The organism is Paracoccus sp. MC1854 (assembly GCF_014164635.1).
In the GTDB taxonomy this organism is placed as follows: Bacteria; Pseudomonadota; Alphaproteobacteria; order Rhodobacterales; family Rhodobacteraceae; genus Paracoccus.
Genome location: NZ_JACJFU010000006.1, coordinates 169448 through 210917, shown reverse-complemented (window position 1 = coordinate 210917; position 41470 = coordinate 169448). Strand labels below are relative to the sequence as shown.

Here is a 41470-nt window from a genome sequence, read left to right as displayed (position 1 = left end):
GCCGCTCAAGGCAGCCGGTCAGGGCTGCGATGGCGGAGGTCTCCGCCCTGCCCGGCTGCCGGCATCGTGGCGCCCGGTGACATTCCTGAATTGCCAGCAAGGGTGACATTTCTGGATGGTTGCAACACATGACGAAGTTCTCCGCCCGCATCAAAGCCTTGTCATCGCTGCACCCGAAGTTTCGCCTTTCGGAAACACCCGCGCAGTCCGCTTGCCGTTTCCGGGCAGGTTAGCCACCCTGAGCCGACTTCAGGGCAAGGACGCGACGTGACCGATTATCTTCTGCTGCTCGTCGCCGGGTTCCTCGGCGGAATGCTGAACGCGGTGGCAGGAGGCGGCACCTTCATCGTCTTTCCGGCGCTGGTCTTCACCGGTGTCCCGGTCGTCATGGCGAACGCGACCAGCACGGTGGCCGCCCTGCCCGGCTATCTCGCGGCCGCACTCGGCTTCCGGCACGAGATTGCCCGCATTCCACGCGACATCGTGCTGCGGCTGACGCTGTGGACGCTGCTGGGCGGCGCGCTCGGGTCAGCGCTGCTGCTGGTGTCCTCGAACGAGGCGTTTTCGGCCATCGTGCCCTTCCTGCTGCTTGCCGCGACGCTGATCTTTCTTGCCGGCCCGCAACTGCGGGCCTTCGCCTCGCGCTTCCGCAACGGCGTCACGGCCTTTGGCGCGGGCACCATGGTCCCGGTCGCGCTTTACGGAGGATATTTCAACGGCGGCCTCGGGATCGTGCTTCTGGCGCTGTTCTCGCTATGGGGGATGACGGACATCCACAGCATGAACGGCCTCAAAACCTGGCTGTCCTTTGCGCTGTCCACCATCAGCCTTGGAATTTTTGCCTGGGGCGGGCAGATCGCCTGGCTGCCCTGCCTGATCCTTGCCGTCGGCGCCATCATCGGGGGTCTCGCCGGCGCACCTGTCGCCCGGCTGATGTCCGTCGGCGTCCTGCGCGGGTTGATCGCGGTGGTGGGCTTCGGCATGACGGCGCTATTCTTCTGGCGCCTTATCAACGGAGCGTGAACATGGCGGAAATCAAGCGGATCGAATGCGGCCCCCGGATGAGCATGGCGGTCGTCCACAACGGCGTCGTCTATCTGGCCGGGCAGGTGGACAATCCCGGCGACAGCGTGACCGAGCAGACACGCGAGGTGCTGGCGCAGGTCGACCGGCTGCTGGCCGAGGCGGGGACCGACAAGACGCGCATTCTGACCGCCCAGATCTGGCTGGCCGACATGGCCGACTTTGCCGAGATGAACGCCGTCTGGGACGCCTGGGTGCCGCAGGGCCACTGCCCCGCCCGCGCGACGGGGGAAGCGAAGCTCGCTACCCCCGACTACAGGGTCGAGGCGATCATCACCGCCGCGCTGTAACCGCCGCCATCACCGACCGCGCCGCCCGCAAGCCGGGCGGCTCTCCTCCGCGGCCCAGCCGCTGCATCGCCAGGTCCATCGCGGCCAGTTGTTCGGCGCGGGCGTCGGGATCGTCCAGCAGGCGCAGCAGCGCGCTGGCCATGGGGCCGGGCTGGCAGTGCTTGCCCAGGAACTCGGGCACTGCGCGGGTCTCGCTGACGAGGTTCACCAGCGTCACCGTATCGGTCTTCAGCAGCATCCCCATCAGCGCCCGGCTGATCGGCGCCATGTCATAGCCGATCACCATCGGCACCCGGTTTGCGGCCAGTTCGAGGCTGACCGTCCCGGAGGCGGCCAGTGCCAGATCGGCGGCGGCGAATGCCGCGCGCTTGTCGGCCTGGTCCTGCACGATCACCGGCGCGGTCGGCCAGCGCCTTGCCATCCCGCCCAGCATGTCGGCGACGCCCGAAACGGTCGGCAGCACGACGCGGATCTCGGGCACCCGGTCGCGCAGCCGGATCAGCGCCTCGTCGAAGCGGGGGCCGAGCCGTTCGACCTCGCCGCGCCGCGATCCCGGCAGGCACAGGACAAGCGGCGCTTCGGCGGCAATGCCATGGGTTGCGCGGAAAGCCGCGGCCTCGTCAGGTGTCGCAACAGGCTCGGCCACGACTGGATGGCCAACAAAATCGCAGGTCATCCCGGCGGCCCGCATCAGCGGCGGCTCGAAGGGAAGAATGGCCAGCACATGGTCGATGACCTGCGCCATCTTCGCCGCCCGCCCCGCCCGCCATGCCCAGACCGAGGGCGCGACGTAATGCACGGTGCGGACCTGCGGCGCCGCGGCCCGAACGATCCGCGCCACCCGCAGCCCAAAATCGGGACTGTCGATCGTCACCAGCACATCGGGGGCCGCCGCGATCACCGCCCGCGCCGTTTCCGCGATCCGACGCTTGAGCGCGCGGTATTTCGGCAGGATCTCCCAGATGCCCATGAGGCTGAGCTCAGCCATGGGAAACAGGCTGCGCAGCCCCTGCGCGGCCATCGCCTCGCCGCCAATCCCCTGAAGCTCAAGGGCGGGGTCCAACTGCCGCAACCCGTCGATCAGCGCCCCGCCCAGACGGTCGCCCGAAGGCTCGCCCGCGATCAGGAAGGCCTTCATCGACCGTTGCCCGTCGCCTTGCAGCAGGCGGCAGGGGCTTCTTTCTGGCCCAAATACCCCGTCACTCCCGCGCCCACAGGAACAGCCCCGCAGCCTCGGCGGCGTCGATTGCCGCCTCGCGCTCCAGCAGCATCACGCCCCGGGCTTCCCAGGCGATCCCCGCCAGACCGGCGCGGGCAGCCTGCGCGACGGTATCGGGGCCGATCGCCGGCAGGTCGATGCGGCGGTCTTGCATCGGCTTCGGGGCCTTGTAAAGCACCCCGCGCCCGCCTGCCGCCACCGGCCGCAGCCCCTGATGTGCGGCGGCGAAATCCAGCATCGCCTCGGTCCCCGGCAGCGTCTCGAAGGCGAGGCAGAGGCCCTGCACCACCACGCAGCCCTGGCCGATGTCCAAAGGCCCTGTCACTCTCAGGATCTCGGCCGCACGCGCGGCATCGGCCCGGTCGGCCTCGGAGGGCTCGCCCACAAGCACGCCCGGACCGGGGACAAGATCAGGGCGGATCGCAGTGACGCCCACGACCTCGAAATCCCACTCTTCGAAAATCGCGATCAACTCGCGCAGCGCGCCATCGTCGCCCGCCTGCATTGCCGCCAGAAAACGCGGCACCAGCGTCGCGGTGCGCGGATCGAAAGCCTCGGGGTCAAGCCGGGGTCGGCGGATGGCACCGGCGAAGACGACGCAGGTGACGCCCTCGTCCGCAAGGCCATAAAGGAAGGGGACCAGCCGTTCCAGCCGGAAGGACGTTGCCGGGATCGGCGGGGCAAAGCCTTCCATTGCGTAGACGAGCGGGGCATCCAGCGCCTCGGCCAGAAGACCGGGCAGCGCCCCTTCGCCTGCGATGATCGCCGTCCTGCCGGTCATGCGGGGGGCTTCAGGAAGCTGCGCTCGCTGGGACCGAGGATGAAGTCCAGCACCTCGCGCTCCATCGGCGTGACCTCGCCTTCGGCCCGGGCGCGCGCGGCGTCGCGGAAGGACCCCGTCGCCAGCGCCGCCAGCAGATCGCGCAGCGCCGCGATGTCGCCCCGATCCGCGCCGCGCCGCTTGAGGCCAACGAGGTTCAGCCCCTCGAATTGCCCGCGCGGCCCCGACACCAGCGCGTGCGGCAGCACGTCCGCCGTCACCATCGTCAAGGCCCCGATCATGGCCCCGCGGCCGATGCGGACGAACTGGTGGATGCCGGACAACCCGCCGACGATCACCTCGTCCTCGATCACGCAATGCCCGGCAACGGCGACACTGTTGACCAGGATCACGCGGTCGCCGATCCGACAGTCATGGGCGACGTGGCAGCTTGCCATGAACAGCCCGTCATCGCCGACCTGCGTCAGCCCGCCGCCGCCGGCCGTGCCGGGATTCATCGTCACATATTCGCGTATGCGGTTGCGGGCGCCGATGACAAGCCGGGTCCGCTCTCCCTGAAACTTCAGGTCCTGGGGGATGCCGCCGATGCAGGCAAAGGGAAAGATGACGGTTTCGGCCCCGATCTCGGTGTCGCCCGCGACGACGACATGAGATTTCAGTTCGACCCCGTCACCCAGCCGCACCTCGGGACCGACATGGCAGAAGGGACCGATGCGGACGCCTTGCCCCAGTTCCGCACCCGTCTCGACGATGGCCGAGGGGTGGATGGCGGTGTCAGCCATCTGCCGGCGCCATCATCGCTGTGAACTCGGCCTCGGCGCAGATCTGGCCATCGACCTTGGCCTGCCCCGTGAACTTCCAGATCTTGCCGCCCGGGCGCTTGACGCGGACATGCAGTTCCAGCACGTCGCCGGGCTGGACCATGCGGCGGAACTTGCAGCCGTCGATGCCCATGAAATAGGTCAGCATGGTCTTGTCGATCATGTTCATGCTGATGCCCACCACGACCGCCGAGGTCTGCGCCATCGCCTCGACGATCAAGACGCCGGGCATCACCGGCTGGTCGGGGAAATGGCCGGGGAAATGCGGCTCGTTCGAGGTGACGCACTTGATCCCGACCGCGCCTTCATGGGGCACGATGTCCCGGACCCTGTCGATCATCAGGAAGGGATAGCGGTGCGGGATGATCCGCTTGATCAGAGCCAGATCGGCAGAGTCGTAGGGGGCGGGGTTGCGCGCGGTCTCGGCCATCTTGTGCTCCGAATATTTCCTTCGTGCCTATCAAATGGCTGGAAGACTTGGCAAGGCAGCCCCGGTTGTGCCAGCGGCGGGTCCATCTCGATGGGCGGCAAGCCGCGCGTGGCGGATGGCGCTGGAGGACAGGTCCGACATCGGCACGTTGACCAGCACCCAGGCGGGCGGCGTCCTGTCCGCCAGACGGCCCGCCTGGTCTTCGGGCAGGCGATGGGGGCCAAGGATGCGGGCCGCGCGCGAGGTGCGGGCAGATGTGCGCGAGCCGGGACGGGCGATCACCCCGATCGGCACCTGAGCCGCGATCCCGCGCCAGCGGTCCCACCGGCTGAACTGGATCAGGTTGTCCGACCCCATCAGCCAGACGAACCGCACGCCCGGATAACGCGCCCGCAGCACCGCGATGGTGTCGGCGGTCCAGCGCGTGCCCAGCCCCGCCTCGATCCCCGTGACAAGGATGCGCGGGTCGCGGGCAAGCCGGCGGGCCGCGTCGATCCGCTGGCCCAAGGGTGCCGGACCCTGCGGCTTCAGCGGATTGCCGGGGCTGACCAGCCACCAGACGCGGTCAAGCCGGAACCGCTGCAGCGCCATGCGGGTGATATGCAGATGCCCCTGATGGGCCGGGTCGAACGAGCCGCCGAGCAGGCCGATCCTCTGCCCGGCAAAGGCAAGGGGGCGGTCGCCTGATCCCTCCGCCACGCCTAGCGCGGGTCCTGCGGGGCAGCGGGCGCGCCTTCGGGCAGGTCCAGCGCCGTTCCGGCGGGCGCCGCGGCAGAGCCGTCGGGCGCGTCCTCGGGTCCGGCTCCTGCGCTTTCTTCCTCGGCAGCCTCCTCGCGCGCGCGGGACTGCGCCAAGGCGGCGGCCACGATCTCGCGCCCGTCGCCCAGTTCGGCATCCAGCGCCGCGATGGTGGCGGCAGTGACGTCGATGCGTTCATCGGCGATCAGCACGGTGCGCTGGTCCAGCACCACCAGCGCGCCGCGTGCCGTCATCAGCCGCCCCAGCACCGGCGCGGCCGCTTGGGCGAACAGGGCGCGGTCGAGATCGGACATCTCCGCCAAGGCATTGCGCGCGGCCTCGCGTTCCGCGCGGACCGCCATCACCCGTTCGTCGAAGCGGGCGGCGCGCTGGCGGAATTCCTCGGGCGACAGGGTGGCACGGGCGGCCGTCAGGGCATCCTCGTCGGCGACCAGATCGGCAAAGGCGCGGTCGTTGTCGGCGGCCACCTGCCGCGACCGGGCCGCGAGTTCGGCCTGGGCGCGCATCCCCCAGCGCGACTGGCGGTACATGGCCTCCTGGTCCACGGTCAGCACCGCCCGGCCCAGCGCGGCGGCGGCGCCCCCGGCCGGCAGAGTGGGCGGCACCACCCGCAGGGGCGCGCCACTTTCGGGACCGGGGCCGGCAGGCGGAGGTCCGCCGGGTGCAGCGGGCCGGGACAGTTCAGGCCCGGCAAGATCGCCCGCGTCATTCGGTGGAACCGGCGCCGGGGATTGCGGAGGACGGGCAGAGCCGAAGGGCGAGGGCCGCGCGGGCGGAGGCTCCTGCCCTGCCACAGGCGCCGGGGCGAGCAGCGCCCCCAGCAGCGCCGCCGCCAGACCCGCCTGCCCCAGCGCGCGGCGCATCAGAACCGGGTCGAGATCGACAGGTCGAAGGGCTGCGTGTTGTCGTAGTCCTCTTTCTTGATCGCCTTGGACAGGTTGAAGCGCAACGGCCCGATGGGCGTCGTCCAGAACAGCGACACCCCGACCGAGGCGCGGATGTTCATGCTGTCATCCACGCTGCCGTCGATGGCTTCGGTCACGTTGCCGTCCCCGTCGCGGTCGTTGGTGTCGCGGCCGTAACCGGCGACATTGTCCAGCCCCCAGACGGAACCGGCATCGGCGAAGATGCCGCCGCTGATCCCGTATTCCTCGGGCAGTCCCAGCGGGAACTGCGCCTCCGCGCGGGCGGCCCAGAAATAATTGCCGCCCAGCGCGTCCTCGTAGGGCGCATTCAGGTCGCGGGGACCGTAGCCGTTCGATTCAAAGCCGCGGATGCGGCCGGTCCCGCGGAAACGGTCGGTGATGCGGCTTTCGCTGTCGTTCAGCATGACCAGCGCGCCCGCCTCGAACTCGGCCCGCAGCGCGACTTCCTCGCGCCAGGCGCGGCTTTCGACGCCCGCCAGCATCGTCGTGGTGACCGCATCCACATCGCCGCCGAGGCCTGCGAAATCCTGGCTGAAGCGCAGCTTCCAGGCTGTCAGCGGGTCCAGGCCCGTGCCGCGCGTGTCGTAATTGTAGCTGTAGCCAAGCGCCGAGCTGACGCGCTCGCCCTGCTCGCCCACCAGGATCGGGGACGAGCCGATCCATTCGCCGGTTTCGGGATCGAAGCCGACGGGATCGACATCATACAGCTTGTCCTTGCTCAGCCGATAGCTGAGTTCGAGACGCCCGTTCTCGCTGACCGGGAACTCGATCCCCGTCGAAATTCCCAAGCTGCGCGTGTTGAAGCGGGCGTTGTCGTAATCCGACGTGCGGTACCAGGCCGACAGGCGGGCGCGCAGGTCGCGGGCCAGGAAGGACGGCTCGATGAAGCTGAAATCGAACCCCTGCGAGCCGCTGGCGGTCGAGAAGGACAGCGCAACGGTCTGACCGCGGCCAAGGAAGTTCTGCTCGGTCAGCGAGGCGTTGAAGCCGATGCCCTGGCTGGCGCCATAGCTGGCGCCAAAGCCGAGGCTGCCGGTCGGCTGCTCCTCGACGTTGACATCGACAATCACCTGCTGCGGGCTGGACCCTTCGCGCGTTTCCACCTGCGCGTCGGCGAAGTAGCCCAGCGCCCGGATGCGCTCGGCCGAGTTGCGGATCTCACGCGGGTTCAGGGGGTCGCCCTCGACGGTGCGGAACTGGCGGCGGATCACCTCGTCCAGCGTCGTCGTGTTGCCCTCGATGTCGATGCGCTCGACAAAGACACGCGGCCCGCGGGTCAGCGCGAAGGTCAGGTCCAGCGTCTGGTTGCGCGGGTTTCGCGTCACCCGAGGTTCGACCGCAAGGAAATTGGCGCCCTGCTGCAAGGCCACGGCCTCCAGCCGCTGGATCGAGTTCTCGACCGCCTGCGGGCTGTAGACCTGTCCCGGCCTAACCCGGTTCTGCGCCACATAGGCGTCGGCGGACACGCCCGGCACCTCGCTGACGACGGTGACATTGCCGAAGGTGTAACGCGGGCCTTCGTAGATGTTGTAGGTGACGAAGAACGCGTCGCGTTCGCGGGCGACCTCGGGCGCCACGGCCTGCACCCGGAAGTCGGCGTAACCGCGCGAGCGGTAGAAGTCGGTCAGCAACTGCTCGTCCAGTTGCGTCCGTTCGGGGGCGAAGACGTCGCGGCGGATGAAGGTCCGCAGGATGCCCGCCTGCTTGGTCGCCAGTACGTTCCGCAGCCGGCGGTCGGAAAAGGCGCGGTTGCCGGCGAATCCGATGCGCTCGATCTCGGTCAGGTCGCCTTCGCGGATCTCGAACACCAGATCCACGCGGTTGCCGGGGCGGCGGATCACGCGGGGATCGACGCGGGCGGCATAGCGCCCCTCGCTGGCATAGGCGGCAGCGATGGTCTGAGCGTCCCGTTCCGCCTGCGCGGGCGAGAACACCCGGCGCGACTGCGACTGCACGATCTCGCCCAGCCGTTCGTCGTTCAGGCGGCGGTTGCCCTCGAAGCTGATGACGTCGATGACCGGATATTCGCTGACGCGGATGACCAGCGTGCTGCCCTGCGGGACGATCTCGACCGTCTCGAACAGGCCCGACTGCTGCAGGCGCTGCTGCGCGTCATTCAGATCGCCCAGCGACAGGTCGGCGCCGCGGCGAATGTCGGCAAGCGACAGGATGGTTTCCGCATCGACGCCCTGCGCGCCTTCCAGCCGCACCTCGGAATAAACGGCGGCGACCGCCGGCATCCCCAGCATGACCGTCAGCGCCAGTCCCGAGACGAGCGCCCGCGTGCCCCTGATAGCCGGGCTTGCGCCCATCCTGCGATCCCACATGACCTGTCCCTTGCGCCTGGCGTATCGCGCCGGTTTTCCCGGCCGCATTTGCGGCAGGATTAAACCCCTGCCGCCTGTCCTGTCAAAGCAAACCCCCGCCTCAGCGGCAAAGTATGTCGTTGGAGAGGCCGAAGAACATCAGTGCCAGCACCAGCGCCACGCCGATGCGGGTCAGCACATCCATGACGCGTGCCGACGGCGGGCGGCCCGCCACGGCCTCCCATGTGTAGAAGGCAAGGTGTCCGCCATCCAGCACCGGGATCGGCAGCAGGTTCAGGAAACCGATGCCCGCCGACAGCACCGCGACCAGCCAGAAGAAGTTGCCCGCGCCCGAGCTGGCCGCGTCCCCCGCGACCTCGGCGATGGAAATCGCGCCGGACAGGTTGCAGCGGCCGATCTGCCCGGTGACCATGGCGACCAGCCCGGTCAGCGAGCCCCAGATCACGTCCCAGGTCTGCTGTGTGCCGATCCACAGCGCCTCGAACGGGTTGGGCGTCCGGGTGGCGGGGCGGATGTAGCCCTCTCCTCCGGTCACGCCGATCAGCCAGCGTTTCTCGAAGCCGCCATCGACGCGGGGCAGGTCCTGTTCGCGGGGGACAAGGACAAAATCGGCCTCTCCGGCGTCCTCGCGCCAGACGCGCATGGTGACGGGGCGGCCCTGCGCGGCCTCGACGGTCGGTCGCAGGTCGGTGAAGCGGGTGATCGGCCGGCCTTCGACCGCCAGGATCACATCGCCGGGCCGCAGGTCCACCGCCGAGGCGGCGCTGCGCGGCCCCACGCCCGAGACGCGCGGTGGCGCGACATCGGGGGCGGTGACGGTGATCTCGTTGCCCCCACGGCGGACGGTCCACTGCTGCTGCGGCGCGGGCGGCAGCGTCTCGGACAGGCGGAACAGCGCGCCCCAGTCGGTGACGGGCTGTCCTCCGACGGCCAGCACCTCGTCGCCGGGCCGCAGGTCGTTGGTGATGCCGGGGGGCGCGGGCGCGATCTCGCCCACCACCACGCGGTCGGTGGCAAGCCCCTGCCACATGACCACGCCCGCAAAGACGGCAGCGGCCAGGATGAAGTTGAAGAACGGCCCCGCCGCAACGGTGGCGAACCGCGCCCAGAGCGGCGCACCCCCCAGCGTCTGCCGCGCCAGCCTTGGGTCGACCGAGCCGTCGCGGGTGGCGCTGGCCACATCCGCATCCCCGAGGAAGCGGACATACCCGCCAAGCGGGATCGCCGCGACCTGCCAGACGGTGCCGCGCCGGTCGCGGCGGGCGAACAGCCGCGGCCCGAAGCCTAGCGAGAAGACCTCGGCCCGGATGCCCGACCAGCGGCCGACGATGTAATGGCCGTATTCGTGGACGCCCACGATGATCGACAGCGCGATGATGAAGGCGGCGACCGTCCAGGCAAAGCCGCCCATCTGTCCGGCGATTTCCCCGATCATGCCGCCGCCTGCCACACGGCGGCGTCACGCCGCGCTTGCGCGTCCCATTCCAGAACGGTCTGCAGGCTGTCGGGACTGTTCCCGAAGCCCGCCCGCCCCGCCGCGAGATCAAGCGCATGCGCGACCGCCCCCGCCATGTCGGTGAAGCGGATGCGGCCGGTGATGAAATCGTCCAGCGCCTGTTCCTTGGCCGCGTTCAGCACCGCCCCAGCGGCCCCGCCCTGCGCGATCACCTGCCGCGCCAATGCCAGCGCCGGCCAGCGCGTCCCGCAGGGGGCACGGAAGGTCAGGCTGCCCAGGGCGGCAAGGTCCAGCCGCGGCAACGGCAGCTTCTCGCGCCGGGGCCAGTGCAGCGCATGGCCGATGGCATGGCGCATGTCCGGCGGCCCCAGATGCGCCAGCGTGCCGCCGTCGATATAGGCGACAAGCGCATGGACGATGGATTCGGGATGGATCAGGACGGCGATGCGGTCTTCCGGCAGGCCGAAGAACTCATGCGCCTCGATGACTTCCAGCGCCTTGTTGAACATCGAGGCGCTGTCGATGGTGATGCGCTGGCCCATGTCCCAGTTCGGATGGCTGGACGCCTCGGCCACCGTGGCCCGGGCCAGCCGCTCAAGCGGCCAGTCGCGGAAGGCGCCGCCCGAGGCGGTCAGGGTGACAAGCTCGACCCGGTCGAGACTGTTATTCTCAAGGCACTGGAAAACGGCGGAATGTTCCGAATCCACCGGCAGGATCGTGGCGCCGCTGCGCTGTGCGGTGCCCATCAGTAGGCGGCCTGCGGCAACAAGGCTTTCCTTGTTCGCCAATGCCAGCGTGCCGCCGCGCTGGACCACCCGCAGGCCGGGGGCAAGCCCCGCCGCGCCCACGATCGCCGACAAGGTCCAGTCGGCAGGCCGGTCGGCGGCCTCGGCGATGGCGGTCGTGCCGGTCGCGGCCTCGACCCCCGACCCCTCCAGAGCCTCGCGCAGATCAGGCAGCAGCGCTTCGTCGGCGATCACGGCGATCTCGGCCCGCAGGGCGCGCGCCATCTCGGCCAGCCGCGCGACGTTGCGCCCGCCGGTCAGGGCGACCGTCCGCCATGTCGCGGGTCCGCCTGACCGCATCAGCAGGTCGAAGGCGCTTTCCCCGACCGAGCCGGTCGCGCCGAAGATGGAAACGCTGCGCATCTCAGCCCACGATCGGCAGCCAGTTGCCCAGGCCCAGCACCGTCGCTGCGGCGAGCGATCCTGCCATCGCATCGAAACGGTCCATCAGCCCTCCGTGTCCGGGGATCAGGCGCGAGCTGTCCTTTACGCCGACCCGCCGCTTGATCCAGCTTTCGGCGATATCGCCCATCTGGCCGGCAAAGGCGAGAAGCGGGCCGATCACGATCACGCCGGGATCGGCCCGGCCGAGGATCACGAGGATGATCCCCAACAGCACCGCACCGGCCCAGCCGGCGACAGTCCCGCTCCATGTCTTCTTCGGGCTGATGGCGGGCCAGAACTTGGGGCCGCCGACGCTGCGGCCGACGAAGTAACCCAGCACGTCCGACAGCACGACCAGGGCCACGATCCAGACCGCCTCGCCCAAGCCGAAGGTGATGCGTATCCACAGCAGCCCCCAAGCCGCCAAGACCATCATCAGGCTGAAGCCGACATAGGCAAGCCGCAGCTCGCGCCGGGCGATGCGGGTGCCGAGGCCAAGGGACAGGATGAAGGCCAGCGCCCCCCACGATCCCCAAAGCAGCGTCAGGGCCATCGCCAGGCCTGACAGCAGGCCGACGCCGATCACCCGGCCACGCTGCGGCGCCGGGACCACGAGGCGGGTCAGTTCCCACATCAGGGCCGCGAACAGAACCGAGATGCCGATGCTGGCCACCAGCACCGGCAGCAACAGCAGCGCGGTGCCGGCAACAAGGATGATCAGCGCCGAGCCGAGCCGCTCGGCCAGATCGGGCCAGCGGCCCTGTGGCGCGACGCGCGGTGGGCGCAGGCCCCTCATGCCGCTCCGAAACGGCGCTGGCGCAGGCTGGTGCGGTCGAGGATCTCGGCCAGATGTGCCGGCGAGAAATCGGGCCACAGCACCGGCGTGAACTCGTATTCCGCATAGGCCGCCTGAAACGGCAGGAAATTCGAGGTCCGCGTCTCGCCCGAGGTGCGGATCACCAGATCCGGGTCGGGCTGGCCGGCGGTGTCGAGGCAGGCGGCAAGGTCGGCCTCGCCGGGCCTTGCGATCTCGCCGGCCGCGATCCTGCCGGCCAGCCGCGCCGCCGCCCGCGCAAGCTCGTCGCGGCCACCGTAGTTGATGGCGACGGTCAGGTTCAGGCGGCAGTTGCCCGCCGTCCGCGCCTCGATCCCCGCCATCAGCGCCTGCAGCTTGGGGTCCAGCCGCTCGCGCCCGCCGATGAAGCGCATCCGCACGCCCTCAGCCGCCATGGCGTCGGCCTCGCGCCGGATATAGCGGGCGAAGATACCCATCAGGCCCAGCACTTCCTCGGTCGAGCGCTTCCAGTTCTCGGTCGAGAAGGCGTAAAGTGTCAGCCAGTTCACGCCGAGGTCTGGCGCCGCCCGGACGATCTGCTTGACCCGCTCGGCCCCGCGACGGTGGCCGACGAGGCGCGGCCAGCCCCGCTCGCTGGCCCAGCGCCCGTTGCCGTCCATGATGATCGCGACATGGCGGGAGCGGGCTGCGCCATTGGCGAAGGCGGGCGTGATGACCGGCGCTGCTTCGGCCATGATGTCAGACCTGCATGATTTCGGCTTGTTTAGACTCGAGCGCCTTGTCCACCTCGGCGATCATCTTGTCGGTCAGTTCCTGCACCGAGGATTCCCAGAACTTCTGGTCGTCCTCTGCCATGCCCTTGGACTTGCCCTTCTTGATCTGGTCCATGCCGTCGCGGCGCACGTTGCGGATCGCGACGCGGGCGCTTTCGGCATATTGCGCGGCGACCTTGGTCAGCTCGCGCCGGCGTTCCTCGTTCAGTTCGGGGATCGGCAGCATGATGATGGTGCCGTTGGTCTGCGGGTTGATGCCGAGGCCGCTTTCGCGGATCGCCTTTTCCACCTTGCCGACCATGCCCTTGTCCCAGATGTTGATCGTGACCATGCGCGGTTCCGGCACGTTCACGGTCCCAAGCTGGTTGATCGGCGTGGGCGAGCCATAGGCGTCCACGGTAATCGGGTCGATCATGCTGGCCGAGGCGCGGCCCGTCCGCAGGGATGAAAATTCGTGCCGCAGGCTGTCCATCGCGCCTTTCATCCGGCGTTCAAGGTCATCCGTATCGATCTCGATCTCGTCGGCCATAATCCTGCTCGCAGATAGTTTTTTCGCTCTATAGCCGCTTGCGGACGGGTTTGTATAGGTGCACTGCCGCCGCAGTTGCAGACAGGTTTACGCTTTCTCGTAGGCGCTGCCGTCCCCGGCCCGGCGGGCGCGGGCGACATACTCGCCCTTTTCCGGCACCGCCACCGCCCGGAACTCGCGCGCGAGCCGGTGCAGCGCCGCGCGCATCTCGGGGCCGCGCATGGGCTGGCCGTGAAAGGTCACGGCAAGTTCGGGTCCCAGCGCGGCGAGCTTCTTCACCGACTCCTCGGCGGCTTCCCAGTCGATGGTGAAATACATCGGTGGGCCGTGCATCTGCGGCTCTTGCAGGGCAACGTCATAGGCGGACTCCTGCCCTGTCGTGCAGAAGGCATCGCCCACGATCAGGGCGCGATCCCCGTCGCGCCAGAGCGAGACATGACCAACCGAGTGGCCGGGCGTGTGGACCCAGCGCCAGCCCGGCATGAACGGCACGCTGCCATCCTCGGGCAGCGGGCGCAGGCGCGCGCCGACATCCACGGGCGACCTGGGGTAAAGACGCGAGAGGCGCGCCATCAGCCCGCCGCCGACGCTTGGATCCGCGGGCGGATAGGCGGCGCTGCCGTTCAGGTAGGGGTGTTCAAGCGGATGCGCGTAGACGGGGGCGTCCCATTCCTCGGCCAGCTGCTCCAGCGCGCCGACATGGTCGAAATGACCATGCGTCATGACAATGGCGGCGGGGCGCGATCCTTCCCCGAAGCGCGCCTGCGCGGCACTGCGGATCAGGCCCGCCGTCCCGGTCAGCCCCGCGTCGATCAGCACCCATTCGCGATCCCCTGCGCCCGAGGGGCCCACGAAGATCACGTTGACAATGCCCAGGCGCCGATAGGCCAGATCGGGCGCGACCTCATGCGTATGGTCGCGCCGTGCGGCATCCAGTTCCGGCTCGACCGCGCTTGCGTCGTCGGAAAGGGGGATCTGTTCGGACATGGCCGCCTCGTTTCTGGCTTCAAGGCAGAACGAACGCGGCGGGCCGGGGTTCCTATTCGTGCACCCGCGTATAGGTGCCGTTCCCCGCCAGGATGCCGCAGAAGCCGCCCGGCTCGTCCAGCGAGAAGACGATGATCGGCAGGTTGTTGTCCCGCGCCAGCGCGATGGCCGAGGCGTCCATGACGTTCAGGTGCTTCTGCAGCACTTCGTCATAGCTCACGTTGTCGTAACGCACCGCGTCGGCATGCTTCTTGGGATCCTTGTCATAGACCCCGTCCACCTTGGTGCCCTTGAAGATCACCTCGCAGTTCATCTCGTTGGCGCGCAGCGTGGCCGCGGTGTCGGTGGTGAAATACGGGTTCCCGGTTCCGGCCGCGAAGATGATGACGCGCTTCTTTTCCAGATGACGGATGGCGCGGCGGCGGATGTAGGGCTCGGCCACCTCGTCCATGCGGATGGCGCTGATGACGCGGGTGTGGATGCCCTCGGCTTCCAGCGCCGCCTGCATGGCCAGCGCGTTCATCACCGTGGCCAGCATCCCCATGTAGTCGGCGGTCGCCCGCTCCATCCCTTGGGCGCTGCCCTGAAGGCCACGGAAGATGTTGCCGCCGCCGATCACCATGCAGATCTCGGTGCCGAGATCATGAACGGATTTCACCTCATTGGCGATGCGGGCGACGGTCGGCGGATGCAGCCCGTAGCCCTCATCCCCCATCAGCGCCTCGCCGGAGATCTTCAGCATGACCCGGTCATAGCCGACGGCCTGCGGTGCGGCGGTCGAGGGTGGCGCGGGGTTGGTCAGGTCGGTTTCGGTCATGCTGTGGCCCCCGCGGATTTCATCGGCCGGCAAAATGACGCAGATAGAGCGCATGATCAACACCGCCTCCGCCGCGTCAGACGATCCCTCGCGGATTGAACGGCTCGTCGCCGCCATCGACCCGAGCCGCCCGGTCCTGATCGCGGGACCGACCGCATCGGGCAAGTCGGCGATGGCGCTGCGGATCGCGCGGGCGATTGGCGGTGTGGTGGTCAATGCCGATGCCCTGCAGGTCTGGTCCTGCTGGCGGGTGCTGACGGCGCGCCCCTCGACCGAGGATGAAGCCGCGGCCCCGCACCTGCTTTACGGCCATATCGCGCCGGGGCGCAGCTATTCCGTCGGAGACTGGCTGGCCGAGGTCGCGGCATTGCTGGACCGGTCCCGCCCGCTGGTGATCGCAGGGGGGACCGGGCTTTACCTGTCGGCGCTGACCTCGGGCCTGGCCGTCATTCCCCCGGTCCCCGCAGAGATCCGGGCAAAGGGCGACGCATGGCTGGCGCGTGGCGGGCTGGAGGAGATGATCGAGGCGCTGGACGCGCGCACCCGCGCGGGTCTGGACCTGCGGAACCCGGCCCGCGTCCAGCGCGCGTGGGAGGTGCTGAGCGCGACCGGACGGGGGCTTGCCGACTGGCAGGCCGAAACGCCGCCGCCGCTGATTCCGGCGGGCGGGGCGCAGCGCTTCGTGCTGCAGACGGACCGCGACCGGCTTGCCCGGCGCATCGCCGCGCGCTTTGACACGATGCTGCAGCGGGGCGCGCTGGACGAGGTGCGGCAGATGCTGCCCCTCTGGCAGACAGGCGCGCAATGGACCCGCGCGATCGGCGCGGCCGAGCTGAAGGGCCACCTGGAAGGGCACGCAACGCTGGCCGAAGCGACGGAGCGCGCGGTCATCTCGACGCGTCAATATGCGAAAAGCCAGCGCATCTGGTTCCGCAACCGGATGCGCAACTGGACCATTGTTCACGTTTAAGGAATTTCGGGGAACGTTAGTGGTTTATCAACGTTTTATGTGCGATATTTACGCATAGCGATCCTTGGGGGCAGGCCGATGTCCGCTGACCCGAACACATTTACCGACAGCCTTTATCCCGCCGGTTGCCTTGTCGATGCGCCGGATGCGTTCACGCCCTCGCCGCCGGCGAATTTGCCGCAGCCCGCAGCACCGATCACGCCCTATGCCGGGCGGCCGCGGCCGCCCGAAACCGGGCTGCGGCTGCTGCCGCTCGACAGCTTTGTCTGGGGGGGCGCTGCCCGGCCGGATGGCGTCCGGCGCGGCCGGACCCGCGGGGACCATTGCCTGATCCGTGTCACGGCAGGCGTGATGCGGATCATCCTGCCCAGCGGTGCGGTGGATCACGGCGCCGGCAGCGTGATCTTCGTGCCCGCCGGCACCGCCTTTGCCGCCGATCCCCAGCCCGGCGTGGCAGGTCAGGCACTGCTGATGCAGCGCGACATGGGCCGGCGACTGGCGCTGCCGAACCGCATCGTGGTCGGCAGCGGGGCCAGCGATGCCTTTTCGGCCGATATCGCCGCACTGGCAATGCGCGGCCGCGACCCCATCGCCAGCGCAACCGCTGCCTGCCGGCTGGAACTGATTGCGGCCACGCTGCACCGCCTGTCTGCCCGGCCGGAACCTGCAGGCCCTGCCCTGCCCGGCCAAGACAGCCGCGCGCTGGTCGAGGCCTATTGCGAACTCGCGGGCCGAGAGATGGGTCGCGGACGGACCATCGCCGATCTGGCCGAGGCGCTGGGCACGACGGCGGGTGGGCTGGACATGGCCTGCCGCCGGCAGCGGGGCTGCTCGGCGCTGGATCTGATCTACAAGCTGCGGGTCGAACGTGCGGTGGCGCTGCTGCCGGATCGCACCCGCAGCCTTGCCCAGATCGCCGAGGATCTCGGCTTCACCGGAACCGCGCATCTGAACCGCGTCATGATGGCACTTGCGGGACGACCGGCAGAAGCGTTCCGGGCACATGCGTGACGCAAGGCTGCGCCCGAAATGGCGGGGGAGATCTGAAGACACGGAAGGGACTGCTGGCAATCAGCGCAGGGAGAGGCAGAGCCGAAGAACACCCCCTTCGTCGAAACTGACGGATTCCCAGGCACGCCAAAGGCGACGCAAAATACCGGAAGGTTCCACGATCCGGTTGCCGCCATGAACCGCCAGCACAGCCTGACCAGATGGTTTGAAACCTGCTGTGAAGGAGCGAATTTCACCCGGCCCCTGCCCGGAATGCGAATGTCACTCCGTCCAGGAATATTCCACCTTTCTTCGTGCCGAAGCACGCACCGCCTTTCCATGGAAATCTGTTGTCACCTGTGGAACTGCTTGGGAAAATAGCCGGATTCGGCCATTCTGCGGCTACCTGCGTGATCGACCGGCGCCCTGCCTTCAGGCGCTTTCATCCGAGGCATTCACGGCAGGCTCTTGGGCGATGGCCTCCCTGCCCCCGCGAAAGCCCATTGCGACAACGAATTTCTCGGATGAATCCGACCGGCTCGCCGGCGGCTTCACATTCGCGACCGTGGCGAAGTTCTGCTTGAGGATCGCCTGCAGCCCCTGCTCGGCCCCGCCTGCCAGCACCTTGGCGACAAAGGTGCCACCCGGTTCCAGCACGTCGAATGCGAAATCGGCCGCAGCCTCGACCAGCGCCACGATCCGCAGATGATCCGTGCCCTTGTGGCCCGAGGACGCGGCGGCCATGTCCGACATCACCACATCCGCGCGACCCCCAAGCCAGGCCTTGACCTGCTCGTCCGCGCCATCGGACAGGAAATCGAGCTGATGGATCTCGGCCCCCGCGATCGGATCGACCGCCTGCAGGTCCACGCCCAGGACACGCCCCTGCGGCTTGCCACGCGCCTCGCCCAAGGCATTCACCCGGCCTGCGGCGACCTGGCACCAGCCGCCCGGCGCGCAGCCGAGGTCCACGACCCGCGCCCCAGGCTTGAGGAAGCCGTATTTGTCATCCAGTTCAAGGATCTTGTAGGCGGCGCGGCCGCGATACCCTTCGCGTTTCGCCCGGGCGACGTAAGGGTCGTTCAACTGCCGTTCCAGCCAGAGGGTCGAGGAGAGCTTGCGCCCCTTGGCCGTCTTGACCCGCACCCGCAAGTCGCGTTGGCCGCGCCCCGACGTGCCCTTGCCCGCCCGGCTGCCCGGCACGGGGCCGCGACCCTTGCCACCCGATCCCGTCGCCATCACGCCACCCCCTTCAGACCGTCCGAGGTGAGCACCCCGTCGCGCACCATCTGCGCGTAAAGAAGCCCCTCGCGCAGCCCCCGGTCGGCGACCGACAGGCGGTTGGTGGGCCAGACCCGCATCAACGTCTGCAGGATCGCCGCGCCCGACATGATCAACGCGTGCCGTTCCCGCCCGATCCGCGGATCGGTGCGACGTCCCTCGGGCCCAAGCGCGAGATAGTTCTGGATTACCCGGTCAATCTGCGCCGTCGTCATCGTCAGCCCGTCCACCTTGGTGCGGTCATAACGCTTTAGCCCGAGATGGCTGGCCGCGACGGTCGTCACCGTGCCGGAGGTGCCGATGATCTGGAACTTGTCGTCGGCCTTCGAACCCGTGGCGTAGGGGGCGAAGCTTTCCAGCATCTGCTCGAACTGCCAGCTCATCAGGGCGAAGCGCGCGGGATCGTCATTCACGTCGTCGAACTGGTCGCGCAGGGTCGCAACGCCCAGCGGCACGCTGATCCAGTCCACCACCCGCGCCGAACCCGGCGAGCGGTCGCCGAAGCCGTCCGCCAGCCGCATGATCGCGCGGGGACGCTCGGCTGGTTCCACGTCGCCCAGGTCGATCCAGACCAGCTCGGTCGAGCCGCCGCCGATATCCACCACCAGCAACTGTTCCGTCCGCAGGCTGACCAGCGGCGCGCAGGAGATCACGGCAAGCTGCGCTTCCTCCTCAGGGGCGATGATTTCCAGCGGCAGGCCGGTCTCGCGCCGGATCATCCGCAGGAAATCGCGGCTGTTGCGGGCACGGCGGCAGGCCTCGGTCGCGACCAGCCGCATCCGGCGGACGCCATGCTGTTCGATCTTGCGCCGGCATACCTGCAGCGCATGAACGGTCCGGGTCATGGACTGACCCGACAAACGGCCGGATGCCTCGAGGCCGTGTCCCAGCTGGACCGGCTTCGAGAAACTGTCGATCACCTGGAACTGACTGCCCGTCGGGCGGGCAATCAGCATCCGGCAACTGTTCGTGCCCAGATCGAGGGCCGCGTAAAGCGACCCCTCGTCGGGCTGGCGGGTGACGGCAAGCGAGGCCGCAATGGCCAAGGACGCGTCCGCACCCGCGGGACGCCTGGGCGTCATCTGTAACGCCCTCCGAAATCGTGTTGGATCAAAGGTAATCGTCACGGTGAAGCTGTTCAACCCCGTCGCTAGTGACCGCATCGATTGCAGCGACAGGGGCTGAACGAAAAAGGGCCCCGAAGGGCCCCGGTTTCCGTCAACGGTCGGGCGGTGTCACTGCAGCGGATGCCCGGCATGGCTGGAGGCGAGGCTCCGGCCCTGCCGGCCGTTCAGGAACATCCGTGCGCCCGGCGCAGCCCCGGCCCGGTCGGCCAGTTCGGGGAACAGCGCAAGGATTTCGCGATGCGCTTCCTCGCCGATCGCCCGCAGCGCCTGTTCGCCGGTGTAAAGCGATTCGGACTGCGCGCCCTCGGCATAGACCACCTCGTGGCGATCGAAGAGCACATGGACATAGGTGATCTCGGTGACGTCCTCGGCCACCTCGACCCCGTCCAGTGCCAGCAGGTGCTTGGCCGCGACCAGCACCTCATCCGTGCCGAACAGCTTCTGCGCGATGGCCGAGCGGACCATCATCCGGTGCTGGGGCGAGACCAGCAGGTCGCGCCTGGGCAGCCGGTCGCCCAGCACGCCCTTGCGGATGCGGATCGGCCGCAGCCGCGGCATGGCCGCGAGATCCACGGCGTCCAGCCTGCGGCTGCCGATCCAGCGGATCGGCTGCAGCCCGTTGTCGGCCGTCTCCACCAGATCGCCGACCGACAGCTTTTCAACCGGGCGCTGGCCCTTGGCCGTCGCCAGCCGCACACCGGCGGTGAAGCAGGGAACGGGGTGGAGATTGTCGGGCGGGCAGTAATTGTAGTCGCCGTCCTTGTCCGGGATCGCCTTTCCCAGCTCGATCGAGGCGATGGGCTTGGCATTGATCGCCTCGACCCCCTTGCCGTTTTCCGGCGGAACAAGGAAAGTGCGGCCCAGATCGTCCTGGATCACGGTGACCAGCGCCTCGGCACAGGTGCCATCCGTATAGGTGATGACCGCCTTGTATTGCGAAACACCGTCGAACCTGAAGCTGTCCACCTGCTTGACGATGTCCGTCCCCCGCTGCGGCACGTCGACCGCGGGGGAGGTGCTGAAGGTATCGTAATGGCCCAGGAGGTTGTTGCCTTCCAGCTTGCCATCCCGGTTCCAGTCACGGGTGACGGTGATATCGACGATGTTGCCCGCAAGCGGATCGTCGCCGGACCCGAAGGTCGTGCCGCTCAGGCAGGCAGCGGATTCAGCGCCGGGAATGAGTTCCCATTGGTCGATATACTGATCTTTGTGAACGTCGCCGAGATAGATGGCTTTGAACGTCGTATCACAGCCGCCCGGCGTGGGGCAGGAGCAGAAGGTCATACTGGTAACTCCGACAACCGGAAAACTGGTAAACACGCGGCCGAACAGGCTTAGCTCGCTTATGCCTCAAGCCTTCGGCAAACAGAACAATAAAGTTATATAAATCCCTGCATGTTCAGGTGGTTGATGCAACCAGTGCACATCCTTGAGGAGAGAATTACGCAAGCTTCATTGGCTTTTTGCCGCCTCGATTGCGTTGGAAAAAAAAACAACCCTTCCAGGTTGCAGCTCGGCGGGTTGTCACCCCCTCAGGATTCGCCTACAGCAGCCGCTGATCGTCTTTCCTTTGCACGCCGGGGGCGGCTCATGATCATCATCATCGCCATTGTCCTCGGCGCGTTTCTGGGCGACCTGCGGGCCCGCCGGGTGCAAGGAAACGTCAAGGACCGCCTGCAATATGCTGCGGCCCACGCGCTGGCCTTCGCCATTCTGGGGCTGTTCGCGACGATCTTCATCGACCGCGCCATGAGGGGCTGAGGCCGATGTTCCGCCCATTCCTCGACACGCTGCGTCGCCACGGGGTTCCGGTTTCCCTGCGGGAATGGCTGGACCTGATGGCGGCGATGCAGGCAGGCGTCGCGGGCTGGTCGGTGGACGACTTCTACACCGTCGGCCGCGCGATCCTGGTCAAGGACGAACGCCACATCGACCGCTATGACCGCGCCTTTGCGGAAAGCTTCTCAGGATTGGAAACGATCCCCGTCGAGGCTCTGGTCAGCGAGGCCGCCCTGCCCCGCGAATGGCTGGAAAAGCTGGCCGAGAAGCTGCTGACGCCCGAGGAGAAGGCCGCCGTCGAGGGCGCGGGCAGCTTCGAGGCGCTGATGGACAAGCTGCGCGAGCGGCTGGCCGAGCAGAAGGGCCGCCATCAGGGCGGCAACAAGTGGATCGGGACGGCGGGCACCTCGCCCTTCGGGGCCTACGGCTTCAACCCGGAAGGCGTGCGGATCGGGCAGGACGAAAGCCGCCACCGCCGCGCCGTCAAGGTCTGGGACAAGCGCGAGTTCCGCGACTTCGACGACACCGTGGAACTGGGCACCCGCAACATCAAGGTGGCGCTGAAGCGGCTGCGGCAATGGGCGCGGCATGGCGCGGCCGAGGAACTGGACCTGCCCGGCACCATCCGGGCCACGGCCGACCACGGCTACATCGACGTCCAGACCCGGCCCGAGCGGCGCAACGCGGTCAAGGTGCTGCTGCTTCTGGACGTGGGCGGCAGCATGGACGACCACATCCGCGTGCTGGACGAACTGTTCTCGGCCGCCCGCGCCGAGTTCAGGAACCTCGAACATTTCTACTTCCACAACTGCCTTTACGAATCCGTCTGGCGCGACAACCGCCGCCGCTGGGACCAGACGATCCCGACCTGGGACCTGCTGCACCGCTATGGCCGCGACTGGAAGGTGATCGTGGTGGGCGATGCCTCGATGTCGCCCTACGAGATCGCCGCCCCCGGCGGCGCCAACGAGCACTGGAACCCCGAGCCGGGCGAACTGTGGCTGCGCCGGCTCTGCGAGACATGGCCGGATCACGTCTGGCTGAACCCGGTGCCCGAACGCCACTGGGGCCATACCCAGTCCATCGGCATGATCGCCCGCATCTTCGAGAACCGGATGATGCCGCTGACGCTGGAAGGGCTGACACGGGCGATGCGTGTTCTCGGCTAGGCCGTTGATCGTCCCCCCTGCAGCGCCCAGATTGGCGGCATGAAGCTGCTGCCGATCCTGCTCATCATCCTTTACGCCGTCGCCATGTGGCTGCTGTCGGCCTGGCGCCTGCGCCAGCAACTGACAGAGAACTCGACCCCGCTGGAGGACCCGCGCCTTGCGGCGGCGCTGGACAGGCTAGGCCGCGCCATGGGGATCGGGCGGGTCAAGGCGCATGTCTACGAAATCAAGCCGGTCAACGGCCTGGCCGCGCCGGATGGACGGGTGTTCCTGACGCGCGGCTTCCTCGATCAGCTTGACGCCGGGCGGGTGACGGAAGCCGAACTCGCCTCGGTGATCGCACATGAGCTGGGCCATGTGACCCACGGCCATGCGCGGCGGAGGATGATGGATTTCGCCGGGCAGAACCTCGTCCGCATGGTGCTGGCCACGACCTTCGGCCGCTTCATCCCCTTTGTCGGCCCGTGGATCGCCGGCCTCGTTGCCTCGGCGCTGGCGGCCCGGCTGTCGCGCGAGGATGAATACGAGGCCGACGCCTTCGCCGCCGCGCTGATGGTCAAGGCGGGCTTCGGCACCGAACCCCAGAAGGCGCTGCTGTCACGGCTGGACAAGCTGACGGGCATGAGCGGCCGCCCGGTCGCATGGCTCGCCTCGCACCCGCCGATCCCGCGGCGGATTGCAGCTATCGAGGCGCTGGAACGCCGCTGGAAGCTGCCCGTGGCCTGACCCTTGCCGCGCCCGCCCTTCGGGACCACATGGGGCGCATGACCATTCCGCCGCGCTTCGACGTCACCTCCGAACAGATTGCCCGCGTCGTCCAGACCTTCTACGCCGCCGTCCGCCGGCACGAGGTGCTGGGTCCGGTCTTCGCCCGTCATGTCACCGATTGGCCCGCGCATGAGGACCGGATCGCCGCCTTCTGGCGCAACGCGATCCTTTACGACCGGGGTTATGACGGCAATCCGATGCAGGTCCACCGGGACGCGGGCGACGTGCGCCCCGCGCATTTCGACGACTGGCTGATGCTGTTTGACGCGACGCTGCTGCGGGTGCTGCCGCGGGACACGGCGCGGGCGTGGTCGGCGCTGGCGCACCGCATCGGCGCGGGGCTGCGGATGGGCCTGCGCCAGCCCGAAGGCGTGCCGATCATGCGCTAGCGCCGCCCGATCCGCAGCCGGATGCCGTCGCGCCCGCGCACGGTCAGCCGGGCGACCGGCACCGGGTCGACCGCGCCGCGCCCCAGCCGCAGGTCGCGGCAGATCGTGGCCAGCATCAGCGGCCCCTCGATCATGGCGAAACCCGCCCCCGGACAGACCCGCTGCCCTACGCTGAAAGGGATATAGGCCGAACGCGCGCAGGTCCGGCCGTTCGGGGTCTCCCAGCGGCCGGGGTCGAAGGCGTCCGGGTGGTCCCAAAGCCGCTCATGCCGGTGCAGGTGCCATGGCGACAGCACGACCTGCGTGCCCCGCGGCAACTCGCGGTCGCGGAAGCACTCGGGCTGCACCGTTTCCCGCACCATCATCGGCACCGGAGGGTAAAGCCGCATCGTCTCTCGGAACACCGCGCGGGCGGTCTTGAGGCGCGACACTGCCGAAAGGTCAGGCATCCCCCGGTCCAGCACCTCGCGCGCCTCGGCGGCCAAGCGATCCTGCCATGCGGGCGCCGCCGCCAGCAGCCACAGCGCCCAGCCGAGCGCGCTGGCCGAGGTCTCGTGCCCGGCAAGGAAGAAGATCGCCACCTGATCGACCATTTCGGTGGAGGTGAAGCCTTCGCCGGTCAGCGGATCGGGGGTCGTCATGATCTTGGTGGCGAGGTCGTCGGGCGCGGTTCCCGCTGCGATCTCGGCCGCCCGGCGCGCGACCATCCCGGCGATGAGGCTGCGGATGGTCGCCGCCGTCCGCCGGGTGCGCCGCCCGTGCCAGCGTGGCACCCAAGGGGGCAGCGGCACCATCGCCGCGAGGTTCACGATCGGCTGCGCGTCCTGATGGGCACGGAAGGCGGCAAAGACCTGCGCCGCCGTCTCGTCCTCGATCGGCAGCGAAAACAGGGTGCGGAAGATCACGTCGGCGGCGGCATGGCTGGTTTCCGGCTCGATGTCGATCTCGGCACCCGCACGGGCCTCAAGCCGCCGCATCACCGCCAGCGCAGCCTCCCACATCGCCGGCAGAGTTTCGCCCAGCCGCCCGCCCTCGAAGGCCGGATCGATGATGCGGCGCTGGCGTTCCCACAAGGCGCCATTCGTGACGAAGACCGACTGCCCCAGCAGCGGCGCCAGTCCCTCGCGCAGCCGGTTCGACTTGGGAAAGTCGCGCGGCCGGGTCTGCAGCACCAGCCGGACCAGCGCCGGGTCGTTGCAGACGACGCTCCGCAGCAAGGGGCTGCGGAAATCCGCCATCCACGCCCGGTAAAGCCGCGCCGGCAGAGCCGACAACAGATCGCGGCGAAAGCGGAGAGCGTAACGCAGGACGCCGCCCCGCCCCTCGGTGCTGCCGGGCTTGGGGGCGATCACCGGCACGCCTCCTGCGCGAAGGATACTTCTTTCTGGAAAAATACCCCACGGGGGTGCGGGGGTGTGAAACCCCCGCTTTTAGGGCAGCGCGCCGCAATCATGGCGCGCCCCTGCTGCGGCCGGGCCAGTCGTTGACCGCCCGCGCGATGCGGCCGGGGGAATGGGCACGGCCCGCATAGCGGTCGCCCAGCCGCAACGGCCCGGCCGTTATGGCGAAGTAGTCATAGTCCCCCGGCCGGTCGAAGGCATGCAGATACTGGAAATGCAGCCGGAACCACCGCCGCCGCAACGCGCGCCGCGTCTCGGGCGAAAGCGTCCGCGAGAAGGCCGCCGACAGCACCAGCGGCCCGCGCCGGTCGGGCGGCTCGGCCCCCGAGACGGCCACCGGATCGCAGAGGCCGAAGCAGCAGGCATCGCCCGGCGCGCTTACGTCCACCCATGTCGCCTCGGGCCGGGCGGAAAGAAAGCGCAGGTCCGCCCGCAGACGCCCCGCACGCGGCAGGAACGAAGCCATCGGCACGACATGGCCCAGGGTCAGCAGCGCCAGCCGCCCATCTGCCCGCGAGCGCCCGGAGCGGATCACGTCCGCCAGCACCGACACCGCCAGATAGGCTCCCGAGGAATGGCCGACTACCAGCACCTCGTCCCAGTCCCCGTCCAGCACCTCGGCGATGCGGCGGGCAAAGGCCGCGATGCGGTCCTCCAGCACCGCCGGATAGGCACCACCGTTCTGCGCGGCAAAGGCATAGTCGTGCATCAGGTAATAGGCGAAGACACGGCCGTCGATCCACCGGAAGAACCACAGGACCGCCCCCGCCGCGGCCAGCCCCAATGCCAGCCCCGGCAGCCAATGGATCAGCCGCGCCCCTGCCCACCACAGGACGCTGCCCAGCCCCAAGGCCAGCGCAAGCTGCGCCAGAAGCACGACGATGGGATAAAGCGCCGCGATCACCGGCCCGCGCCGCAACCGCATCAGCCGGAACAGCGCGCCCGAGCCGGCATAGGTCCAGACCGTCCGCAGAAGCTGGGCATAGGTCGCGGGGATCGACCGCCCCATCGAGCCCTGCACCACATCGGCCCAGACCAGCACCTCGACATCCGCCTGCCCGGTTCCGGCCGGAAACTGCCCGGTCACGCCCCAGCCGAATCCGGTGCGGTCGCGGCGCGGCCCGAACTCCAGCCGATAGCCCGAGATGCGCGCCTGCGCCTTGCCCTCGCTGCGGTAAAGCTCGCGGTAGCGGCGGGGCGGGACAGGATCAAAGCCGGGAATGTAAAGCACCCGGCGGCGGAACGGAGAGGTCATCGGGCGCCCCGGTTGATGCACCTGCAGCATATCGCCTTGAAGGCGAGCGGCAAGCCGGCAAGGCCCTGCCGGAAACCGGCCGCGGCATGACCGCCGCGTTCCGGCCTGCTGATCCAGAAGCGCCGCGCGGCATACGGAGAAATGCACCCATAGCCTCACAATCGTCGCATCCGAGTGGCAGCATCGCGGGCAGCCTTTCCGGACGGACGCCATCTCCCCGCATCACTCCTTCCGAACCGTCGCTTGACGGTCATGACCGCCGGGAACGCGGCGGTGCTGATCGGCCTTGGCGGATGGGGGCTTCATCGCATCGGGCTGTCCGGGGGCGGTGGACAGCCGCATCACCTCAGCAGATGCAGGCCGGTCATCACCCAGCCGCCCAGGAACAGGGTTTCAAGGACAAGAAGCGCAACGGCGCTCGGCCCCACCTCGCGTATCCGGCCCAGCGAGGTGCCGATCCCGACCGCGGCGATCGCGATCAGCAGGCACCAGCGCGACAGGCTGGCGGCGATGTCGGACAAGGACCCGGGGATCAGCCCCAGCGAATTCAGCGCGGCCAGCGCCAGGAACCCGACCACGAAGCCGGGCAGAAGCGGCGGTCGCGCATCCGTCCCGCGCCCCGCGGATTGCCGGGACCTGATCGCCAGCGAGAAGACCAGCACCACCGGCGCCAGCATCGACACCCGGATCAGCTTGACCAGCGCCGCCGTCTCGCCCGCCTCGGGCCCCACGGTGAAGCCCGCGCCCATGACCTGGGCCACGTCGTGGATGGTGCCGCCCAGGAACACGCCGGCGGTGCGCGGGTCATGACCGAGCCAGCGGGACAGCATCGGATAAAGGACCATCGCCACGGCGGAAAGCATCGTGACCGACAGCACGGTGAAGACGAGGTCGCGTTCCGACCGCTCGTGGCGCGGCAGCACCGCCGCGATCGCCATGGCGGCCGAGGCGCCGCAGATCGCGACCGCGCCGCCCGTCAGCAGGGCAAAGCGCCACTTGCGCCCGAAAAGCCGCGCAGCCCCCAGCGCGAACAGGATCGTCGCGATGACCCCGGTGACGATCAGCAGGACCAGCGGCCAGCCCAGCCGGACCAGCATCTCGACCGAGATCCGCGCCCCCAGCAGCGCCACGCCCAGCCGCAGCACCATGCGCGCGGCCAGCGCCACCCCATGCGCCGTGCGCGTGCCCTCTTCGCCCAGGAAGTTCAGCGCCAGCCCCAGCAGCAGGGCCATCAGCATCGCCGGCGCGGCGTAATGTTCCGACAGGAACTGCGCCGTCGCGGCCACCAGCGCCGAGACGGCGAGGCCCGGGAAAGCTTGTGAAAGACCCTGCGCCCAAGGGGATTGCGGCATCGCCACCACGTCCTTTCGTCAACTCTCCTGCATTCGTCGGACCCGACGCCGCCTGCAAGCCGGAAAGGGGCGGTTTCCGCGATCAGGTGCCCATCAGGGCAGAGGACCTTCCTCTCGTTCGGGCCTGGAAAGCGCGTCGGTGAGGCCCCGATCGGCGTTCCGTCCGGCCTGGATCGCCCGCATCCTTTCAGGCCAGCGCGACTTGATGAAGGCAAGGATGGCGGCGATGTCATCGTTCGACAGGACGTCGCCGAAGGCAGGCATCCCAGATGTCATGGGCACCCCCATGTCATCCAGCACCGCCTGGCCGCCGCGGCGGATGTAATCCGCCAGCATGGCATCGTCATGATGCCAGGTATGCCCGGTCTCGTCATGCGGAGGCGCGGGCAGGACCCCCTCCGCATCGGGGATCTGCCAGTCGGGCTGCCCTTCCAGCCCGGTCCCATGACAGGATGCACAATGCGCGGCGTAAAACGCCGCTCCGCGCTGCAGGTCGGGCGAGCGGCTGAAGAACCACGTCGCCGCAACGGCCAGACCGGCGACGATGACGCAAAGCCACCACCCCCAGGCGGGCCGGGGCGCGAATGAACGAGTGATGGCCATGCCGGGCAGATTGCCGTCCCCGGTTCGCGGGTCAAGATCGTATTGTCACTTGTGACCACCCCACCTTGAGAGCGGTCCTTCAGAGAACAGCCGCCTAGGCCTTCGCCGCGCCTTTCGCCCCGGCGGTCGGCAGGCCGAAGGTTTCGATGATGCGCTGCTCGAACTCCTTGTCCGGCAGGCTGCGGCGCAGGGGCACGAAACTTTCCGCCTCGGCGCCGACGGGCACGGCGATGTCGCTTTGCTCGTTCTCGATGATCGCCTTCACGGCCTCGGCGATGGGCTGGGGCGACGGCCCTTCGTTGATGGCGGCGGCCACGACCGGAACGAAATGCCCGACGAGGTCGCGGTAGGGCGAATCCCCCGATGTGGTGTCGGGATTGGCCACCAGCCCCTTGCGCACGAAATTGGTCCCGAAGAGGCCGGCGAGGACGGAATGCACCCTGATCCCGAACTGCCCCACCTCAAGCCGCAGGGAATCCGTGATCCCCTCGACCGCGTATTTGCTGGCGTTGTAATGGGTCAGTAGCGGCAGCCCCATGCGCCCGAGAAAGGACGAGATGTTGATGATGACGCCGCCCTGCGCCGCGCGCATGTGGGGCAGGACCTCGCGCGTCACCCGCAGCAGGCCGAAGACGTTCACGTCGAACTGGCGGATCATCTCGTCGTCGGTGCCGTCCTCCACCGTGGCCAGCAGCCCGAAGCCCGCGTTGTTCACCAGCACGTCGATGCCGCCGGCCTGTGCGACCACCTGCGCCACGGCCTCGCGCACGAGAGCCGGGTCCTGCACGTCCAGCCGCACGGTCGTCAGCCCGGCACCCTGCGCCCGCGCCGCATCCATCAGTTCCGCCTCGCCCTCGCGGACGCCCGCAAAGACGCGGTAGCCGCTTCGGGCAAGAAGAAGCGCGGTCGCCCGCCCCATGCCGGATCGCGCGCCGGTGATCAGAACGCTTTTGCTCATGCCGTCTTCCCTCGTGGTTCGTTGCGGCCGGCCGCAACCGAAGCAGGCTGCATCCCGCCGGCACGGTCGAACGCTCATGGCAGCAGGCCGGATCCACGGGGCTGTCCGGGTAGCGCCGGCAGAGTGGCGGCCTGTCCCCTCGGATCGGGCGCACAGGACCTGTTCCAGACAGGGCGCGGTGCCATGTCACCCGTCCTCGGACATGGCAAGCAGATGCAGCAATCGCACATCCGGGGTCAGGCCCTGACCGGAGCGGCTTGCGAAGGGCCGGATCGGTCAGGACGTTTGATGACGGAGAACCGGGTTGCTCGACGAAAGGCCGGAAACTGAACCGGACAGCCCCAAGCCGGGCTGCTGCAACATGATGGCGTGAGGAAGCATCAGGCGGATCGCCGTTCCTGCCAGCCCAGTCGAGAGCGTTGCCCTGACCCTTCGGGTGGTCAGGCGAGCACCAGTTCAAATCCCGGCAGCCTGTCGATCACCCAAGCCTGTAGTTCGGCGACTCCCGCGTGATCTGGACGTCGTGCACGTGGCTTTCCTTCAGGCCCGCGCCGGTGATGCGGACGAACTGGCATCCGCCGCGCATCTGCTCGATCGTGGCGTTGCCGGTGTAGCCCATCGCCGCGCGCAGCCCGCCGACCATCTGGTGCAGGACCGCCGCCACCGAGCCCTTGTAGGGCACCTGCCCCTCGATCCCCTCGGGGACCAGCTTGTCGGACGCCGCGTCCTTCTGGAAATAGCGGTCCGCCGAGCCGCGGGCCATGGCGCCCAGCGAGCCCATGCCGCGGTAGGACTTGAACGAGCGGCCCTGGTACAGGATCACCTCGCCGGGGGCCTCGTCGGTCCCGGCGATGGCGCTGCCGACCATGGCGCAGGTGGCGCCCGCCGCAATGGCCTTGGCGAAGTCGCCCGAGAACTTGATGCCGCCGTCCGCGATCACCGGCACGTCGCCCGCGCCCGCCACCGCGTCCATGATGGCGGTCAACTGCGGAACGCCCACGCCTGCGACCACGCGCGTGGTGCAGATCGAGCCCGGCCCGATCCCGACCTTGATCGAATCCGCGCCGGCATCGACCAGCGCACGGGCAGCCTCGGCCGTGGCGACGTTGCCCGCGCAGATCTCGACATCCGAGAAGGCCTTCTTCAGCCGGCTGACGGCCTGCGCCACGCCCTCGGAATGGCCATGCGCGGTGTCGATGACCACCAGATCCACGCCCGCTTCGATCAGGGCCGAGGACCGCTCGAACCCTTCGTCGCCGACCGTTGAGGCGGCGGCGACCCGCAGGCGGCCGAAGTCGTCCTTGCAGGCCAGCGGGTTCAGGACCGACTGCTCGGTGTCCTTCAGCGTCAGAAGGCCGGTCAGCTTGCCCTGCCCGTCCGTGACCAGCAGCTTCTCGATCCGGCGGGCCTTCATCAGGCTGATGGCTTCCTCGCGGTCGGCGGGCTCGTGCAGGACCGCAAGGTTGTCCGAGGTCATCATCACCCGCACCGGCGTCCGGTCGTCGCTGGCAAAGCGCATGTCGCGGTTGGTGACGATGCCGACCACGCGGCCGGTCGCGTCAACGACCGGAAAGCCGGTCACGTTGTATTCTTCCTGCAGCGCCTTGGCATCGGCCAGCGTCTGGTCGGGCGACAGGGTGATCGGGTTGTAGACGATGCCGGATTCGAAGCGCTTGACGCGGCGGACCTCGTCGGCCTGCTGTTCCGGCGTCAGGTTGCGATGGATCACGCCGATGCCGCCCGCCTGCGCCAGCGCGATCGCCATGCGGCTTTCCGTCACCGTATCCATGGCGGAACTGACCAGCGGGATGTTCATGCGGATGTTGCGCGAGACGCGGGTGGTCACATCCGCGGTCGAGGGCAACACGCTGGAAGCCGCGGGAACCAGAAGAACGTCGTCGAAGGTCAGCGCCTCGCGAATCTGCATGGGGATGATCCTGTCAGGGTTTCGTTTGGCAGTTTCCCCTTTCACGCGCCGGGCGAAAAGTCCAGCGGCGGCTCAGGCGATCGCGGCGTTGGACCGGGCGGGCAAGCGGCCCTGCATCCATTCACGCAGGACCAGCGCCAGAACCGGCAGGACGGTCAGCGTGGCCAGCACCAGCAGCACCCCCGCGATCAGGCGATGCGCCTCGCCGGGCGCAGCCATCCACAAGGCGACCCAGGCGGCGGCGGTCGCCGACAGGGCAAGGGCCGGGGCGCCCCAAAAGGCCGAGAAGCCGTCCGCCAGCAGCCAGCGCCCCCCGGCTAGCATCGCCAGCACGCCGACCAGCGCCAGCCAGGCAAGCGCCGCACCCAAGGTCGTCGCGTCGACCGCCAGCAGCACGGTCGCCAGCACCGGGACGGGCGCGAGATGCAGCGCCAGCAGCGGCCGCAGCGGGGCCGGAACGCGCAGGCGCAGCAGTTGCCGGACGCTCAGCATCCAGATCAGCGGCACGCCGATGGCGGCGGGCATGCCGAGCCACGCCAGCACGGGCCAGCCGAGCAGCATCCCGGCCTGCGCCGCCACCGCAAGGCCGGCAAGGCTCAGGTGCCAGTCCGGCGAGACCATGCGGCGCTCGGGCGGGCCGTCGCGCAGCAGGGGCAGCATGGCAACGACTGTCCAGCCATGCAGAAGAAACCCGAGGATCAGCAGCAATCGCCCGGCGCCGATGCTGAGCGTCGCCCCGACAAGCCCCCCCAACAGGTAAAGCGACAGCATCGCGGCGCCGACCCCTGCCCTGCCCGGCAGGATCGCCAGTTCCTCCATCATCACCGAAGGACGGCGCGCCAGCTTGCAGCCATAGGCGAAGAGCGCGAAGGCAGCGATGGCGGCGATCATCCCGGCCAGCATCTGCCCCGCCCCGGCGGGCAGCGCGAAGGCCTCTGCGCCGACCACCCAGGCAAGGCCCAGTTCCAGCGCGGCCAGAACGGCAAGGAACATCACCGGCGGCACGCGGCGGAAGCGGCCGGGCGGCACCGGGCGGGGCATGGCGAAATGCAGGCGTTCGCGGCTCATGCCCCATGATCGCAGGCCTTCGCAAGGATGCAAGCGTGGCGGTTGCGCCACGCAGCGCCCGGACGAGCGCCTCTACGCCGCGTCATGTGTCGGTGCTGATTGACCGAAGCGGGTAGAAAATCGCAGAAGATAGGCAAGAACCCGCTCAAAGGCGGACTTTCGGGAGGAAAGATCATGAAACGCACATTTATCTCGACCGCCGCATTGCTGCTGACCGCCGCGCCGGTTTTCGCCGGCGGAATCGAGCGGGCGCCCCAGTCGCTCGGCATCCTGTTCGAGCCGGGAAATTACGCGGAACTGAGCTTCGGCGGCGTGAATCCCACGGTCCGCGGCACCGACGTGGCGGGCGCTGCCACCCGCGACGTGGCGCAGGGCTACGGCTTCTTCGGCCTCGCCTACAAGCACCAGTTCAACGAGAACCTGTCGGCCGCGCTCATCATCGAACAGCCCTTCGGCGCGGACCTTCGCTATCCGCTGGCGCCCGACGGATCGCCGGTCTTGGGCGGCACGCGGGTGGAAGTGAACTCGACCACCTACACGGGGCTTCTACGCTACAGGTTCGAGAACAACTTTTCGGTCCACGGGGGTGTCCGCGCCTCGCATGCCGATGGCGGCGTGAGGCTGGACGGCGCGGGCTACGCGGCCACCGCCGGCTACGATCTTGAAATCGACAAGGAATGGGGCGTCGGCTACGTGGTCGGCGCGGCCTATGAGATTCCCGCGATCGCGGCCCGCGTGTCGCTGACCTACAACTCGCCGATCGAGCATGATTTCGGGATGACCGAAAGCGGCGGCCCCCTGCCGGCGACGTTCCGGGGCGACTACACGGTCAAGACCCCGCGCAGCTGGGTGCTGGAAGGCCAGACCGGCATTGCGGCCGACACGCTGCTCTTCGGCTCGGTCCGCTGGGTGAAATGGTCGGAGTTCAAGGTGGACAACTTCCTGTTCCCGATCCCCATCGGGGCAGGCGTCCCGCTGGTCGAGGTCGAGGACACGACCACCTATACCATCGGCATCGGCCGCAAGTTCACCGAGAACTGGGCCGGCTCGGTCTCGTTCCTGTATGAGCCGAGCGAGGACGGCTTCGCCTCTCCGCTGGCCCCGACCGACGGCCGCAAGGCGATCACGCTGGCGGCGATCTACACGATGGACAACCTCAAGGTCACGACCGGCATCAACTACACCAAGCTGGGCGATGCGGACCTCGGCGTGGGCGAAACCGGCAACAAGCGCTACGTCGCCACGATGGACGACAACGATGCCGTGGGCTTCGGCGTCCGGGTCGGCTACAGCTTCTGATCGCTGCCATTCCGACTAAAGGCCCCGCCCCTGCGGGGCCTTTTCCTTTCCCCCCACGGCCCTTAGGAACTGCCCGTTGCGATCAGGACGGGCGGGCAGATGTATTCCAGCGGCAAGGCGTGGCTTCAGGCCCCGGAAAAGCGGGTGATGCTGTTCGGGATGTCGGGCTTGGGCAAGACCCATGTCGCGTCGATGCTGCGCCGGTCCGGCGCGTGGTTCCATTACAGCGTCGATTACCGCATCGGCACCCGCTACATGGGCGAGTTGATCGCCGACGACTTCAAGCGCCACGCCATGAAGGTGCCGCTGCTGCGCGAGTTGCTGATGACGGACTCGGTCAGGATCGAGTCGAACATCACCTTCGACAACCTCGCGCCGCTGTCGACCTATCTCGGCAAGCCGGGCGATCCGGCGCTGGGTGGTTTGCCCTTCCACGACTACAAGCGCCGGCAGGACCAGCACCGCGCCGCCGAAATCGCCGCGATGCTGGATTCGGGCCATTTCATCACCCGCGCGGCAGAGATCTACGGCTACCGCCACTTCGTCTGCGATACCTCGGGGTCCATCTGCGAGGTTGTCGATCCCGAGAACCCCGACGATCCCGTGCTGCGGGCGCTGGCCGCGCTGATGCTGCCGGTCTGGATTCGCGGCACCGAGGCACATACCTCGGAACTTGTCCGTCGCTTTGACCAGGCGCCAAAGCCCATGTATTACCAGCCCGCCTTCCTCGCCGCCGCATGGAAGGATTATGGCCGCGCGCATCCCGGCCCTGTCGATCCCGACGCCTTCATCCGCTGGACCTATGCCCGCGCACTGGCCCATCGGCAGCCCCGCTATGCGGCCATGGCCCGCCGCGGCGTCACCGTCGAGGCCGACGAGATCGCCCGTGTGGCAGGCCCGCAAGACTTCGTCGATCTGATCGCCGCCGCGATCCACCGGCAAGACCGAAAGGAAGACTGATGCCCATCACCCTGCCCGAGAACCTGCCCGCCTTCGACATTCTGCGGTCCGAGGGCGTGATGGTGATGAGCCCGGACCGCGCGGCGCGGCAGGACATCCGCCCACTGCGCATCGCGCTGCTGAACCTGATGCCGAAGAAGATCCAGACGGAAAACCAGTTCGCCCGGCTGATCGGGGCAACGCCCCTGCAGATCAACCTGTCGTTGATCCGCATGTCTGACCACGAATCCAAGAACACCGCCGCCGACCACATGGAGTCCTTCTATCGTGCCTTCGCCGAGGTCGAGGCCGCGGGCGAGCGTTTCGACGGGTTGATCGTCACCGGCGCCCCGGTCGAACACCTGCCCTTCGAGGAGGTCACCTACTGGGACGAACTGCGCCGCGTCTTCGACTGGACGCGGACCCATGTCCATTCTACCTTCGGCGTCTGCTGGGGCGGCATGGCGATGGCCTGGCATTTCCACGGATTGCCCAAGCGCCTGCTGGACGCCAAGGCCTTCGGCTGCTTCCGCCACCGCAACCTCGCCCCCGCCTCGCCCTACCTGCGCGGCTTTTCCGACGACGTGCTGATCCCGGTCAGCCGCTGGACCGAGGTGCGGCAGGAGGACATCGACCGGCGCGCGGAACTGACGACGCTGCTTGCCTCGGATCACGTCGGGCCGTGCCTGGTCGAGGATGCGGCGCATCGCGCGCTTTATATCTTCAACCACCTGGAATACGATTCCGGCACCCTCAAGGACGAATACGATCGCGACGTGGCTGTGGGGAAACCGATCGGGGTGCCCGCGAATTACTATCCTGATGACGACCCCACAGGCTGCCCGTCGAACCGCTGGCGCAGCCATGCGCATCTGCTTTACGGCAACTGGATCAACGAGATCTACCAGACCACGCCGTTCGACCTGAACGACATCGGACGCGGATGACATGAAGAAGAAGCCGGCTCCGTCGCAGGAAAACCCCCTTGTCGGCCAGATCAGCCGGTATTTCCGCGACGAGGCCCCGGCCGCCATCCGCCGCGCGATCGAGAAGGCCGACGCGGATGACATCCTTGACCCGAGCTATCCCTATCGCGACGAGATGTCCCGGCGCGACTACGAGGACCGGGCCGAGGCCCTGCAGGTACAGATGGTCACGATGCTGGGCGACGTGATCGCCAGCGGCAAGCGCGTGGTCGTGCTGTTCGAAGGGCGCGACGCCGCCGGCAAGGGCGGCACCATCGACGTGATGCGCGAAAACCTCAATCCGCGCTCGGCTCATGTCGTGGCCCTGCCGAGGCCGACCGAGCGCGAGGCGGGGCAATGGTATTTCCAGCGCTACGTCGCCCGCCTTCCCGCCGCCGGAGAGATCGCGCTGTTCGACCGAAGCTGGTACAACCGCGGCGCGGTCGAGCGCGTCTTCGGCTTCGCCTCGGAATCGCAGCGGGCGCAGTTCTTCCGCCAGTTGCCGGATTTTGAAAAGCTGCTGGTGGATGACGGCATCATCCTGGTCAAGCTGTGGCTGAACGTGGGCCGGGCCGAGCAGTTGCGCCGTTTCCTCGACCGCGAAAAGGACCCCCTGAAGCGGTGGAAGCTCAGCGCCATCGACGTGGACGGGCTGGGGCGCTGGGACGACTACACGGCGGCGATCGGCGAGACCCTGTCGCTCAGCCACACGCCGGTGGCGCCATGGACGGTGATCCGGTCGGACGACAAGCGGCGCGCCCGGATCGCGGCCATGCAGGCGGTTCTGGGCCGGGTGGATTACGCCGGCAAGGATCACGCCCTGATCGGCGCGCCCGATCCGCTGATCGCCGGCGGGCCGGAGATGCTGCGGCGCTAGCCCCGGCTCGTGCCGCGTCAGTAGGTCGAGAAGCTGAGGCCGATGAAGGTCTCGTCCTCGACGAACTTGTGGCCCAGCCTGACCCTGAGCCGCCGGGTCACGGGCGCCGAGGCCATCAGCGTCGGCGTCACCTCTCCGCCCGCCTCGTGCCAGACCGACAACTGCCCGCCTAAGCCCGAAGGCATATGCGTCAGCCCGCCCACCAGCAGCGCGGCATCGTCGATGGCGGTGTAATCGGCCATCACGAAGGTGCCCCAGCGGCCGTATTCGGCCCAGCGGTCTGCCGACAGCCGCATCCCGGCCTGCAGCCGCGCGCAGCTTTCGCCCTCGGCGTCGAGGCAGCGGGTCCAGCGATGGTCCTCGCGCTGCCACCACGCGATCTCCTCGGCCTTCAGGGCAGGGCCGGCGCGCAGTTTCCATGGCGCTTGGTCGTCGCCCACCTGCCAAGTGTAGAGGGCCGAGGCGCGGGACCACAGCTCTCCGTCGTCGCGGCCAAGGCCGAAGCCCCAGACGATCCGCCCCCGCTCGATGTTGGTGACAAGCTGGGCACCGCCCTTCCAGGCGTCGAACTGGGTCCATGTGCCATTCCCCGCGGCCCCCGCGCAGGGGGCCAGCAACGAAACGATCAGCAGGACTACACGGCGCATCGGGGATCCCCTTTGCGCCAAGTCTACCGTCAGGATGGTTGACGGATGGTTAAGACGGACCTCGCTTGCCCGCACCGCAGGCGCGGCCTAGCATCTGAACAGATGTTCATTTCCGGAGAGGAAACCATGGACCTGTCGAATGCCCGCGCCATCGTCACCGGCGGCGCCTCGGGCCTTGGCGCGGCGACCGCGCAGCATTTCCGCCAGCGCGGCGCGCAGGTCACGGTGCTGGACCGCGACGAGGCGGGCGCCGGGGCGGTGGCGGCAATGGGCGCCCATTACGCCCGCGCCGATGTCACCGACGAGGCTTCGGTCGCCGCCGCCATTGCGCAGGCGGTGGGCCACATGGGCGGCATCGACATCTGCGTGAACTGCGCAGGCATCGTCATCGGGGAAAAGACCGTGGGCCGGGATGGGCCGCACAAGCTGGACAGCTTCCGCCGCACCATCGAGGTGAACCTGATCGGCACCTTCAACGTCCTGCGCCTCGCCGCCGCCGAAATGTCGAAGAACCGGCACGAAGGTGAGAACGGCGTCATCGTCAACACGGCCTCCATCGCCGCATTCGACGGGCAGAGCGGGCAGGCCGCCTATGCCGCGTCCAAGGCCGCCATTGCCGGCATGACCCTGCCCATCGCCCGCGACCTCGCCCGCAACCGCATCCGCATCTGCACCATCGCGCCCGGCATCTTCGGCACCGCCATGCTGCGCAGCCTGCCACAAGAGGTGCAGGACAGCCTTGCCGCCGAGGTCACCAACCCCAAAAGGCTGGGCGAGCCCGAGGAATATGCGCGCCTTGCCGCGTTCATCGTCGAAAATGCCTATATGAACGGCGAAACAATCCGCATCGACGGCGCGTTGCGGATGCGTTGAGCCAGGAAAGGCGAACATGACCGACCGGATGCCCCTGCCCGACGAACCGCTGGACTGCCTCATCGTCGGGGGCGGCCCCGCGGGGCTGACGGCTGCGATCTATCTTGGCCGCTTTCATCGACGCGTGGCGGTCGTGGACAAGGGCGAGGGGCGGCTGCAGATGGTCCCCCGCTCGCACAACCATCCGGGCTATCCCGAAGGCGTGACGGGTGTGAACCTGCTGGAGGACATGCGCGAGCAGGCCACCCGCTATGGCGCGACGCTGCTGCCCGGAGAGGTCACGGCGATCACGCGCGAGGGCGAGTTGTTCCTGGCCGAGACTGACGAGGGCCGCGTCAGCGCCCGGACGGTCATGCTGGGAACCGGCGTCGTGAACCATCGCCCGCCGCTAGACGAGGCCACCCATGCCGATGCGGTGGCCCGCGGTCTTCTGCGCTATTGCCCGATCTGCGACGCCTATGAGCAGACCGGCAAGCGCATCGGCGTCCTTGGCGGCAATCGCCACGGGCTGGCCGAGGCGATGTTCCTGCGCAGCTACAGCCGCGACATCACCCTGATCCCGATGACCGGGATGCGGCTGGACGAGGACGAGCGCGACCAGGCCGGCGAGGCCCGCGTCGACATCGTCGAAAGGCCCATGTCTGCGCTGAACTTCGACAACGACTGCGTCCAGGTCACGCTTGAGGACGGGCAGCGGCTGGTCTTCGACACGCTTTACGTCGCGCTGGGCACCCATACGCGCAACGAGCTGGGCGTGATGCTGGGGATCGAGCTTGCGGAAGGCCAGTGCTTCGTCACCGACGAGCGTCAACGCACGACCATCCCCGGCATCTATGCCGCAGGCGACGCGGTCCAGGGGCTGGACCAGATCGGCTTCGCCATCGGGACCGGCACCCGCGCGGCCGTTGCCATCCACAACGACCTGCGCGACCAGGACGGGCAGATGCTGGACTGAGGGGCGGCGACCCGCCCCCTACCGGGCCTTAGCGGTTCACCTGACCGGAGTTGAAATAGTCATAAGGCAGTTCGGCCACCCGCAGCCATTGCTGCTGCTTCTGCCAATAAGCCGACCAAGGTTCATAGATCCTGCGGAAGTTCTCGTTGCTTTCGGCATATTCCGCGTAAAGCTTGCGCGATTCGGCAAAGGCTGCCTCCAGCACGTCGTCCGGGAAGGCCTTGAGCTGCGCGCCCGACTGGATCAGCCGCAGCAGCGCGTCCGGGTTGCCGTTGTCATACTTGGCCACGCAATGGGTCAGCGTCTCGGCGCAGGCGGCCTCAAGCGCGGCCTGGTAATGCGCGGGCAGCGCGTTCCAGGCGTCGAGGTTGATGTAGAGACCGACATTCGCGCAGCCTTCCCACCAGCCCGGATAGTAGTAATGCGGCGCGACCCGCTGGAAGCCCAGCTTCTCGTCGTCCAGCGGCCCCGAGAACTCGGCCGCGTCGATGGTGCCGCGTTCCAGCGCCGAATAGATGTCGCCGCCCGCGATCTGCTGGGGCACCACGCCCAGCCGCGACAGGATCGTGCCGCCAAGCCCGGCGATCCGCAGCTTGAGCCCGCGCAGATCCTCGGCCGAGTTGATTTCCTTGCGATACCAGCCGCCCATCTGCGCGCCGGTGTTGCCCGAGGGGATGACCCGGACGTTGGAGGAGGCCACGAATTCGTTGATCAGCTCCAGCCCGCCGCCCTGCATCAGCCAGGCAGTCTGCTGGCGCGTGTTCAGCCCGAAGGGCAGCGCGGTTTCAAAGCCCCATGTCGGGTCCTTGCCGATGCTGTAGCTGCCCAGCGTATGGGCGCATTCCACCGTGCCGTCGCTGGCCGCGTCCAGCGCCTGCAGGCCCGGCACCAGCTCGCCCGCCGAGAAGGCCTGGATGCGGAAGCCGCCGTCCGTCATCTCGCCGATGCGCTGCGAAAGCTGCGAGGAAATGCCGTAAAGCGTTTCCAGGCTGTTCGGATAGGCCGAGGTCAGGCGCCAGCTTACCGTGGGCTGCGCCTGCGCCAGCGCCGGTGCGGCAAGCATCGTGGCGGCGGAACCGATGCCGGCGGTGGACAGGAAATCGCGGCGTTTCATGGCATCTCTCATGCAGGTGGGACGGTCATGCAGGGCGGCGGTCCGTGGGGCCGCCGCCGTTCACTGGGGAAAGGCGCGGCTCAGAAGCCGGCCTTGATCTTTTCGAACTCGGCCAGTTGCCGCTCGCGCTGGGCGGGGTCGTTTGGGGTCTGGGCAAGCACCGGCGCGTCGATGGGACTGAGGTTCGCAATCACGCGGGGATCGTCCGCCACGGTCGCCAGCGCCTTGGTGTTGGTATGGCCGTAGCCGATGGTGTCCAGCAGGCCCTTGGCGGCTTCCGGCGCAAGCCAGGCGTTGATGAAATCATAGACCTTGTCGTCGCTGCCCTGACCGCCCTTCAGGTTCACGAAACCGCAGAAGAAGGTCGAGGAGCCCTCGGCCGCCTCGCGCTGGAAGCCGATGGGATAGTTTTCCGCCTGCAGCAGCGGGATCGCGTCGTTCCAGGACCAGGCCACGTCAACCGCGCCCGAGGCCATAAGTTGCGACTGTTCCGCCGGGTCGGCCCAATAGGCGGTGACGTTCTGGTGCGCCTGCCGCAGCCAGTCGGCGGCGGCCTGGAACTGTTCGTCCGTGACCTCGGTCCAGTCGGTCACGCCGGTCGCCAGATAGGCCAGCGCCCAGACATCGTCGGCGGAATCAGGCAAGCTGGTGCGGCCCTGATAAGCCGGGTTCACGAAGACCTGCAGGGTCGCGACATCCTCGGCAGGCACGTTTTCCGTGTTGTAGGCAACAGCCGTGGCGCCGAAGTCGGTGGGGATGTACCACAACCCCTCGGCATCCTGGAACACCTCGGAATCGAGGAAGCGCAGATCGATGTCCGCCACCGCAGGGATGCGGGCCGGGTCCCAGGGCTCGATCAGCCCGGCGTCGCGGTATTTCGACACCATCTGGCTGCAGGGATGGGCCACGTCGGCGCGGAAGCCCGAAGACAGCTTCTGGAACGCCTCGTCGTCGTCGCCGTAGAAGGCGAAGGTCGGGCTGTTGCCGTGCTTGTCCATGTAGCCCTGGAAGATCACCGGCTCTTCGAAGCCCGCCCAGTCGAAGACGGTCAGCTCGGGGTCGGCGGCCATGGCGAGGCCGGGTGCGGCAAGGGCCAGCGCGATGGCGGTGGTGCGCAGAATGGTCACGGGGGCAGGCTCCGGTTTTGATGCTTGGCAGGACGCTAGCGGCGGGCCGGCACAGGGGCAAGCGGCATGAGCCCGGCGGCCTGCGGCTGGCGCGGATGTGAGATTTCACGCGGCGTGGCCCGCGCTTTCCCCGGCGCGAAGTTTCTGCCAATCGGGGGTTCAGCACTGACTGCAGGAGCTTGCGATGTCCGACCTCCTTCATCTCTCGGCCGAGATCCCGGCCGAGCCATTGGCGGCCGGTCTGGGCGCGCTGCGGCCTGTCAGGCTGGACGCCCGGCCCGACGCACAGCCCCATCCCGACCTGATCGCCGGGCACCGCATCCTCTTCGTCATGGCCGCGCCCGAGGAATACGGCCCTGCCCTGCGCCAGCGGATCACGCCCCTGATGACCGGCATCGGCCCGGTCGAGGCTGCCGTCGTGGTTTCCGCGGCGCTGGCGCGACTGGCGGCGAAGGACGAGCTTCCCGAGGCGATC

At 68.3% G+C, this 41470-nt stretch carries 42 protein-coding genes (1 of these 42 only partly in view); 15 read left to right on the top strand and 27 right to left on the bottom strand.

Annotation, left to right across the window (positions count from 1 at the left end; all coding sequences use genetic code 11):
- Positions 1-267: 267 nt before the first annotated feature.
- Together H5395_RS07695 and H5395_RS07690 are read left to right on the top strand one after the other, a co-directional pair.
- On the top strand, positions 268-1023 hold the full coding sequence (locus tag H5395_RS07695; RefSeq protein ID WP_182791978.1) for a sulfite exporter TauE/SafE family protein: 756 nt from the start codon (positions 268-270) through the stop codon (positions 1021-1023).
- 2 nt (positions 1024-1025) lie between these two features.
- Positions 1026-1373, top strand: coding sequence for a RidA family protein (locus tag H5395_RS07690; protein ID WP_182791977.1), 348 nt, complete (start codon positions 1026-1028; stop codon positions 1371-1373).
- On the opposite strand, the gene lpxB is transcribed toward H5395_RS07690, so the two are convergent.
- The 14 genes from lpxB to pyrH form a co-directional block, all read right to left on the bottom strand.
- Positions 1357-2511 (bottom strand): lipid-A-disaccharide synthase, encoded by a 1155-nt coding sequence (lpxB, locus tag H5395_RS07685; RefSeq protein ID WP_182791976.1) that lies wholly within the window; start codon positions 2509-2511, stop codon positions 1357-1359. The genes H5395_RS07690 and lpxB overlap by 17 nt on opposite strands.
- A 61-nt stretch (positions 2512-2572) precedes the next feature.
- Entirely contained in the window at positions 2573-3373 is an 801-nt protein-coding gene (locus H5395_RS07680) for an LpxI family protein (RefSeq protein WP_182791975.1), read from the bottom strand.
- Positions 3370-4155, bottom strand: a complete 786-nt coding sequence (lpxA, locus tag H5395_RS07675; RefSeq protein WP_182791974.1) for an acyl-ACP--UDP-N-acetylglucosamine O-acyltransferase — start codon at positions 4153-4155, stop codon at positions 3370-3372. Before lpxA ends, H5395_RS07680 begins: the two co-directional genes overlap by 4 nt.
- Positions 4148-4624 carry a 3-hydroxyacyl-ACP dehydratase FabZ gene (fabZ, locus tag H5395_RS07670; RefSeq protein ID WP_182791973.1) on the bottom strand — a complete coding sequence of 159 codons (477 nt, stop codon included), beginning with the start codon at positions 4622-4624 and terminating at the stop codon, positions 4148-4150. The genes lpxA and fabZ overlap by 8 nt, the downstream gene beginning before the upstream one ends.
- Before the next feature lie 30 nt (positions 4625-4654).
- Complete coding sequence (locus H5395_RS07665) at positions 4655-5323, bottom strand: nicotinate-nucleotide adenylyltransferase (protein WP_370576409.1); 669 nt, start codon at positions 5321-5323, stop codon at positions 4655-4657.
- Positions 5324-5325: 2 nt separating this feature from the next.
- Positions 5326-6246, bottom strand: a complete 921-nt coding sequence (locus H5395_RS07660; RefSeq protein ID WP_182791972.1) for an OmpH family outer membrane protein — start codon at positions 6244-6246, stop codon at positions 5326-5328.
- The gene (gene bamA / locus H5395_RS07655; protein ID WP_182791971.1) at positions 6246-8636 is read right to left on the bottom strand and encodes an outer membrane protein assembly factor BamA; all 2391 of its coding nucleotides are present in this window, start codon (positions 8634-8636) and stop codon (positions 6246-6248) included. The genes H5395_RS07660 and bamA overlap by 1 nt, the downstream gene beginning before the upstream one ends.
- A gap of 100 nt (positions 8637-8736) precedes the next feature.
- Positions 8737-10071, bottom strand: a complete 1335-nt coding sequence (gene rseP, locus H5395_RS07650; RefSeq protein ID WP_182791970.1) for an RIP metalloprotease RseP — start codon at positions 10069-10071, stop codon at positions 8737-8739.
- A complete protein-coding gene (gene dxr / locus H5395_RS07645; protein ID WP_182791969.1) occupies positions 10068-11240 on the bottom strand; it encodes a 1-deoxy-D-xylulose-5-phosphate reductoisomerase in 1173 nt (390 codons plus the stop codon). The genes rseP and dxr overlap by 4 nt, the downstream gene beginning before the upstream one ends.
- Before the next feature lies 1 nt (position 11241).
- Positions 11242-12057: a phosphatidate cytidylyltransferase gene (locus H5395_RS07640; protein WP_182791968.1), complete on the bottom strand. Its 816-nt coding sequence runs from the start codon at positions 12055-12057 to the stop codon at positions 11242-11244.
- A complete protein-coding gene (gene uppS, locus H5395_RS07635) occupies positions 12054-12791 on the bottom strand; it encodes a polyprenyl diphosphate synthase (RefSeq protein ID WP_182791967.1) in 738 nt (245 codons plus the stop codon). The genes H5395_RS07640 and uppS overlap by 4 nt, the downstream gene beginning before the upstream one ends.
- 4 nt (positions 12792-12795) lie before the next feature.
- Positions 12796-13359 (bottom strand): ribosome recycling factor, encoded by a 564-nt coding sequence (gene frr / locus H5395_RS07630; protein ID WP_182791966.1) that lies wholly within the window; start codon positions 13357-13359, stop codon positions 12796-12798.
- A gap of 87 nt (positions 13360-13446) precedes the next feature.
- Positions 13447-14346: an MBL fold metallo-hydrolase gene (locus H5395_RS07625; protein WP_182791965.1), complete on the bottom strand. Its 900-nt coding sequence runs from the start codon at positions 14344-14346 to the stop codon at positions 13447-13449.
- A 52-nt stretch (positions 14347-14398) separates the two neighbouring features.
- The gene (gene pyrH, locus H5395_RS07620; protein WP_220494894.1) at positions 14399-15088 is read right to left on the bottom strand and encodes a UMP kinase; all 690 of its coding nucleotides are present in this window, start codon (positions 15086-15088) and stop codon (positions 14399-14401) included.
- Positions 15089-15215: 127 nt separating this feature from the next.
- Here pyrH and miaA point away from each other — a divergent pair, with 127 nt between their 5' ends.
- Both miaA and H5395_RS07610 read left to right on the top strand, forming a co-directional pair.
- Complete coding sequence (gene miaA / locus H5395_RS07615; RefSeq protein ID WP_255440558.1) at positions 15216-16133, top strand: tRNA (adenosine(37)-N6)-dimethylallyltransferase MiaA; 918 nt, start codon at positions 15216-15218, stop codon at positions 16131-16133.
- A gap of 78 nt (positions 16134-16211) precedes the next feature.
- The gene (locus tag H5395_RS07610; RefSeq protein ID WP_182791962.1) at positions 16212-17144 is read left to right on the top strand and encodes a helix-turn-helix domain-containing protein; all 933 of its coding nucleotides are present in this window, start codon (positions 16212-16214) and stop codon (positions 17142-17144) included.
- 411 nt (positions 17145-17555) lie between these two features.
- Here H5395_RS07610 and H5395_RS07605 read toward each other — a convergent pair whose 3' ends face one another.
- From H5395_RS07605 to H5395_RS07595, 3 genes are all read right to left on the bottom strand, one after another.
- Positions 17556-18362 (bottom strand): RlmE family RNA methyltransferase, encoded by an 807-nt coding sequence (locus tag H5395_RS07605; RefSeq protein ID WP_182791961.1) that lies wholly within the window; start codon positions 18360-18362, stop codon positions 17556-17558.
- The gene (locus tag H5395_RS07600; RefSeq protein ID WP_182791960.1) at positions 18362-19486 is read right to left on the bottom strand and encodes a Ppx/GppA phosphatase family protein; all 1125 of its coding nucleotides are present in this window, start codon (positions 19484-19486) and stop codon (positions 18362-18364) included. The genes H5395_RS07605 and H5395_RS07600 overlap by 1 nt, the downstream gene beginning before the upstream one ends.
- Positions 19487-19639: 153 nt before the next feature.
- Complete coding sequence (locus H5395_RS07595) at positions 19640-20815, bottom strand: Hint domain-containing protein (protein ID WP_182791959.1); 1176 nt, start codon at positions 20813-20815, stop codon at positions 19640-19642.
- A gap of 306 nt (positions 20816-21121) precedes the next feature.
- On the opposite strand from H5395_RS07595, the gene H5395_RS07590 reads away from it, so the two are divergent.
- From H5395_RS07590 to H5395_RS07575, 4 genes are read left to right on the top strand one after another with little or no spacing between them, the layout of a single operon-like run.
- A complete protein-coding gene (locus H5395_RS07590) occupies positions 21122-21292 on the top strand; it encodes a hypothetical protein (protein ID WP_182791958.1) in 171 nt (56 codons plus the stop codon).
- A gap of 5 nt (positions 21293-21297) precedes the next feature.
- Complete coding sequence (locus tag H5395_RS07585; RefSeq protein WP_182791957.1) at positions 21298-22479, top strand: VWA domain-containing protein; 1182 nt, start codon at positions 21298-21300, stop codon at positions 22477-22479.
- A gap of 39 nt (positions 22480-22518) precedes the next feature.
- Positions 22519-23205 (top strand): M48 family metallopeptidase, encoded by a 687-nt coding sequence (locus tag H5395_RS07580; protein ID WP_182791956.1) that lies wholly within the window; start codon positions 22519-22521, stop codon positions 23203-23205.
- 38 nt (positions 23206-23243) lie between these two features.
- On the top strand, positions 23244-23636 hold the full coding sequence (locus H5395_RS07575; RefSeq protein ID WP_182791955.1) for a group III truncated hemoglobin: 393 nt from the start codon (positions 23244-23246) through the stop codon (positions 23634-23636).
- On the opposite strand, the gene H5395_RS07570 is transcribed toward H5395_RS07575, so the two are convergent.
- From H5395_RS07570 to H5395_RS07540, 7 genes are all read right to left on the bottom strand, one after another.
- On the bottom strand, positions 23633-24988 hold the full coding sequence (locus H5395_RS07570; protein WP_370576407.1) for a cytochrome P450: 1356 nt from the start codon (positions 24986-24988) through the stop codon (positions 23633-23635). The two genes, H5395_RS07575 and H5395_RS07570, sit on opposite strands and share 4 nt — an antisense overlap.
- A gap of 97 nt (positions 24989-25085) precedes the next feature.
- Positions 25086-26291, bottom strand: a complete 1206-nt coding sequence (locus H5395_RS07565) for a hypothetical protein (RefSeq protein ID WP_182791954.1) — start codon at positions 26289-26291, stop codon at positions 25086-25088.
- 341 nt (positions 26292-26632) lie between these two features.
- Complete coding sequence (locus H5395_RS07560) at positions 26633-27643, bottom strand: YeiH family protein (protein ID WP_182791953.1); 1011 nt, start codon at positions 27641-27643, stop codon at positions 26633-26635.
- A gap of 93 nt (positions 27644-27736) precedes the next feature.
- Positions 27737-28246, bottom strand: coding sequence for a cytochrome c (locus H5395_RS07555; RefSeq protein ID WP_182791952.1), 510 nt, complete (start codon positions 28244-28246; stop codon positions 27737-27739).
- A gap of 94 nt (positions 28247-28340) precedes the next feature.
- Positions 28341-29204 carry an SDR family oxidoreductase gene (locus H5395_RS07550; protein WP_182791951.1) on the bottom strand — a complete coding sequence of 288 codons (864 nt, stop codon included), beginning with the start codon at positions 29202-29204 and terminating at the stop codon, positions 28341-28343.
- A gap of 478 nt (positions 29205-29682) precedes the next feature.
- The gene (gene guaB / locus H5395_RS07545) at positions 29683-31131 is read right to left on the bottom strand and encodes an IMP dehydrogenase (RefSeq protein WP_182791950.1); all 1449 of its coding nucleotides are present in this window, start codon (positions 31129-31131) and stop codon (positions 29683-29685) included.
- A 72-nt stretch (positions 31132-31203) separates the two neighbouring features.
- Entirely contained in the window at positions 31204-32199 is a 996-nt protein-coding gene (locus tag H5395_RS07540; protein ID WP_182791949.1) for a tellurium resistance protein, read from the bottom strand.
- 174 nt (positions 32200-32373) lie between these two features.
- Here H5395_RS07540 and H5395_RS07535 point away from each other — a divergent pair, with 174 nt between their 5' ends.
- From H5395_RS07535 to ppk2, 4 genes are all read left to right on the top strand, one after another.
- Positions 32374-33498: an OmpP1/FadL family transporter gene (locus H5395_RS07535; protein ID WP_182791948.1), complete on the top strand. Its 1125-nt coding sequence runs from the start codon at positions 32374-32376 to the stop codon at positions 33496-33498.
- Positions 33499-33597: 99 nt separating this feature from the next.
- On the top strand, positions 33598-34458 hold the full coding sequence (locus H5395_RS07530) for an ATPase (protein WP_182791947.1): 861 nt from the start codon (positions 33598-33600) through the stop codon (positions 34456-34458).
- Complete coding sequence (metA, locus tag H5395_RS07525; RefSeq protein WP_182791946.1) at positions 34458-35384, top strand: homoserine O-succinyltransferase; 927 nt, start codon at positions 34458-34460, stop codon at positions 35382-35384. Before H5395_RS07530 ends, metA begins: the two co-directional genes overlap by 1 nt.
- Before the next feature lies 1 nt (position 35385).
- Entirely contained in the window at positions 35386-36279 is an 894-nt protein-coding gene (gene ppk2 / locus H5395_RS07520) for a polyphosphate kinase 2 (protein ID WP_182791945.1), read from the top strand.
- Positions 36280-36296: 17 nt separating this feature from the next.
- Here the strand turns inward: ppk2 and H5395_RS07515 are convergent, their stop codons facing one another.
- Positions 36297-36926, bottom strand: coding sequence for a hypothetical protein (locus tag H5395_RS07515; RefSeq protein WP_182791944.1), 630 nt, complete (start codon positions 36924-36926; stop codon positions 36297-36299).
- 126 nt (positions 36927-37052) lie between these two features.
- Between H5395_RS07515 and H5395_RS07510 the strand changes: the two genes are divergently transcribed.
- Together H5395_RS07510 and H5395_RS07505 are read left to right on the top strand one after the other, a co-directional pair.
- On the top strand, positions 37053-37799 hold the full coding sequence (locus H5395_RS07510; protein ID WP_182791943.1) for an SDR family NAD(P)-dependent oxidoreductase: 747 nt from the start codon (positions 37053-37055) through the stop codon (positions 37797-37799).
- 16 nt (positions 37800-37815) lie between these two features.
- Positions 37816-38754: an NAD(P)/FAD-dependent oxidoreductase gene (locus tag H5395_RS07505; RefSeq protein ID WP_234450917.1), complete on the top strand. Its 939-nt coding sequence runs from the start codon at positions 37816-37818 to the stop codon at positions 38752-38754.
- 28 nt (positions 38755-38782) lie between these two features.
- Here H5395_RS07505 and H5395_RS07500 read toward each other — a convergent pair whose 3' ends face one another.
- Together H5395_RS07500 and H5395_RS07495 are read right to left on the bottom strand one after the other, a co-directional pair.
- Entirely contained in the window at positions 38783-39868 is a 1086-nt protein-coding gene (locus H5395_RS07500; protein WP_182791942.1) for a TRAP transporter substrate-binding protein, read from the bottom strand.
- 80 nt (positions 39869-39948) lie between these two features.
- Entirely contained in the window at positions 39949-40938 is a 990-nt protein-coding gene (locus H5395_RS07495) for an extracellular solute-binding protein (RefSeq protein WP_182791991.1), read from the bottom strand.
- Positions 40939-41179: 241 nt separating this feature from the next.
- Between H5395_RS07495 and H5395_RS07490 the strand changes: the two genes are divergently transcribed.
- On the top strand, positions 41180-41470 hold the start of the coding sequence (locus H5395_RS07490) for a 5'-methylthioadenosine/S-adenosylhomocysteine nucleosidase (protein WP_182791941.1). The gene runs 450 nt beyond the window's last position; the window shows 291 of its 741 coding nt (coding positions 1-291); it begins with the start codon at positions 41180-41182; the stop codon falls past the right edge of the window.

Coding starts and splice junctions, on each gene's coding strand:
- H5395_RS07690 (WP_182791977.1), top strand. CDS start 1,026: ATGGCGGAAATCAAGCGGATCGAATGCGGCCCCCGGATGAGCATGGCG.
- lpxB (WP_182791976.1), bottom strand. CDS start 2,511: ATGAAGGCCTTCCTGATCGCGGGCGAGCCTTCGGGCGACCGTCTGGGC.
- H5395_RS07680 (WP_182791975.1), bottom strand. CDS start 3,373: ATGACCGGCAGGACGGCGATCATCGCAGGCGAAGGGGCGCTGCCCGGT.
- lpxA (WP_182791974.1), bottom strand. CDS start 4,155: ATGGCTGACACCGCCATCCACCCCTCGGCCATCGTCGAGACGGGTGCG.
- fabZ (WP_182791973.1), bottom strand. CDS start 4,624: ATGGCCGAGACCGCGCGCAACCCCGCCCCCTACGACTCTGCCGATCTG.
- H5395_RS07660 (WP_182791972.1), bottom strand. CDS start 6,246: ATGCGCCGCGCGCTGGGGCAGGCGGGTCTGGCGGCGGCGCTGCTGGGG.
- bamA (WP_182791971.1), bottom strand. CDS start 8,636: ATGTGGGATCGCAGGATGGGCGCAAGCCCGGCTATCAGGGGCACGCGG.
- rseP (WP_182791970.1), bottom strand. CDS start 10,071: ATGATCGGGGAAATCGCCGGACAGATGGGCGGCTTTGCCTGGACGGTC.
- dxr (WP_182791969.1), bottom strand. CDS start 11,240: ATGCGCAGCGTTTCCATCTTCGGCGCGACCGGCTCGGTCGGGGAAAGC.
- H5395_RS07640 (WP_182791968.1), bottom strand. CDS start 12,057: ATGAGGGGCCTGCGCCCACCGCGCGTCGCGCCACAGGGCCGCTGGCCC.
- uppS (WP_182791967.1), bottom strand. CDS start 12,791: ATGGCCGAAGCAGCGCCGGTCATCACGCCCGCCTTCGCCAATGGCGCA.
- frr (WP_182791966.1), bottom strand. CDS start 13,359: ATGGCCGACGAGATCGAGATCGATACGGATGACCTTGAACGCCGGATG.
- H5395_RS07625 (WP_182791965.1), bottom strand. CDS start 14,346: ATGTCCGAACAGATCCCCCTTTCCGACGACGCAAGCGCGGTCGAGCCG.
- pyrH (WP_220494894.1), bottom strand. CDS start 15,088: ATGCTGAAGATCTCCGGCGAGGCGCTGATGGGGGATGAGGGCTACGGG.
- miaA (WP_255440558.1), top strand. CDS start 15,216: ATGATCAACACCGCCTCCGCCGCGTCAGACGATCCCTCGCGGATTGAA.
- H5395_RS07610 (WP_182791962.1), top strand. CDS start 16,212: ATGTCCGCTGACCCGAACACATTTACCGACAGCCTTTATCCCGCCGGT.
- H5395_RS07605 (WP_182791961.1), bottom strand. CDS start 18,362: ATGGCGACGGGATCGGGTGGCAAGGGTCGCGGCCCCGTGCCGGGCAGC.
- H5395_RS07600 (WP_182791960.1), bottom strand. CDS start 19,486: ATGACGCCCAGGCGTCCCGCGGGTGCGGACGCGTCCTTGGCCATTGCG.
- H5395_RS07595 (WP_182791959.1), bottom strand. CDS start 20,815: ATGACCTTCTGCTCCTGCCCCACGCCGGGCGGCTGTGATACGACGTTC.
- H5395_RS07590 (WP_182791958.1), top strand. CDS start 21,122: ATGATCATCATCATCGCCATTGTCCTCGGCGCGTTTCTGGGCGACCTG.
- H5395_RS07585 (WP_182791957.1), top strand. CDS start 21,298: ATGTTCCGCCCATTCCTCGACACGCTGCGTCGCCACGGGGTTCCGGTT.
- H5395_RS07580 (WP_182791956.1), top strand. CDS start 22,519: ATGAAGCTGCTGCCGATCCTGCTCATCATCCTTTACGCCGTCGCCATG.
- H5395_RS07575 (WP_182791955.1), top strand. CDS start 23,244: ATGACCATTCCGCCGCGCTTCGACGTCACCTCCGAACAGATTGCCCGC.
- H5395_RS07565 (WP_182791954.1), bottom strand. CDS start 26,291: ATGACCTCTCCGTTCCGCCGCCGGGTGCTTTACATTCCCGGCTTTGAT.
- H5395_RS07560 (WP_182791953.1), bottom strand. CDS start 27,643: ATGCCGCAATCCCCTTGGGCGCAGGGTCTTTCACAAGCTTTCCCGGGC.
- H5395_RS07555 (WP_182791952.1), bottom strand. CDS start 28,246: ATGGCCATCACTCGTTCATTCGCGCCCCGGCCCGCCTGGGGGTGGTGG.
- H5395_RS07550 (WP_182791951.1), bottom strand. CDS start 29,204: ATGAGCAAAAGCGTTCTGATCACCGGCGCGCGATCCGGCATGGGGCGG.
- guaB (WP_182791950.1), bottom strand. CDS start 31,131: ATGCAGATTCGCGAGGCGCTGACCTTCGACGACGTTCTTCTGGTTCCC.
- H5395_RS07540 (WP_182791949.1), bottom strand. CDS start 32,199: ATGAGCCGCGAACGCCTGCATTTCGCCATGCCCCGCCCGGTGCCGCCC.
- H5395_RS07535 (WP_182791948.1), top strand. CDS start 32,374: ATGAAACGCACATTTATCTCGACCGCCGCATTGCTGCTGACCGCCGCG.
- H5395_RS07530 (WP_182791947.1), top strand. CDS start 33,598: ATGTATTCCAGCGGCAAGGCGTGGCTTCAGGCCCCGGAAAAGCGGGTG.
- metA (WP_182791946.1), top strand. CDS start 34,458: ATGCCCATCACCCTGCCCGAGAACCTGCCCGCCTTCGACATTCTGCGG.
- ppk2 (WP_182791945.1), top strand. CDS start 35,386: ATGAAGAAGAAGCCGGCTCCGTCGCAGGAAAACCCCCTTGTCGGCCAG.
- H5395_RS07515 (WP_182791944.1), bottom strand. CDS start 36,926: ATGCGCCGTGTAGTCCTGCTGATCGTTTCGTTGCTGGCCCCCTGCGCG.
- H5395_RS07510 (WP_182791943.1), top strand. CDS start 37,053: ATGGACCTGTCGAATGCCCGCGCCATCGTCACCGGCGGCGCCTCGGGC.
- H5395_RS07505 (WP_234450917.1), top strand. CDS start 37,816: ATGACCGACCGGATGCCCCTGCCCGACGAACCGCTGGACTGCCTCATC.
- H5395_RS07500 (WP_182791942.1), bottom strand. CDS start 39,868: ATGAAACGCCGCGATTTCCTGTCCACCGCCGGCATCGGTTCCGCCGCC.
- H5395_RS07495 (WP_182791991.1), bottom strand. CDS start 40,938: ATGGCCGCCGACCCCGAGCTGACCGTCTTCGACTGGGCGGGCTTCGAA.